Raw genomic sequence first — 57671 nt, forward strand, 5'->3', positions numbered from 1 at the left:
TCGGTAAGGAATAAGACCACATCGGCTTCTTCGATCGCTGCAAGCGACTGCTCGGCCATATGGGTTTCAATTCCCTCTTCGGTACCATCGATACCACCGGTATCGACAACGATAAACTCATAACCAGAGAGATAAGCGCGACCATATTTACGATCCCGAGTCAGCCCAGGAAAGTCGGCTACCAAAGCATCTCTAGTGCGGGTCAGACGATTAAACAGGGTCGACTTACCCACATTAGGTCGGCCAACAAGGGCCACAACTGGAATCATTTTTTTGCCTCTAATCTACAATTTCTTTCAAAAATAATGTTTTTATATAACTAAAAAGCCCCCGGAACAAACTTCCGGGGGCTAAAAATCTATTCAGCTAAAGCTTACGGAAGCGTTATTCTAGCAACTTTTCCATCACGAGTCTGAACATAGATATTATCACCTTCGACCAGTGGCTGGCTAAACAAACCTGAACTATCGATCTGAATACGACCAGCTAAGGTACCGGTACTCTTATTGATAAAGTGTAGGTAACCTTCGAAGTCTCCGACAACAATATAATCTTTAAATACCGCTGCCGATGTTAAGTTACGGTTAGTTAACTCGGTATTGCTCCAGCTTTCTAAACCACTTCGTCTATCGACTGAGTATATACGGCTATGGTCATCGACGAGGAATAAGTTCACACCCGAATCAGCAAGTTCATGGAAACTCGAATATTTACGAGTCCATACAACGCGTCCGGTTCTCACTTCCATAGAGACCAGGTTACCGTTGAAACTGACGGCATATAGGTTTTCACCTATGATCAATGGCTTCATGTCGATATCGGCCATACGGGTAAACTCGTTACCTCCCTTAGGCGTATAAATCGCTTGTTCCCAAGCTGCCTGACCGTTATTTTTGATGACTACCGCGATCTTGCCGTCTGCCGTTCCAACGAAGAAACCACCAGACTCATAGCTCGCAGAACCTGTACCACGCAAGGTCAGGTTAGGCAGTTTAGACTCGTAGGCCCACTGCTTCTCACCGTCATCGACGTTAAAGGCTTCGAGTGTTCCCGAGCTGGTATTGACAACTACAACATCTTCACCGACAGATGGCGCTGACAACAGCTCACCACCTGCGATAACAGACCAGATAGTCTCACCCGTTTCTGCATCGAGGGCACCTAATATGCCGCTCTCTCCACCGATAAACACCATATTACGGGCTGCTGTTACGCCGGCGGCTAGTTTAGCCCCTTTGTTTTTAGCAAGGATGTTGTCCTTAAATGCCGAACTAAAGTCCTGGCTCCAAACCTTTTCACCGGTCTTTTCATCAAATGCAGTGACTTCACCGTATCTGTCGGCGACATACAACTTGTCATAACGCACAGTAGGACGAAGACGCGAGTAATAATCGCCCACACCGTTACCTACGGTCGCAGTCCAGCTCACCTCAGGAAAGACACTCGCCTCAATCTCAGGCAAAGGACTAATCGGCTCTTCTTCTACATCACTGGACGAACAGGCCGATAACAGCCCCAAGCTCAATCCACATGCGAGCAATGTTTTGCACCAAGACTTCATGGGCAGTTTCCTTATGCCTTATTTAAATTATCTAGCTTCATCTGTAAAGCGGGGCTTGATGTCGCTCCACCATTATCTACTGCAGCTTGATAAGCGGCTTTGGCTTGCTCGGCTTCGCCTTTGCGAACCAGGAAATCACCTTTAAGTTCTTCTCTTTGAGCGATAAAAGCAGGATCTGAAACTTGCTCCAGAGTCGTGATCGCTGTCGCGACCTGCCCCTGTTCGGCTTGAACGCGAGCTAAACGCATCGTCGCTACCATAACCAGGCTGGCATCGGGTGCAGAGGCAATCACGCTTTTCAGCGCCGCTTCAGCCTTATCCAGATCGCCGGACTCAACCGCCGCTTTCGCAACGATAAGTGATAGCAGTGATTGATAACCTTTCTGGCTATGATCTTTAGCGAAGTTTTCAGCCGCATTCAGCATAGCTGCATCGGAAGTTGCACTGCCACTCATGGCCTGAAAGGCTTCTGAAGCCGACTCAGATTTCGCCACTTTGTAGTCTGAGTAATAGTTCCAACCAAATAAACCACCGAGACCAACCACAGCACCAACGACTATGGATGTGCCATAATCTTTCCAGAACTGTTTGATAGCATCTACTTGTTGTTCTTCTGTGCTATAAATTTCCACGTATTCTTCCTCTCTAAATCAGTTCTGCAATATAAGTTGCCAAAGCATCGCGGGCAACTAATTCTTGTTCTTTTTTGTCACGCAGATATTTAACGGCAACCTGGTTATTGGCAAGTTCATCTTCACCAATCACTAAGGCCACTTGAGCACCACTCTTATCTGCACGTTTCATCTGCTTCTTGAAGTTTCCGCCACCACAATGACTCATCACCCTCAGATGAGGCAATTCACTTCTCAGTGACTGGGCAATCTTAATCGCTTCAATCTTGCTTGCATCTCCCATCGCCGTGACATAAACATCGACAGTAGCAGGGATGTCTTTGGTTAATTCGAGTGTTTCAAGCATTAACACGATACGCTCGAGTCCCATGGCGAAGCCAACTGCTGGGGTATTCTTACCACCCAATTGCTCAACCAAGCCATCGTAACGTCCGCCAGCCAGTACAGTACCCTGAGCGCCCAGGCTCGATGTTACCCACTCGAAAACGGTGCGATTATAGTAATCTAAACCACGAACCAAACGTGGATTAATCACGTATTTGATACCAACGGCGTCTAAGAGTTCACATAAATGTGAAAAATGTGCACGGGTCTCTTCACCGAGATACTCCATCAGCTCAGGCGCATCGGTTAATAAGGCCTGTACTTCAGGGTTTTTCGTATCGAGCACGCGCAGTGGGTTGGTGTACATACGGCGCTGACTTTCTTCATCGAGCTGCTCTTTGAACTGCTCAAGATAAGCGATAAGCGCTTCACGATAGGCAGCACGCTCTGCAGGGTCGCCAAGCGTGTTCAGCTCTAAGGTCACATGCTCGGTTATGCCTAATTTTTCCCATAAACGGTGCGACAGCATCAAGACTTCGGCGTCAACGTCCGCGCTCCCTATGCCATAGACTTCAACACCGAACTGGTTAAATTGACGGTAACGACCCTTTTGTGGACGTTCATGTCTGAACATAGGACCCATGTACCAAAGACGTTGCTCTTGGTTATATAACAAGCCGTGCTCGTTACCCGCACGTACCGTTGAGGCAGTACCTTCTGGACGGAGTGTTAAGCTGTCACCGTTTCTGTCATCGAAGGTATACATCTCTTTTTCAACGATATCAGTTACTTCCCCGATAGAACGTTTAAAAAGGTCTGTACTCTCTACGATTGGAGTACGGATTTCACTGTAGCCGTAAGCACTGACGGTTTCTCTCAGTACGGTTTCCAGTTTTTGCCATAGAGGGCTTTGGGTAGGCAGAATGTCATTCATTCCGCGAATCGCTTGGATCTGTTTTGCCACGATAAAGACTCGTCCGAAATTAGCTATAAAATTAAAAGCGCCACGCAGTATATCTCTATACCCAAGCTACCTCAAGATACTGAATCCTGCATCTTGAAGTGGTTTGGGTATATAACCTGGCACTTCATTACTAAACGTAAAACTGAGTTCAAACTCAGTTATCAAACACAATAGAGTACCGCGCCGGCCTTTGGCCGACTACCTCATATATGAGTGAAAATTATTTATTTAAATCTTGAGCAGGAATGCGCCCGTTGATTATTGATGCCTTGGCCCTGATCTTAGCCTCAAGAGAGTCGACAATATTATCATTATCGAAACGCTCTTTCTGCCTGACGCCTTCGTCGTAATAGCCACTCTTGCGATTGCCGCCGGTAAGTCCGATATCAGAGACTAACGCCTCTCCGGGTCCGTTAACGACGCAACCGATAATAGAGACATCCATAGGTGTCACTATGTCTTCTAAACGACGCTCGAGTTCATTGACCGTACTTATCACATCAAACTCCTGACGAGAGCACGATGGACAGGCGATAAAATTAATGCCCCGAGAACGAATTCTCAGTGATTTCAAAATATCGAAGCCAACCTTGATCTCTTCTACAGGATCGGCCGCCAGAGAGACGCGCAGTGTATCACCGATACCTTCGGCTAATAACATACCCAGACCCACGGCAGACTTAACAGAGCCGGAACGTAAGCCACCCGCCTCGGTGATCCCCAGATGCAGGGGCTGCACAATCTGTTTTGCAAGCAGGCGGTATGCTTCAACCGCAAGGAAAACATCCGATGCCTTCACACTGACCTTGAACTGGTCGAAATTCAACCTATCCAGAATATCGACATGACGCATGGCCGACTCGAGCAGGGCTTCGGGGGTTGGCTCTTTGTACTTGTCCATCAGATCTTTTTCTAAAGAACCGCCATTAATACCAATTCGAATAGGGATATTCTTATCACGGGCACATTCGACAACACTTCTGATCCGCTCTTCATTGCCAATATTGCCAGGGTTGATACGCAGACAATCGACGCCATATTCTGCGACTTTAAGCGCGATACGATAATCGAAGTGAATGTCGGCGATCAAAGGAATATTAGACTGCTGCTTAATCAACTTAAACGCTTCAGCAGCGTCCATGGTCGGTACTGAAACCCGAACAATATCCGCGCCCACATTTTCCAATGCTCGAATTTGAGCAACCGTCGCATCGACATCTGTCGTGAGAGTATTGGTCATCGACTGCACCGCAATAGGGGCACCGTCTCCGATAGGCACATCGCCAACATAGATACGGGTTGAAGCTCGTCTTTTGATCGGGTTTTCGTTGTACATCTTGTTTACTCTATATATGTCTATTTCATTGAGTCGTCTGGTAACCACCGGGCTACAAACAGCATCAACAGAATCTTGTTCTTCGCAAAGCTAAACCGGGTGCTTATTGCGCCATAGGCAAGGTTAATCTTGCCACTCGCCCGCTGGGAAAGTCACTCAGGCTTACCTGCTCACCATTTAATTTAATGCTTACAGCCTGAGGAGCACCCAGAGTGATTTTAAATGGTTCGACTCCGGAGACATTGAGCTCACTGCCGGCTGTCTTCAGGTCATTAATTAACGTATCACCCTTCGCGTCTTTAACGTTTATCCAACAGTCGCCATTCAGGCTGAGACTCAATGATGACAGGGTTACCGCTGGCTTTTCTATGGAGGCTTGTACATTTTCCATCTCGATGGCATCGGCCTGTTCGGCTCGCTCGATGACATTGTCACTCTGAAGCTCTGGAGACGATTCAGCTTGCGAACTGATAAGGGAGTCAGTTTCTTCCACATGCGCCGGCTCAACCTCGGGTTGTGTCAGTTGAGAATCGGCCATCTCTTCCACGGTGGGCTTCGAAAGGTCGATATCAGACAGGGTATCAGACTTTTGCACCCACCAAAGCACCAGCAGAGCCAACAAGATAAAGGCGATCAGATAGGTCACAAACATCAAACGGCCATCACGGGCCTGTCGTGTGGTTTTGCGGGAAAAACTCTGCATTTCGGGTGCAGAGGCCTGAGGCAACTGCCTGTCCAGGCACGCTTGAATGGCTTTCTTATCGGCCTGAACGATACGAGCGTAATTTTTTACATAGCCTTTAACATAGGTTGCTGAGGCTATTTCGCCGAAATTATCCGCCTCAATATCTTCAACGATACAAGGGCGTAGGTGTAGTTGCCCTGCGATATCGGCAACACTCGCGCCCTGTTTCTCACGGGCAGCCTTCAGTAGTGAACCGAGCGTTTCCTCTTGTTCGGACTCACCTGTTTCAACATTGTTCTCTGCTTCATCCTTGAGCATATCGATTTCTTTTTTAGTCATCAGTGCATACTTGCTCGATACTGCTTAGCCTCTATGGATGCCGGAAACTTTGCTAAAAGCAAAATGCCAAACTTTCTGGCTGCATCTAGATCATTTAAGCCTTGCTCAATTTTTATTCCCAACGTCAAACTCTCCGCGGACTCTGCAACGACTCGATGATAACGTACTAATTGAGCCCTTGCATTGAGATAATCCCCGGTTTCAACGTCGATCTCAGTTAATTCAAGTAAAGTCACCTGCCTTCGCGGATCGTACTTCAAGGCCATGGCAAAATAATTTTTTGCTTTATCTAACTGACCCGCTTTACGGCTGCAGATGCCCAAGTTTTCATAGCTTGATGCCGAACGAGTATATTTAGGCATACGCACAGCCTTAAGGAACATCTCCTCAGACTGTTTATACTTCTCTTGCTGACACAAGAATACGCCAAAGTTATTCATGGCATCACCTGTGGCATCACTGGTTCTTATCGCCTTGCGATAGGATGCCTCAGCATTTTCAAGCTCGCCAACTGTCTGATAATAATAGGCCATCGAGACATGCACAGCCTCAAGATCCGGTGCATACTCGACCGCCTTATCTAAGTTGTATTTGGCCTGCTGGCTGTTGCCTTTTTGCAGATAGGTTAATCCAAGTTGTGCCCTCTGTCTGGCAGCTGACACGTTATCAAACTCCCTTTCGGCCACAGGGACATCTGTGCCGCTATAGGTACGCTCTGATACACATCCGCTCAACAGGCCCATGGCTAACAGGGTAAGGGCTGTAATTTGGGTTAATCCTTGCTTCATTGGCAAGCCTATCTATCTACATAATACAAAGAGTTAGTTTATTGTGACCGAAATCTGACTATCTTGCATTTGTTTTTTCGCTAAACGCTTGGTTCTATCGCGAATATCCCCTGCCAGCTGTCCACAAGCCGCATCAATATCGTCTCCACGGGTTTTTCTTACGATAACCGTAAGCCCATATTCCATGAGAACTTTAGAAAAGCGATCGATACGTGAATTAGAAGAGCGACCATACGGAGAGCCCGGATAAGGGTTAAATGGGATCAGATTAATCTTACAGGGGGTATCTTTCATCAATTTAGCCAGTTCATGAGCCTGATCTGTACTGTCATTGATATGGTCTAACATCACATACTCAACGGTAACACGGCCACGGTTAGCATTGGACTTTGCGATATAGCGACGGATCCCGGCCAAAAACTCTTCCAGCGGGTATTTCTTATTGACGGGAACCAGGACGTCACGCAATTCATCGTTTGGTGCGTGAATGCTCACGGCTAATGCGACATCCAGTGCATCACCAAGCTTGTCCAGGGCCGGAACGACACCAGAAGTCGATACCGTAACACGGCGTTTAGACAGACTAAAACCGAAGTCATCTAGCATGATATCCATTGCAGGGATGACATTAGCCAGGTTAAGCAAAGGCTCGCCCATGCCCATCATCACTACGTTAGTGATAGGTCTTTCACCCGTCTCTTTTTGAAAACCGATAAAATCAGCAACACGCCAAACCTGACCAATGATTTCGCTCACGGTTAAGTTACGGTTGAATCCCTGCTGAGCCGTAGAACAGAAGGTACACTCCAGTGCACAGCCCACCTGAGAAGAGACACATAAGGTTGCCCTGTCTTCTTCCGGAATATAAACCGTTTCGACTTCCTGGCCCTGACCGACATTGATGGCGAACTTAATCGTACCATCATCCGATTTTTGGTAACTGGAAATTTCAGGCGCGACCACTTCACATCGCGCACTTAACTTAGCGCGCAACGCCTTATTGATATTGTTCATCGCGTCAAAGTCAGTCACGCCAAAATGATAAATCCACTTCATCAATTGATCGGCACGGAAAGGCTTCTCACCCATTTCTGTGAATAATGCTCTTAACCCTTTACGGTCAAGATCCAATAAATTGATCTTCTTTTCACTCATTTCGACTAACCTCAACACTAAATACGGAACTAATACCCGTAACGGGGCGGCAAATTATACAGACACCGAGCAATTTTTACTAGCAGCAAGCATTTCTGCATACTTAATGTTAGAATCGACTTGGACTAATATTGGTCTGTAAATGTAATTCCATAAATGATCACCCTCATCGTTATTGTAGCCGTTGCTATCGGGATATCCTTCCTTTGTAGCGTTTTCGAAGCAGTTCTTCTCTCTGTCACTCCCAGCTATGTTGCAACTTTGGCGCATTCAAACCCTGAAGCGGCCGAGCGACTCGGAAAACAGAAAGATAATGTCGAATCTCCACTGGTATCGATTCTCACCCTGAACACGATTGCCCACACAGTTGGTGCAGCCGTAGCGGGCGCTCAAGCCGCTAAGGTATTCGGTGATGAGATGCTAGGTGTATTCTCCGGCGTCCTGACCTTCCTGATCCTATTTTTCTCTGAGATCATTCCTAAGACATTAGGCGCAAACTATTGGCGTTCACTCGCGCCATCGGTTTCAATCGCCCTATTGTGGATGGAGCGACTCACTAAGCCACTAATCTGGATGTCACAACAGGTGACTCAGCTCTTAGGAAAAGGAGATGAGGGTCAATATATTCGTCAGGAGATGAGTGCGATGGCGAAGATAGGACATGAGTCCGGAGAGCTCGACAAACAAGAGTCACTGATTCTGACTCAGATGCTATCGGTCAAAGAGATGCCGGTGAGCGCCATCATGACACCAAGAACCGTGATGTTCAGCCTGTCAGGCTCGCTTTCACAGGAGGAGTTTGCCCTCAAGCACAAGGGCACACCATTTTCTCGTATCCCCATTTACGATAAAGAACCCGATGACGTTATCGGTTACATCAACCGTAACGATATCATGCTTGCCGAGCGAAAAACGCCTCAAGCCCCGATCAGTGAACTGAAGCGTAATTTGGTCGTCGTTCCCGAAACGGCAAAGATTCTGCCGCTGTTTCAACTGCTCATTAAGCGAAATACCAAGATTGCCATTGTGGTTAACGAATACGGTACCGGCGAAGGGATAGTAACATTGGAAGATATCGTCGAATCCCTCTTGGGTCTCGAGATCGTCGACACCAACGACCCGGTTACTGACATGCAGCAATTGGCTCATAAATTATGGGAAAAGCGCATTAAAGATAAAGGGATCCGTTTATCCGATGATGGCGAATTTGAATCTTATATAGAGACACCAAAGCCTTAATGATGAAATCGAACATCTGACTGTGCCTTTCATTGGCAGCAACTTTTGACGGTAATTTGTCAGGTACGACATAAGAAAGGGAAACTCAGGTTTCCCTTTTGCTTTTCTGGCGATATAATCTTCGCCCGATTGAAGAGCTATCCGCTTAGCTGACCCAGGCTGACGCTCCGCCTGCTTTATCGCGGCAATGCCGCCATATACCATCATCAATCGGGATTATATACCCATATTCATAAATGCTTTGACTCTCGTTTCCTGCTCAGACTTTTTTACGGATTGCCATTAAATGCCCCACAGTTACACGCTAAAGCTTGCCCATATCAACGACACTCACTCTCATTTCGATTCGAGTCGGGTGCATTTTTCTGTCGATACCCAGGGAAAGTCTTACGACATCTATAGCCACAGTGGCGGCTACGCAAGGATTCAATATCAGCTTACACAGGCGAGAGAGGAAGCGCTATCTGCCGGACAAGAGTTTCTCTTTCTTCATGCCGGTGATAGCTTTCAAGGCACACTCTATTTCAACCACTTTAAGGGAGTGGCCAACGCGCACCTGCTAAACCTGCTGAAACCCGATGCTATGGTCCTGGGCAACCATGAAGTCGATGATGGCAGTGCACCTATCTTAGCGTTTCTCAACGACATATCTTTTCCACTGCTGGCCGGAAATATGGATATGAGCCGGGAAGCCTCAGATAAGTGCTCCCCTATCAAAGGTCATAGGCAGCTATTCGATTATGATGATGCCAACAACAGAGCAAAAGTTCTGCTAAAACCGCTAAAAGATAAGCAAGTTGCCATTCTCGGAATAACCTTGGATCAGATGGCGGAGATAGCGCGTCCCGATCCCGACATGATTTTTATCAATGCCATCGAAACCACTCGAAATACCGTAGCGCACCTCAAGGCACAAGGCATAGACCATATTCTGATTCTCAGTCACCTTGGGTTCGATCAGGATAAAGTTTTAGCCGAGCAGGTTGACGGTATCAGCCTTATCATTGGTGGCCACACACATACCTTGCAGGGTGAGTTTAAAAACTTGGGGCTAAGCTCGGTTCCCTATGGAGTCCGAGTCAATAATACGGCCATTCTACATGCCGGGAAGCACGCCGAAACGATAGGTATTGCAGACGTTGAATTTAATCAAAGCGGACAGGTTATCTCCCTCGATGGACATAACCACTTCATGCTCGATGATCAATTTATTCTTGAATCTAAGCATGGCATTACCACTTCAGATTACGATGCGATCAGAGCCTACCTGCGCAGTCATCCCGGGATCCGTTGGGACAAAGAGGATACAGTCGTCGCACAGGTGATCAACTCTCAATATCGTCCGGCCATTGAAGCGCTTGAAAAACAGGTGCTGGGCTTTATACCCAGAAACCTGGTTCATACCCGTCTCCCCAGTAAATCCCTTCCACACGGTAGTGAAATTGCCCCCTTGGTGTGTAAGAGTATTTATCATGAAGCGAAACTCATGTATCCCAGAGTCGACTTTGCTCTCCACAATGCGGGGGGAGTCAGACAATCACTCAATAAAGGTGAGCTCACACTTGCCGATGTTGTCGGGCGCCTGCTGCCATTCGATCTATCTCTGGTTAAATATCAGATCAGAGGTCTACACCTCTATGAGGCAATTGAATCGGCCATTAACTCTGCAACCAATAACAGTGTGACCGGTACCGGAGCCGGCAGTTTTCCCTATACTTACGGCTTAAAGTATTGTTATGACGGACGTAAACCTCTGGGACAACGTATTTTGACGCTGGAAGTTCTACGCCAGCCCGATACAGAAGATGAGGCCGATAGGTGGGAGTCAGTCGACAGAAACAGAGACTATTTCGGCGTCTCTTCGGCCTACACAGCTTCCGGTAAGGAGGGATATTATCCATTACTCCAAGCAAGTCGGCAGCAAGCGATTGAGGGACTCACCCTCCCCTCAGCCTTTATCCGTTTCATGAGCCATGAGCAGTCACTCATGCAAGAGATCTTGCCTCAAGTCGAATATATCAGCCACGTCTAGTGCCTGGACGTGAAGGGATGAAAGGTTTGTAGGTTTGTAGGTTTGTAGGTTTGTAGGTTTGTAGGTTTGTAGGTTTGTAGGTCATGATGACGGTCTTTGGCCTGCTAGCAGGCAGACGGCTTCATCTGCGTGATTCGCGGCTAAAGCCGCTCCTACATAGGATCGGCTTTTATGTAGGACCGGCTTTAGCCGGGAACGGTGGCTGCACCTCCGCCCGATACCTTAAAAACCTATTCAAGACTCTTACTCATAAGAAAACCCATAAATATCTGGCCTAGCTTCTCCTGATAGCTCTTATGTTGGACTTTAAAGCCATGGACAAGAAACAGATGCTTAGATAGCAGGGATGCATCGACGGTTAAGTCAGTATAATCTTGCTCTAAAGCCCACTCTTCCAGAGTTTCATAGAGTTTATGACCAACACCGCAATGCTGGTAAGCAGGATGAACATACAGACTGTCTATATAGCCTCTATTGTTAAAGTGAGTCTCAACATTGATAAATCCACAACACTTGGGATACTCGCCTTCAATCATAGCCTCATCCACAACCAACCAGGCTTTGCTTCTCGTTAGCCGTTTATTCCAATGATAGGTCGATCTGGGTTTGGGAGACCAGGCTTGCTTTTGCTCTATCGAGTACACGTCATCATCGATATGACGGATCGCATCATGAAAAATCTGACTTACCGACTGGGCATAACACTTACGATATGGGATCAGGGAGAATTTTGGCTGGTGTGAGAGCATCTGACTTGATGACATAGTTAACGAACATCTTGAGGTCGCTTGGGTACCACTATTATCGCAGCAGATCCGCACAAAAGAAAATGGTGGCGATTACCGAAATAATCAAGCCACCATTTCACCACTTTAAATACGATCTATTGACCGATGAAAAGTAGAACTACTTCTTATCGATACGGCCAACGAATAACAATTCGTCGAAGGTACGGTCCAAAGTCTTACTTGTGAAGTCATTCATCCACATCTGCTCTTGAACAACAACAGTATCGCCTTTGCTCACTTCAACTTGTGGACCCGCAGCCCAAAAAGTTTTGTCTGACTCTTTAATCTGTACGTAGGTGTACCCACCGCCATTCATAGTGTCAACAACTGTACCTTCATGCATAACACCTTGGGCCCATGCGCTAGAGATCCCTAATGCCAGTGTCGCTACAGCAACCAATTTAACCAATTTAGCTATCATTGCCTCTTCCTCTTATGTTTTAGCTCAGCTTTACAATACAGATCATTTAAACATGGAGCACTTAATAAATCTCTAATAAAAGTCACGAAATAACAAACCAATATGCATCTTTTAGATCAAGGTCTCAGAACCCGAGATACGCACTCAGCTTTTTTGAACTTTATTGAGCAGGGGTTGTAGCATCTCCTCCAGACCATTGAGTTTAATCTCATACATCAGAGCGAGTTGCTCACCCAACTTGCCTTGGGGAAAGCCTTTAGAGTGAAACCAAACCAGGTATGGTTCAGGTAGCTCGAGTAATTTTCGCCCGGCATATTTACCAAAAGGCATCTTTTGGTTAATGGCTTCCAACAACAAGTCTTGATTCATATTTACTCTATCACTCTTACATCCAACTATTCACTGTGCAGCATAACTAAGAAACAACAAATCGCAATAGAGGCGTTCATCAAAACACCGAACCCGACCAACTTTAAGCATTTACAGGGTCGAATCATATATATCTTTTTTATCTAAAAATAAAAAATACCAACATTTAAGGAATATATAAAATCCGCAGCCTCTGAAGCGACGCTAAAAAGACAAGACTAAGGCCCGCCATATCCTCGTTAGCATAAGCAAAAAAACCGTAACCACCTGATAACACTTGTATAGATATCGAAAATCATAGATATGAACCGATATGTCAAAATTTTGCCAAACATGTCATTTAGTCAAATAACTGTCGCCAGACAAAAAACAAAAAAACGTCAAAAATCAGGTAATTGACACGAATTTAATAAGTCACTAAATTTGTTTTAACGCTTGATGTACACCACAAGAAAGATGACAGGCACACAGCCTGATTTAATATCGGATTAGATGGCATACCTCTGGTACAGACAGGCAAGCACTTGATGAATGTTCGACAGTAATTAGCGTGAAAGGGGATAGGAAATGATCATATTAGTCGGGGGCGAAAAAGGCGGCAGCGGTAAAAGCTGTTTAGCTCAAAACATCGCAGTGTTCTTAACTGCCGAATGTGGTGCGTCAATCATCATGGTTGACTGCGATCCTCAACGAACGACATCGGATTGGATTCAAGCAAGGAATAACAATCCGGAACTTGCCAGCATCAACTGTGTTCAACTTTACGGTAAGATACGAAACGACCTCTTGAGTCTCGAGCAGCACTACGATTTTGTCATCGTAGACTGTGGTGGCCAAGATAACCTGGCTCTGCGCGCGACCATGTCTGTCGCCTCACATGTACTGATGCCATTACGGCCTAAGCGCCGGGATCTGAAAACCGTCAGCCATATGGACGATATTGTCGCGACGTGCATGATGATTAATCCCAAGATGCGCGCCTCATTTGTTATCACTCAGTGCCCGAGTCTGCCTAATCAAGCCAATCGAATTTTTGAAGCGAAAGATGTCTGTCGAACTTACGACATCAATGTCTTAGATGCCATCACCTATAGCCGTAATATCTACGATGATAGTGAAGAGTCCGGCCTATCAGTTATCGAGATTCAACCGACGGGGAAAGCGGCGGCAGAGATGCGTGGAATTGCCTGTGAATTGTTAGAGGCACAAAACGCAACTGAGATAAGAAACCGTATAGCAACAACCAAGATGAATAAGATGAGAGGTGACTATGGGTCTGGCCGATCTCAAGAAAAGCTCTACGCAGTCTGATCCGGGGACTAACCCGAATACACGAAAGTTGCAGATGTCACTCGATGAGTTTATTGACGATGCGACAAGCTATGCTGCGGGTCACTCATCGGCTGATAAGAGTATGGCCGATGTGATAGAGCTAGCTTCACATTTTAGCGTCCCGGAATCACAGCCCTTTAGCAACGCCATTAGCCGTAGCGAACCTAAACAGGTGATAAAGGTACTCAGAGGTACCGAGCCTTATAGAAAAGCGACATTTACTTTGAGTGAGTCAGCAATATCTCATTTGGCAGAACTGGCCAGTGGTTGTGATGTAGCAAAATCAAAACTCATTCGATTTCTTATCGAACACCATTTCTCACTCAGCGATGATGAGCGAAAAGAGAAGGAGAACTCCATTATTGTGGACTGATTCTCTTGTGGACTCACTCTTGTCGTCTATTGCACCGAACCAGGCAATGACGACATAGATTGAGAAGACAAATTATTCAGTGAAAGTCTGCTCAATTCAACTAACCCTTTTACCCGTTTTTCCCAACCTTCGCTGGCAGCTGACTTTTCCCAAAGAGTACTTTACGAGCTGCCAGATTTTTTTATGCAGAGCTCTATGAAACCTTTGTCTCAGAGAGATAAAAACAAGCAGCGATTGAATTATCCCCAACTTAACCCAATATCGATCAGGAGAGCAAAATAAAACAGAATACTTAAAGGTAGGAGAGAGTAATTAATTGATATGTTAGCCATTACGTTAGTCAGTATCATAGGTATCGCAGCGATATGCTGGATTGCCTCACACTCGTGGCGAGTCGAGCGGCAACGAAAGCTGATAAGCAAGCGAGCATTTCCAAAACGATGGAGGGATATCCTCAAGAGGCGAATGCCCTATTTCCGCTCATTGCCTACCGATCTTCAACTACAACTCAAGCAGCATATTCAGGTATTCATCAATGAAAAACAGTTCGTCGGCTGCGATGGTATCGAGATAGACGATGAGATCCGCGTAACGATAGCCGCACAAGCCTGCCTGCTGTTATTAAACCGTCACACCGACTTCTATCCTAACCTCAAACAGATATTAGTTTACCCCTCCATATTTATCGTCAATAACCAGGAGTACAGAGATGGTGGTGTCATCTCAGAGCGGCAACGGATTCTTTCAGGTGAGTCATGGCAACAGGGAAAAGTGATACTCTCATGGCAAACCACTCAAGCCGATGCCGCCACCCCGGGTGACGGCAGTAATGTGGTACTCCATGAATTTGCCCACCAGCTCGATCAAGAAGCAGGTGATGCCAATGGTGCGCCTCTGTTGAATAGAATGAGTGATTATTCGACCTGGTCTGAGGTACTCAGCGAGGAGTACGAAACATTACGACTCAATGCTCAGCAAAACCAACCATCAATTTTCAGTTATTATGGGGCGACCAGCCCGGCCGAGTTTTTTGCGGTGATAACCGAGGTCTTCTTCGAGCGTCCCGAGGAGTTTTACCATCAGCATAAGAGTCTCTACAAAGAGCTAAGTGTATTCTTCAACCTGGATCCGATTAACTGGCAATAAACCGAAAAATAACCAGAAAGAAATGAAAAGAGTTAAAAAGAGATAAAGGAACTCCGATGACAGCTTCATATAACACGACACCAAGCATACCCTTGCCCACTCGATGGCGCTCTTCGCTTCTAAAACTGCTTACAGCAGTAACATTATTGATAGGAGCAACATCGGTCAGTGCCTCAGAGGGTAAACAATTGAGCCAAGCCGAAGCGCTACTCGATAGCCTGCATCAGTCGGCCGCAGAGGCAAACTGGAACAGATACTTCTCCCTCTACCTGCCCGATGCTATCTTTATCGGCACCGATGCGACTGAACATTGGACCATGTCTGAATTTGAAGGATATGCTCGCCCGACCGATGGCTGGGAATACACTCTCCGGGAGAGAACCTTGGTCCCGCTGACGACACTAAATGGCGATAAGGTGCTGGTATTCGATGAACTACTCGATAGCGCCTCATATGGCGTCAGCCGCGGAACCGGTACTTTACTCTTAACAAGCTCCGGCTGGAAAATTGCCCAGTACCATCTCAGCTTCCCCATTCCCAATGAGATAGCGAAAGAGATCACCGCAAGAATTAAAGCTGCTAAGAAATAGTACTGATTGGTATAAAGGAGTGCCTGATCCCAGCTTCCGGGATCTGACACTTTGAATAGTTAGTATTCTAGTATTGGTTAGTGTCCCATCGCTGCCGATAAGCAGACATTGGCCAGTTGAGAGAAATGAGTGAAGTTATCGAATTCCGACTGGTCGAGTTTGCGATCGGTACTGTCTCTGTCAGCATAGATAATACCGATAACCTTCTGTTCGACCAGTAACGGCGATATCATAAAGCCTGTGGCTGAAGTTTTATTTTTCAAATCATCATCCATATACAGGCGCCACTTGGCCGAACTGGGATCATCCACAAACATGGGCTGTTTCAGCTCAATGCAATCACAAAACAGACACTGGGGCTGTTCGAGTGTGATGATAAACTCATTTTTCATCTGCTCCGCACCATCTCCCAGCACGATACGCGGTTGCAAACGCTTGCGGTTGGGCGAAAGCAGCAAGACGCCACAGCGGTCGACGCCAACCCCGGTAAGAATCCCCTCTAGGGTCGTCGTGATCACCTGGTTGAAATCGGCTTTCACCATAGCGCAATTCGTCAGCTCTCTGAGTTTTTTCAATTGTTCATTCATATCGGGCATACGAACAACGGGGGCATCGACTTTAGCATTAAGATCTTTGGTTAAATGCTTAGGGTTAGGTAGATGTTCGACTAATACCTTAGCGCCATAGGCTTCGGCTAGTTTTTTTGTCGCGTTGCTACAGCGTATCATCCGCCCTTTGAGCTCATCGACCTTGATTTCCAGCATGTCGGCGGTCTGTTTAAGCCTCTGCTGTAGCAGCTCTGCCGGAAGGGGGTCTTGGGCTAAGAGTTCACTGATCTGATTGGCCAGATAGATACTGCGGATCTCCGGTGTTCTCTCGTTGGGGTTACTCAGAGACTTTAATAACACATCCCCTAAGCCCCAGTTTCTCGCAATGCCTAAGGACAGGGTATTAAAGGAGGTACCTAACACCTCGCGGATCATCGCCTTTTCCTGTATCGGGTCCTCACACTCCGCCATAGAAGCATCGAGCTCCACCGCCTCTTCGCAGCCAGTGCTCCAAAATGCACTCTCGCCCAGATGGTAGAGTAGCGAAGCAATAAAGACCTCCTCTTGCAACTCCTCGTCGTGATCTCGCAACATCATCTTGGCTAACATGGCAGCCTGAAACGCTCTCGCCATCAGCTTGATAAGCCTCTGATACACTTCGGGGGTCAAGCCCTCAGACTCCAGCAGGCTACTGAGCAGCTTTGCCGTAATACAGATATTGCGTATGGTATCGAAGCCTAAAACGACAGATGCACGACTCACAGTGGTCACATGGCTGATGCCTTTGCTATAGGTTGCACTGTTCGCCACCCTCAAAATTCGGGAGGTTAAGGCATTATCATGCATCACACTCTTCCCTAATATACTCAAGGATGAGACATCATCTTTTGCCAGCTTCTCTAAGGTCTTTACCGTAGAGCACAATGCCGGCATCTCCTGATCGCTGATGCGTTTGGTCCAATAATCGACTCCCTTCGATTTGGTATTCGATTTCGCATTAGATTGGTTATTCGAAAGCTTCAATTTTTATCTCTGCTCGTAGGTAGTGCTTGCAAGCAAGCTAAATGCGCTCTAATTGACCCTAAGTATAGGCACTGAATACAAAAGTTTGCGTCTAACCTTATTAGAAAGTTAACAATATCAATTGAGATGGCCTGCTCAGGCAGTACATCTGCCTGGCTACATTATGACATTAAAAAAGTTACCACTCCAACCCAAAAAGCAAACACAACCGCAACAAAAACAACCCGGGGGAGTCGCAGGCACAAGCAAACTTTATTTGTTTATATGGGAACTAATACCAATCGGCATCGCGTCATATAGGAGAAAGGAAAAACCCATGCCGCATGTAGGGGTACGGCATGGGGGACAACGGCTGCAAGGCAGCAAATTGAAACTGGTTTGAGATGTGAATTCTTAAAACTGTTTTTCTTCGGTAGAGCCTGTTAATGCCGTCACAGAGGAGTGGCCGCCCTGGATCACATTCGTTACCCGGTCGAAATAGCCGGTACCCACCTCTTGCTGGTGTGCCACGAAGGTATAACCTTTTCTGGCCGCCGCAAATTCCGCCTCCTGCACCTTCTCGACATAATGTTTAACCCCCTCTCCCCGGGCACAGTCATAAGCCAGGTCAAACATGTTGTACCACATGCTGTGAATGCCCGCTAAGGTGATAAATTGATACTTATAGCCCATCTGCGACAACTCTCTTTGAAAATGCGAGATGGTCTCGTCATCCAGGTTTTTCTTCCAGTTAAATGAAGGGGAGCAGTTGTAAGCTAATAGTTGATCCGGAAAGTGCTCGTGAATGGCATCGGCAAATTTTCTGGCCTCATCGAGGCAGGGCGTCTCTGTTTCACACCAGATAAGATCGGCAAAAGGTGCGTAAGCCAAACCGCGGGATATCGCCTGCTCAATTCCGGCTTTAACACGATAGAACCCCTCCTCGCATTTATCTCCCGTGATGAAATCACTGTCATAGGGATCGCAATCTGAAGTCAAGAGATCGGCACCGTTAGCATCGGTGCGGGCTATGACTAAGGTCTCCACTCCACACACATCGGCTGCCAGCCTCGCACTCACCAGTTTTTGTATCGCCTCTTTAGTCGGGACAAGCACCTTGCCCCCCATGTGGCCACACTTTTTCACCGATGCGAGTTGGTCTTCGAAGTGAACCCCGGCAGCACCGGCATCGATCATACTCTTCATTAACTCGAAAGAATTGAGTACCCCACCGAAGCCAGCTTCTGCATCGGCAACTATGGGTAAGAAATAGTCTCTGTAACCCTCATCTCCCGGATTGAGTCCATTGCTCCACTGGATCTGATCCGCACGGCGAAACGCACTGTTGATATTCTCCAGCACCGCCGGTACCGAGTTAGACGGATAGAGTGATTGATCGGGATACATAGCTCCGGCCAAATTCGCATCGGCCGCGACCTGCCAACCCGACAGATATATCGCTTCGATTCCCGCCTTCGCCTGCTGAACCGCCTGACCACCACTTAAGGTGCCGAGTGAATTAACGTAGCCTTTCTTAGCGCCTCCGTTAACCAGCTCCCATAATCTGGCGGCACCGCGTTTCGCCAACGTATTCTCCGGAACCAATGACCCCCGCAGGGCCACCACATCCTCGGCAGTATAGGGGCGGGTGACTCCTTTCCAACGAGGGTTCTCACTCCAGTCATTCTCGATGGCTTGGATCTGCTCCTGCCGTGAAACTGGTATCGACGCCTTATTCATAATCATCTCCATTCACTCACCAATGCTAATGTCTCATTGGCATCCGCAATACGTTAACTAATTAATGCTGAGCCCGGCTAGTTCAGGCTCAATCAAGGGGGCTGCTTGCTTAATGAGTTAAACCACGGCCTTATTGACCGGTTAACATTTCATATCCAGGTAGAGTCAGGAAATCCACAAGCTCATCAGAGGTGGTGATCTGCTCGAGCAAAACTGCCGCTTGTGTATAGCTGCCATGGGTGAACCGCTCCGCCCCCACTTCAAGCTTCACATTCGCCAGTTCCTCTACAAGCATCTCTTTAAACAAGGCTTTAGTTACCAAAGAGCCATTAGAGAGCTTCTGCTCATGTTTGATCCACTGCCAAATTGAAGTTCGGGATATTTCGGCGGTGGCCGCATCTTCCATCAGGCCATAAATAGGCACACACCCATTACCATTTATCCAGGACTCGATATATTGCAATGCGATGCGAATATTCAGGCGCATTCCGGCCTCGGAGCGCTCCCCGTCACAGGGCAGCAGCAGATCTCTGGCGTGAATGGGGGCATCTACATCGCGAGTGATATGTAATTGGTTAACGTGATCTTCACCTATATACTCATTGAAGATCCCCATAGCGGTATCGGCTAAGCCCGGATGTGCCACCCAAGTGCCATCGTGTCCATTTCTCGCCTCAAGCTCTTTATCTCTGCGTACCTTTTCAAGTACCTCTCGATTCATTCCGGCCTCTTTGGCGGGAATAAATGCAGCCATGCCCCCCATGGCCAATGCACCGCGCTTATGGCAGGTCTTAACCAACAACCGTGAATAAGCGCTTAAAAACGACTTATCCATGGTCACGGCTTGTCTGTCGGGCAGAACGCGATCCGGATGATTCTTTAATGTTTTGATATAACTGAAAATATAGTCCCAGCGACCACAATTAAGCGCAACTATGTTAGATCTCAGTTCATAGAGGATCTCTTCCATCTCAAAGACTGCGGGCAGGGTTTCAATCAGGCAGGTACACTTAATCGTACCGGGCTGCAGGCAGAAACGCTCTTCAACGAAGGCAAATACCTTGGCCCACCAGCGGGCTTCCTCATGGCTCTCCAATTTGGGAATATAAAAATAGGGGCCACTGCCTTTTGTCAAAAGTTGACGATAGTTATTATAGAAATAGAGGGCAAAATCGAACAAGGATGCGGGGATAGCCGCCGCGTCAAACTCGACATGTTTTTCGAGCAGATGCAAACCACGAACGCGACAGACTAGTACCGCAGGGGAGTCATTTAGCCGATAATGCTTGCCAGTCTCCGGCGAGGTATACTCAATGTCACCACGCACCGCGTCGCGCAAATTGACCTGTCCCTCTACCACCTTATTCCAACTCGGCGCCAATGAGTCCTCAAAGTCGGCCATAAACACCTTCACATTGGCATTCAAGGCATTAATGATCATCTTGCGGTCGACAGGGCCGGTGATTTCGACACGCCTGTCGGTTAAATCTTGCGGGATCCCACGAACCTGCCAATCACCATCTCTTATCGCACGGGTCTGGGGCAGAAAGTTAGGCAGTTCACCGGCATCGATTAACGCCTGTTTTTTCACTCGGTTTGAAAGAAGCTGTGGCACCTGTGAGGCAAACTGTCTGCACAGCAGTTCGAGCAGGCTCAACGCGCCTTCGGTAAAAACATGCTCCTGCCCCTCGACATGTGCCCCTTTAATAGTGAGCCCATCTCTTATATCCGTCTCAGAGGTACGGGTGGCAGCGCTCTCTTTAAACATCTGATTTTCAAATGCCGATGGTGTAGGCGTTGAATCATTCTGCGTATTATCGGTTACTTCGTGTGTCATCCCTCTCTCCCCCTATGATATAAGGCCAAACAGCTAATTAGGCACCTTGCTTCAATATGTCGATAAACAGCTGGTCTAAATATTAGTTTCAGATGTTTAAATCATTCATTTTGAACAAAAGCTACTCATTAAAGGTTGTATTTGCAACAGTTCGGGATAAGAGACAGAGAGGAATAAAAGTCACAAACAGAGAAAGCGCAAATGGTATTACCACTCACAAAAACACCTACATAACAGCAACTTGAAACAAATACACCACTTCTGTGTCCGAGTATAAAAACAGATTTGGAATTTGTCTGACAAATGAACCACGGCTCACGCCTGTTGCATAATTACGAAATAAAATAAGCAAACGCAAACAATTGATTACAAACAATTCATCAAATGAGATGAAAGTAAACTCTAGTTGCCGTTTTTAATTAACCTTTAGGTTAATTAAAAAAATACATGAAATTCAGTAGATTACCCAAGAGCAAGAAATAACCACATTCAAACAGCCGTTTCAATGTTACGTTTACGTTAACGATAGGCGGTGGTGATTATAACTAATGCTATATTCGGTGCGTGTTTGTCGATCAACATATAAATAAACATTGGTTTAAATGAAAAAAAACCAAAATAAATAGCATTTAGAGTGATTAGAGTGATGATGGTTGATGAGCGACAGGCATGAAGGGGTTACACGCTAACTGCCCACGAATCTAGTTGGTGATGTAGGAGCGGCTTTAGGGGCGATGTTTTGCCGCTATAGTTCTCATAGCTCCTGACGAGCTCGTATCTCGTATCTCGTATCTCGTAGCTTATAGCTTATAGCTTATAGCTTATAGCTTATAGCTTATAGCTTATAGCTTATAGCTTATAGCTTATAGCTTATAGCTTATAGCTTATAGCTTATAGCTTATAGCTACTCTCAAAGACTAACTTTCAACCTGAGTTCTTTCGACAAACTCACTCGGGCTTTCATCCGGCTTCACAATAAAAGCAGGTGCACGCGACAGCCCAATCTCGGGGGTGTATACCGTTACACGGTTTAGCCCATTCTCTTTAGAGTAATTCATGGCGATATCTGCTCTGTGTAGCAAAGGATCCAGGCTCAAGTCGGCACTAGAGCTCGAAGTCACGCCAAAACTGCCGGTGAGGGTAAAGCCACGGCCGGAATACTTAGTGTCCATGGCTTCAATAGCAAGCCTGTGCTGCTCGGCAATCTTCTGAGCATTTTCTGCATCTGTACCGGGTAGAAACAGCACAAACTCTTCACCGCCGAATCGGGTAAAAATATCATTTGAGCGACAATTTTTTAAGATGGTTTCACAGACATGCTTCAATACCCAATCGCCGGTGCCATGACCAAAATTATCGTTAATACGTTTAAAGTGATCGACATCGAACATGATCACACTGAACTCGAGTGACTTAAACGTATCTTTAATATAACGGTTTTCTGCCATGTTCTGTGCCGTGCTACGGTTTAAGATCCCGGTTAGAGGATCGTTTTGAGCCAGCTTCTTGTATTTACGTTTCTGACCGCTTATGGCAATGGCGAACATGGCCAGAAGTACGAAGCTGCCGCCCACAATTAACAACCCCATACGATCGTTATTGCGCTTTAACGCTCTCATCTCCTCTCGTGCGGTATAGAGCTCACGTTCATGGTTAAGCATGTTGATCTCACGACTTTTTTCACCGTTTTCAAACTTGGCCATCTGGTAAGCATTCGCTTTGGCCTTGGTGTCATCGAGAAGGGTATTAGTAATATTCTGATGTTGGCTCAGGTATTGATAAGCCAGTGCATGCTCGCCACGTTCACTGGCAAGCCCGGCCAGCACCTTAGTCGCTCTCTTCTTGTAATTGAGGTTAATTGGCTCATCGGGCAACGCCATCACTAAGCCGGCATACTCTTGCGCCTTTTCGGTTTGCAGCAAGCCCAGGTAGGTCTCACTGAGGAGAGAGTGAGTACTGTCAATCTCAATCTGAAACTTAAAATTACGATACTCCTCTAATGCCTGAAGCAGATAACTCTCAGCAAGTGCGTAATTTCCTTGCTTTATTGCCACATCGCCCAACCCCTTTTTAGACATGGCGACTATGACTGGTAAATTATTTAGCTGGCAAAAATCGCGGCTGCTTTTAAATCGGCTTTCGGCCATCTCCAGCTTTTGTGTTTTCAACTCGGCCACCGCTAAATAAAGCAGAGAGTAACACTCATTCTTGACGCTGTTACCTTTACTAAGCTGTAACGCAAGCCCTGCATACCTAAACATCTCGCTGTAGGCTTGCAGATCTAAATAGAGGTTAACTAATCTCAGATAGGAGCTGGTTTTTATTTCGATATCTTCCAACTCCTCTATTCTGGAGAGGTTAGTCGACATCACATCCAGGGCCTGCTGATACTCGTGTAAGCCTAAATAGGCACTCGCCTGATAGAGATAGACTGAGTTGAGTAATTTTTTAGGCGGGTTTAAGCTCTCGGCCTGCTTTAATGTTGTAATGGCATCGGCGAATCTGGCGCCATACAGATGTTGCACACTCTGCAAGATCAGCAAACGGGAGTACTGTTCAGAAGTTAGTTCATCTTTTACAGATGAGAGTTCCTCTATCAAAGTAAGTGTGCGATCGGGCTTAGAATGCACAACCTCACTAAGTTCATCTAATTTTTCATTGTATACGTCAGAGGCAGCCACCACAGTGCTTGAAAACACCATGATGACTATAAACAAAACAACAGTATTTAGAACTTTCATTAAGTCTCTGTATTACTTTTGATCATTAGGGCTGGCAATAATCATATAGGTTTTAGCTTCCACGCTTTCTCCTGACAGTGATTTTATCTTCTTGGTATCCCCTGACATGACGGTCTTGATCTCTTCATCCGTTAGGCCGTTGGCCTTCATCACACCTTCAGGATCTTGCTTATAGGCATCCATCAGGTCGGAATCGGTACCCAACTTCTCGAAAAAATCATTAAAATTTGACATCTATACTCTCCTTTTTATAAACGTACCATCTCAAAGCGTACTAAAAGTGCATCTTGCTAGCGCACATATTGGTTGTTGTTATCGGTAAACAGGCTTTGTACTTTTTTCTTACTCTTACTCTTACTGTTTCCCTTGGAGTTTTATCTTTTTCTTTCGCTTCTGACTCTACTCTTTGTTCTATGCCGTGTGAGGTTTACCTTGCTTGTTTTCATTTTTAATCAGCACGACAATATTTTAGCTTAGAAGCTTAAACTCAAAGGTGCATTATTTTTACCCTAAATCGGCTTCCGAGATCCCCAATTTGGCCAAAATCTCAGTATTAAACGCTAACTCTCGACTCGGCGGGATCAATAGAGTGCTGATAGGGGTTAACTCGGCAAAAGGCAAATTCTTCAACGGGAGTCTGTCGATACGAGGGCTTTGCACCGGCAAATTTGGAGCCTCGTAGATCACTATCTCATGCTCCAGCGGATACCATTCACTCAGCTGCTCGACCAGTATCTGCAGACGATCCGATGAGGTACTGAATTTAGTCAGGGTATGTTCACCCGCGATCCCTATCTGCCAAAGTAACAGGTGTGTCGTCGGATCGGGCGTATGCCTGTAAAACATAAACTGGCTGGCCTCGAAACTCTGATGACCCGAGTTTCCGGGATCGATACCCACGTCTGCCCATAAACAGGCCTCGGCGGAGATCCCCGGCTCCATCTTTGCGCTGTAGCCCTCATCTTTCGCCTGCGCTATCGCAAAGTGAGACACACAGGCAAACACACCGGGATGACCATAAAGCGCACACACCACTTTTTTACCCAGGCGAACCTCATCCAGTATGGCTTGAACCATCTGAGCATAGGTATCGCGTCGATTCTTTACCTCATCGCCTTGAGCGTAATAGGGTTGTAAGCTGCGCACATCCTCGTTGAGTGTTTCAAGCCAGTGCTGCGCGAAGCCATCGGGAACCAAAGAGAACACCACATCGGCATTTTCTATATAACTCTTACTCAGTATGCTGATCTGTCCAGCCAGATTAAGCCCCGTACCGACACACACTAATGTTCCTCTTGGGACCTCTTGCTTCTTATCCGTTGGCACTGGCGTCATCCTATTCATCCTATCAAGGCAGAGTCATCCTGATTATTTTCATAACCCGGGTATTTGTGCATAATTTTCAAGCGTTAAACTACATTCTCATAACTTTCTTAACACTTTGCAAGCGGTTATTGGCCGTAAAATAATTTGAAACAGATTTCCCTGATATTACTCAGGTTTAAGCATTTATTACTGGAATACTCAGTACGGATACTCTGTACGGAATATTCAAAAGATGAGGAACTCTTTAACTTGAGCCGCTTTCAGGCTCAACCGCTACCCGGTTGCTGACAAAACATGACCTAAATTAACCAGGTAACGAAAAACACCCGGCAACGAAAACAACAGTCATAACCATATTGAACCTAAATAGCCGTCTCACTGAGTTCAAGGAACAAAAGTTAACTCCGGAGGTCGAATCTACAAGATTGAATGTGATGCTCGGTCGAATGCCATGTTAATGCCGTAAAGTGGCCGTCGAGATTCGATCCATTTAAAACAAATGACTTTTCATTGAACCTGAGTACCGATAGCCCTTGTCAGCATAGGGAGTGCTTGGGTATGATGGCCAGCAGATTTTTAGGAAGTAGCGTATTCAATGACAATTAAAAAGCAAAGTCTTACCCTTTTGGGCGCAGCTGCGCTCTCGTTATCGCTCAGTGCCTGTAGCGTTTTTGACTGGCTGATCTATAAGCCGGATATTCCTCAAGGTAACTACATGGAAACTCAACAGGTTGAAAAACTGCGTATTGAGATGACCAAAGAGCAAGTTGAATACATTCTGGGCCGTCCGGTGCTTCGTGACAGCTTCGCCGATGACACTTGGTACTATGTATACCATTACAAGAGTGGACGTGATGCCAGCATCACACATAAAGAGCTGATCATACATTTTGAAGGCGACATGCTGACAAAAGTCGATGGTGATTATGAGTTAGCGGAAGATTTCAATACGCCACTTGATCAGAGCCGTCTACCCGATGCTCCTCTGACAGGAATCGATGCCGATCTTAATGAAGACAGTGAGCCGTTGATCCCTGAGCAGCGCCCGGATAGCAAGCCTTTGGTTGAAGAAGTTCAGCCGAAATCACAGGCTAAAAAGAAGTTTGAATAACTTCCGGTAACTGTTGTTAAAATCCCAGGCCTCACAGCCTGGGATCAAAACTATTATTTGTTAAGACGTTAGTTAAAACGCTAGTTAAAATATTAGTTAGACCTTTCCGCCAGTCTTCTTATTTATCCGCCCCTCATCTTTGGCTTTTTCGGCTCTCTTACGGCGCACATCTTTAGGATCGGCAATCAGTGGACGATATATCTCAACCCTCTGGCCCGGCACCAACACCTCGTGATTTTTCACTAAACGACTGAAAATCCCCAGCTTAACGTTTTCGAGATCAATCTCGGGAAAAAATGCAGCGATTTCGCTCTGCTTTACCGCCTCTATACAGGTAGTGCCAGGCGCAACCTTGATCTGAATTCGTTTCTGTTGTGTTGGCAAGGCATAGATAACCTCTACCTCAAAATTTTCTTGGTCTATATTCATCAATCTTATCTCTTAAAAATCTCAGGTGCTGAATGAGGAGCTTAAGACTTAGTACTATCAGTAAGAAACTGGCAATATATAATCGGTAATAAATACCGAGTCGTAAATAACTATCTAGTAATAAGTATCTGGTAATAACTATCTGTATATAACTATCTGTATATAACTTTGGCTCTACCGGTAAAGGCTGTCACCATTGAAGCCATCAACTCTTTGAAAATTTTACCGAAGGCCATATCGACCAAAGAGCTGGAAAACTCAAAATTCAACTCGAAATCAATTTTACAAGCATCTTCAGTCAACTCGGTAAAGCGCCACTCACCGACCAGATGATTAAAGGGACCATTCTCGAGTGCTAACTGGATACTTTTTCCCGGGATAATTTGATTTCTGGTCGTAAAAGTTTTGCTGATCCCCGCCTTGGAGACATCTACCGAAGCCAGCATGGTTTCGCCATCGAACTCCAACACCTTGCCACCGACACAGCCGGGCAGGAACTCTTTGTAAGATTCAACATCATTAACAATTTCATACATCTGCATTGCGCTAAAGCGCACTAACACGCTGCGGGATATTTGTGGCATTTTAACTCTTTGACCTGATAACAGTGGCTGTTTATATTCTCTATTGATGGGATTTTAACACGAACCTCAGAAAACACATATTTCCAGCCAGACAGGCCAAAATACTCAGTTCACGGCATAACGCACGCTGAATATGTACAAAAACCAATCAAACCCACGACAATTATAAAAAATCATCGAATAATTTGGTGGGAGCAATTCCAAAAAATGTATCGCCGAGTATAATAGCCAGCCTATGGCTAAGAAAAACGCAAAAAAATCAAAAAACTCCTCCGCATCTATTGCGCGTAATAAACGCGCGACATTCGACTATAAGTTCGATGAGAAGATGGAAGCAGGTCTATCCCTAATGGGATGGGAAGTGAAGTCTATTCGTATGGGCAAGGTTAACTTGTCTGAAAGCTATGTATTTATGAGAGATGGCGAAGCCTTTCTTTTCGGATGTACCATAGCCCCATTGAATACCGCATCCACACATGTTGTCTGTGATCCAATGCGCTCGCGTAAGCTGCTACTTAAACGTAAAGAGTTAGATAAGTTGCAGGGACTCGTCGATCGTAAGGGTTACTCTATCGTACCAATCTCTATGTATTGGCAAAAAGGCGCATGGGTAAAAATTGAGATCGGTCTTGGTAAAGGTAAGAAAGAGCACGACAAGCGTGACGATACCAAAGACAGAGAGTGGCAGATTGAAAAGGCCCGCACCATGAAAAAGGCGGTTCAACAGTAATTTCAGTACCGTACGAACATTAGAACGTACGTATATCGAACAATCGGTTGTAAATGCAGTTTTTATCCTTGGTAAACGAGATATGACGCGTTACAATCACATTGTACTTGGGGGCGATTTTGGATTCGACAAGATTCTCGAAACCCTGGGAGCATGCCGAGGGGCGGTTGGCCTCGTAAAAAGCCGCACAGTTATAGTTGCAAACGACGATAACTACGCTCTAGCAGCTTAGGCTAGCTAGCCATCTTGCTCACGTTTCTCAAATGGGCAGAGTATTAAGATGGTCACCTTTACATTTGATAGCGAGGGAACCACGTTCAGGGGTGAACCGCGAAACAGTACTGAACTCGCCAATTACAATCCTGTCTTTCGGAGTGTACTTGGTTAACCAATAGAGAGACTAAGCATGTAGCGCCTTGGATGTAGGCTTTTTGGACGCGGGTTCGAGCCCCGCCGCCTCCACCAATTCTAAAAAAGGGCCATCAGAAATGATGGCCCTTTTTTATGTCAAAAATTTGGAAGTGACAGCCAAATATCGCTGCTACTTATACTTCTTAATGCAAACCACAGGTTAAGAGTAAGATGGTCATCAATTAAATCAACGAATACAACCAGGTTCCCAGCCTGTAGATGTCATAGAGGAAGTAACAGAGAAGAAAAAGCGTGCCAATCTGAATCAACTTGTCTCGCCAATCTATGTTTGACAGAAAGTCTTCAACATCCTCCTCTATCGATTCACCTGACTGGCTTATCTCATCAACTCCTTTTGCATCAACTCCTTGTATTCCGAGCTTGGCTGCATCAATTGGGTTAACAACAGAGTTGACCGCATCTTGTTGGGCAGCCCTCAACGCCAAATTTTCTAACGTCAATTTATCATTCTCAAGCCGCAGCTTTTTCATGCTTCTCACCTGTATAGAGAAACCGATAAAACCAGCCAACGGAACTAAAATAGCGATAATTACAAACCAAATGATTTCCATATTCATCTCTATAGCTTCATCCTATGTGGAGAACCAATATTTCTACATGTCGAGCACATCAAAATTCTACGAGTGTCGATAGCCGTCATCAGTCACAGGCACCTATCTATAATTCTCACCGCTCTATAATTTGCACTTTAAGATAGAATAATCACCTTCGAGCAACAGCATTCTTTCTCTTGATATGCTTTACTGTAGCAGAACTTTTGTTCACTTTAACCACTAAATTAATCAAAAAAGTTCAAGACGTTAAAACAAAGTAGGTGACAGCCTTGTTGTATTGATTGAGGCTTTTATCCCCCCTGTGATTCGGACTTAAGATTCGAAAGCAGTAACACTATTTATAAGGATATTGGCATGATAGTTTTGTTATCGGGAATGGCGCTGTTTATCGCTATTCATCTATTTCCTACTCAGGTACAAGCTCGGCAAGCTTTGATCGATAAATTGGGAAGAGTTCCCTATCTGGCGCTGTTTTCCACCATTTCACTTATCGGTTTTATGCTAATCATCAATGGCTTTGGCATGGCCTCTAAGGAGCAACTCTGGCAACCACTGACTTTCGCCAGGCCACTGACTCATGCCATCATGCCACTGGTGTTTATCTTGCTTGTTTCTGCTTACCTCAATACCTATATACGTGCAAAACTCAAACACCCAATGTTGATTGCCACCTGCTTATGGGCCTTAGTGCACTTGCTTGCCAACGGTGATCTAGCCTCCAGCGTAGTATTCGGCGGGTTCTTTCTCTACGCCTTAGCCGACATCTTACTGGCAAAAACCAGGGACACTATCGTGCCCAAAAGTAAACATCCTAAGGCAAAGTTCGATGTCATCGCTGTGGTGGTTGGACTGATTGTTTATGGTTTGGTGCTGCGCGGCCACCAAACACTGTTCGGTGTGTCCGTGATCGGCTGATGAAATGATGGACAGATAAAATGGGGGGATTTCCCCCCCGTTATGGGGTACTTCTGATAACTTAGGCTATTTAACTACTTAAGCCCTTGATAACTTGTCCGGTAAACGAGGAACTTAAGCTGGTTCAACAACCTTCAATCACAACCTCATAGACCGGCGCAGCTTTGGGATCGTCCTGACTACAGGTATCAGGGTTGGTGGTACCGTAGGCTTGCTGGTACATAAAATAGCATTGGCTGGATTTTATATCACTCTGGTTAAAGCCAAAATAGACCTTATCGAGGCTCTCAAACTCATAACCTAAACGGTCATCGCTATAGTTTAATCTCTTAGCTACATCGGTGTTATCAAGGTAACCGCATTTCAAACGAGTTTCGTAAACGCCATCACCGTCAACATCAACATCGGTAAGGTCGCCACGGACCGATACCGGCTGAGCCCGGTAACTGGATAGTTTGGACAAGATATACATCTGCTTATTTGCTTCTGTAACTGAGGCGCCAAATTGTTGCAACACGGCATCTTTTGCATCACCACTCAAGCTGATAAATTTGGCAGAGGCTGTCACAGCCAGCAGCCCCAAGATGACAATAACAACAACAAGCTCTATAAGGGTAAATCCATCCGAATTTGAGTACTTCTTCGAGCCCATTCAATTAACCAATAAATTCCAGAATTTTCAAGTGGCTAGATTTTGCACATGATAACGAAGTAATTCAAGCTAAATGGATGATGAGAAAGATAAATACAGATCTACCTCTCGTCTTCGTATCGCAGATGTTCTCAGTCTACGCCTGATAATAAAAAGGCTAACCAATTTGGGTTAGCCATTTTCTCTGACTCTCAATGATATTTTCAGAGGCGACAAAGCTCAGTGAACCTCTGAATGATTCATGGGCGGAAGCCCAAGCCTTTTCACTTTAAACTCCGAGAGCCTGTTCCAGAGTGACCAGCCAGCACAAGCAGTCCTGCCAGGATCCCCAGGTTTTTAATGAAGTTTTGCATCTCATGGGCGCCCTCGATTCCGCTGTAGTTCCAAAAATCATGTAAACTGACATTGATCACCACCACAAGCAGTGCAAGCAGTATCGATGCAAGTGCTGTATAGCGGTTCATCAGTAGGGCGATGGCGGCAACGATCTCAAAGACTGCCGCCGCAGCCAGCAGTTGAGGGATCATGAACATCCCATGGGCTTCCATTAAGGAAATATGCATATCCCAGCTGGCAAACTTCATGATACCGGGCAGTAAGAAATATAGCGCTAATAACACCCGTCCCACAGCCACTAATCTTTGATTCATCTTCTCACTCTCTCAATGACCTGTATGAATTATTTACTAATATTAATGCCCTGATTCATATATACAGAGCATAAACTAAGGTTAGATGCTCTCGCCACTTACCGTTAGTGCCACATCGATATTGTTACGCACCGCATTTGAGTATGGGCAGACAAGGTGCGCGCTCCTCACTAAGGCAACTGCTTGCTCTTGAGGCAACTCCAGCTCCACGGACAGGGCAACGGATAATCCAAACCCGCCCTCTTCTCTGACTCCAATTCCCACGGTTGCAGTTACCGGCGCTAGAGTTAGGGCCAACTTACCTTCACGGGCAACATGCAGCAGCGCGTTCGAGAAGCAGGCACTATAACCCGCGGCAAAAAGTTGTTCCGGATTGGTCGCCTCTCCTGAGCCTCCCATCTCTTTTGGGTAGCTTAATGCTAAGGCAAGTTTGCCATCATCTGTCGCGACATTGCCATTACGTCCTGCGCTAGCTGTTGCTTGAGTGCTATATAGTGCTTTCATTGTTTAACTCCGTAATTACTGAAAGGTGCACATTTCCTACCGTTTCCGACAAGTTTTGCCGATAAGACTACTGGTAAAGATTGTGCGCAACTGAATTAAGGCAATTTATACCACACCAATGGATTGCAAGCAAATCAATTGCACGCAAATTAATTTCACGCAAGATAACTTACATTGATACAGCAACAGATAATGAAGTAACGAAAATATCATCACAGAGCCGATACGGAACGGTGTTTTATTCAGCACAGGTTAAGGGCATATCGACTAACCTTGAATTGAAAACATAGGGTTCCAGAGATAGGCTTCCAGAGGAGAGTCATGAAAAGGTTAATTATCGGCGTCTGTTTTTTACTAATCTCCGCTGTCGGTTTCGCGGATGAGTTCAATCGCGAACTTTGGACCCTGCAGCATTCTCAAGCTCAAGCCGCTATCGTCTCAAGCCACGGATACCAGAAGATGAAACTTGTCGACACCGGCAAAGGTAAAGCGGTGGTGGTTTTTACTCACCTTGACGATCTGGCCTACTGTGGTGGCCAAGATGCCCTGTTTAAGCCTATTCCCACCCGCATAGATGTCGAATTGGAGGTCAATAAAGCATTACAGCTTATGTCTGTTCCGGCATTAATCGGATGCAACCAAGGCGTATCCTTCGCAGAGGTGAACGGGAAAGCCAGCATGAAACTCATTGGTATGATGCAAGATGCTGCTCGGGTACTATTTTATGATCAAACCTTTACATTAAACGGATTCGAAGCTGTATCCCAAAAAGTGATCCACTGACCCGGTAGTCTATACTGATCCTTGCCTCCCCTCCGCATGATGAGGGACGAATACAAAGCGTCACATCAATTCTGTTGAAGAGTGATCAGGGATCTGTTTATGCTCAAGGGAAGTTTACTTTATTTGCTATCGTTTATTGGAGCTGAATATGAACTATCAAGTTTCAAAACACTTTATCAGTACCTCATTTCTCTTACTCATCTCTCCCTGGGCAGGTGCGGGGCAGTGGCATCTGCAGGTCGATAATGACTTTGTATTCAGTGATGACGGTAACTATACCAATGGCTTAGTGCTGGGTTGGGAGAGTCCTCCAATGCAAAGCCTGAATGACGCCGTCCTTCCTATACGTTGGCAAAGCTTATTCAACTTCGGGCAACACGATGCACTAACAGCCTGGGGACTGAAACTCTCACAACAGATGTGGACTCCGGGTGAAATCAAGATTTCGACTCCCCAACCCTATGACCGCCCCTATGCCGGTTATTTAGCGCTCGAGAGTCATACCGCAACCTATGGTGGGAGATGGGCTCAGAAAAACTGGTTATCACTTGGGGTGGTCGGCCCCGCTTCCGGCACGGATCAATTACAGAACATGTTCCATAAGCTCACACCATCATCAACACCCAAAGGTTGGCAGCATCAGATTGAAAATCAGTTAACACTTCAAATTGCCTACGAGGTAGACGCACTTCTCCTCCGCCAGGATGCATTCAATAGCACCACCACAGGTAAGACCGAGTGGGAGCTTAGTGGACTCAGCCACTCACAAGTCGGCAATTTTCGCAGTGAAACGGATCTTGGATTAACCTTCAGATGGGGAACAAATTTAGCAGATTCATTTGGTCGATTGAGCCAGCATAGTGGCCAATTAGGAAACATATCGGCTACCGCTGAATCCAGCAGCTGGATGTTTTTCACCCGCGCCTATATTGGTTATCGGTTCAATGACGAAACTATTGATGGCTCCCTTCCCTATGAGTCCTATATTGAAGTTGAAAACAATCAGGCTGGTATTACCACAGGCTTTATCTGGGCTCGCCCCTCCTGGGCACTTGCATGGAACTTTAATGCTTACAGCAAAGAGCACCAGAGCGATACCGATAAATGGCATGGTTATGGCTCATTAATCGTCATCTGGCGGCTTTAATAGCAAAATAATATTCAAGCATCTAACCAGAAGCGCTACCTGCGAGAACATTCATACTCTGCTGATAGTGAAACGCACTGAATGGCTTTTCTGCTGATAGTGAAACGCACTGAATGGCTTTACTGCTAATTTGTTTACGAATAGTTATTTGCTCAAAGTTTGCTAATAGCTTTTTGCTAAAAGTTTTTTGCTAAAGGTTTTCGTCACAACTTAACTGAATCGTGGCCGGTACGACTCTATTTCTTCCCAACTCTTTCGCGCGATAAACCGCCTCATCGGCACGTGCCAATAGTTGCTCGAAAGTCTCTTCATTAGGTCTAAGCTCTGCCACACCGAAGCTGGCAGTAACTGGGATCCCTGCCGGCATCAGCTTTTCAATTTTATCCCTCAACATCTCAGCCTTTTCCTCGGCACTATCTATTGAGCAATGCTCAAACAGGGCGACAAACTCCTCCCCGCCGAAACGCGCTACCACATCCTCTTTGCGATTACTCTCGGCTAAAACTTTAGCAACGGCTTGCAATACACTATCTCCGGCCTGATGACCAAACTGATCATTGACCTGTTTAAAGTGGTCGATATCTATCATTAGTATCGACAATGGATTGCTGTGACGGATAGATTCCGCCATTTTTTGATTTGCTGCTTCGATCAGAAAATGGCGGTTATAGAGCTGGGTAAGTTGATCGTGCAGCGCCATATTGCGCAGTTCATCACTCTTTTGTTTTAACATGATCTGAGTACTTACCCGGGCGGTAACGATAGCGGGACGGATAGGCTTAGTGATGTAGTCTACGGCCCCGAGTTGTAATCCATACTCCTCCTCATCATCACTGTCTCTCCCGGTGACGAAGATGACAGGCACATGCTGGGTATGTGGATTAGCCTTAAGCTTCCTGCATACTTCATAGCCATCCATTTCTGGCATAACCACATCCAACAAGATGAGATCTGGCAAAGGGGCTGTCCGTGCGAGCTCGAGACATCGCTGTCCATTCATTGCAATTTTTAGCCGGTAGTCTTTTTTTAAACACCCTGCCAAGAGTTGAATATTGGTCCGTGTATCATCAACGATCAAAATGGTTGGTAAGTCATTCATTAACCAGGTCCTTGTTGAATTCAGAGCGACTTTCAATTAGCGATTTTTTTAGCAGCCTTAATGTTGCTGTGGCCTCGGCATGCTCGAAATCGGCCAGTTGATTCACTAGCTGGTTACAGAGTTCCTGCGTGGCTTTATTTTCGGTTGCCGTCTTTAAACAGGAAAAATCGTCCACATCGATATAGCTGCCATCATCGAGAAGGTTACCAATATCCTCCAGCATCAGATTTAACGCGTCGTCGCTCATGCATTTATGTTGCTGAAGTTGCGGGACATTGGTAGTTTGAAAGTCCTCGATACAGGCTTTCAATTCGCTATAGGCCAAATTAAAAGCAGGAATAGCATTCTTAATCGAATTGATATCGAAAATTTTTGCCGCAGACTCAATCGTTTCGGCCTCTGCCCGCAACATTTCTGCACCAACATTCGCAGCAACGCCCTTCACAGTATGTGCCGACTGCCTGATCTGCTCGATATCTTCACTTTCTGCTGCAAGTAAGAGTGAATTTACCCTAGCAGGAATATCCTCCATAAAAAGGGTCACGATTGAGTTAAACAGTGACTCCTTTCCCATGGCTCGCTTCATTAAGCCCTCTCTATCCCAGACTTGGACTTCACCAGCTTGAGCGTCTTGCTCATCAAGTATAGAGGCCTTTGATTCTACTGGAGGAGAAAACAGATCCGCTTCAGTTTCCCTTCCTCCAGCATGACTAGCTGTAAGCCATTGATGTAGCTTTAAACCTAGTTTGTCTGAATCGATAGGTTTAGAAAGGTAGTCACTCATTCCGGCATCTAAACACTTCTCTTTATCTCCCATCATGGCATTTGCAGTCATGGCCACAATAGGAATATCAAGATACTGTTCGCCTGCATTTCCGGCTCGGATCTGTCTGCTTGTCTCGTAGCCATCCAACTCGGGCATTTGACAGTCCATCAATATCAGCGAATATGGCTTGCTGCCGCCTTGCCGCAATTGTTCTAATGCCAAAACGCCATTGTCAGCAACCTCGGTCGATATACCTAAGTCTTCTAAAATCCCCTTGGCCACCAGCTGGTTGACATAATTATCTTCGACTAAAAGAATATGAGTATTCTGGGGCCAGGATAATTCCCCCTCCTTAGCATGGTTCAATGATTGTAAATAATGATGAGTCACCAGCGGCTGAGCCTCTTGCAGTGCCTGCCCCCCTTCAGAAACAATGGCTAAGGCATCAAATAGATCGGATGTCGTCGTAGGCTTCGGAAAATAGGCACTAAATCCCAGATCGGCGAAGAAGCTTGCATCACCTATTTGTGACATTGAGGTCATCATCACCAGCTTCATCGACTCGAATCTGCTGTCTGCTTTCAGCCTCTTTCCCAGCTCGGCCCCGTCCATATCGGCCATCTGCATATCTAAAAAAGCTACGTCGAATAGTTGCTTATTCGGATCTTCAAAATACTCTTCGCAAATTTGAATCGCATGAGGACCACTCTTTGCGTCGACCACATCGGCTCCCCAATACTCGAGCTGGCCGCGGATCACCTCTCTGTTGGTTTCATTATCATCAACGACCAATAACTTTAAGGCGGTAATATCGACCTTAGGTACAACTAACTTAGAGTTAGCACTTCGCCCTATTTTCACCTCGAATTGGAAACAACTCCCCCGCCCCTCTTCGCTTTCTACAGATATACTCCCTCCCATAAGATCGCAGACTTTTTTTACAATGGCCAAACCTAGCCCCGTCCCGCCATACTTTCGGGTAGTGGAAGCATCCACCTGACTGAATGAGTCAAACAATGAGTCAATTTTATCTTCCGCGATGCCAATACCAGTATCTGAAACCGAACACTTAAAAAGCCATAATGTCTCATCGGCAGAGGGGACAAGCTCGGCCTTAATGACCACCTCCCCCTGCTGGGTAAACTTAATCGCATTGCCCGTAAGGTTAGTTAATGCTTGTCTAAGACGCCCGGGATCACCATTGACTATAGAGTGCTCGACCCCTTTAACATCTAATATCAGCTCAAGGTTTTTATTTTGCGCCAGATGCGCCATACCTTCGGCAAACTCTCCCAGCATCCCCCGTAAATTAAAATCTAAGTTTTCCAGTTCAAGTTTGCCGGCATCAATTTTCGAATAATCGAGAATATCGTTTATCAGGGTCAATAAAGATTGGGCGCTGGACTGAGCAATCCCCACTCTTCGTCGCTGAAAATCTGATAAATTAGTATTGAGTAGGAGCCCCAGCATTCCCAACACGCCATTCATCGGTGTACGTATCTCATGACTCATGCTGGCCAAAAACTCACTCTTGGCTTTGACTGCCAGCTCGGCCCCCTCTTTAGCTAACATCAGCTCACTCTGTGCCTTCATTCTTTCGGTAATATCCCGAAAACTCCATACCCGTCCTATGGCCACATCTTCAGACATCATAGGCAGTGATGCACGCTCAAATACCCTGCCATCTTTAAACTCTAGAGAATCGAATAACTCAAGCTCCGGCTCCCTATAGAGCCGCTCAATAGTTTGTATAAATGAGTCTGGAGCGATAAGTTGAGCTTTGGCATGACTGGCGAGTTCAACATCTTCTCGTCCAATTAGTTGATTGTCCGTGATCTGCCAAAGCTCGGAGAAACGACTGTTAACCTGCAGTATCTTACCCTTGATGCTGGTAACCAGGATGCCGTGATCTGTTGATTCGAGTACTGAATGCATCAAAGACAGTGCCTCTTTCATCTTTATCGAAGCCATCATACGTTCGGTAATATCGGTACGAATGGCGATATAACTGTGGGGCTCACCATCGGCATCTTTAAGTGGAACTACAGTGGTATCAACCCAGTACAAGGTGCCATTTTTGGCTCTGTTACAGATCTCGGCGTTCCATACTTCTCCCTTAGTGATCACCTCGTACATCTGCTTGAAAAAGCCCCGGGGATGATGACCCGAGTTGAGTATTCTGTGATTTCTGCCCAGGAGTTCTTCGGGTGCATAGCCACTGATCTCTGAAAAAAGCCGATTGACATAGGTGATCGTTCCCTTGAGATCTGTTACGGCGACGATTGAATGCTGATCGAGTGCAAATTTTTGCCCCTCTAAGCTATCTATTGCCAATTGAGTTTGTTCATTTGCCTTGTACAAGGCCTGTTCATGGGCCTTTCTTGAAACCAACATAGAGTTAAATGCTTCGGTCAGCTGACCTATCTCATTATGACTCTCTATGGTTATTTCCCCCACCTCCTTCCCTGAGGCCATCTTCAGGCTCGCCGCCGCCAACACTTTAATCGGATAGGTGATTTTTCGGGTAATATAGACAGCTGAGATAATGACCACTAAAGCGGTAAGCATGACTAAAAACATGGTTATCTTCCCTAACCAGTTTATTGCCGATAACGCTTCATCCCGTTCTAACTCGCTAATGAACAGCCAAGTCACATTAGCCATTTTGACTTCCTGATGAATGCCAATAACTTCCAGACCATTAGGGCCTATATATTCTGAGGCCGACTCTTTTATACTCGGCTCATTCTCACCAGTATTCCTGCTATCAGTTTTGTGCAACCTATGATTTTCACGCCAGGAGCTAAATTGGAATGTATCAATTTTTCTCACAAGCACTTCATTCCAATTATCTTTTATAGGCGTTCTTAATGTGCCATCTTCAGCTATCAGGTAGTGTGATAACGAGCTATGTCCTCCGATAGTAGAACCTAATAAATTCAATATCTTCTCAAACTTTAATTGAATGGCGAAAACCCCTATTGGCTCTCCGAATTCATCAAGCAAGAGTGCACTGATAAACCCCGCAAAAGGCTCTGATGACGCCTCGTAGCGCTCTAATCCGGAAAAATTAGCATCGCTGGTATCAATAACTACACGGACACTATTCGAAAACAGTGAATCACTAAACTGTTCACTGAAAATATTTTGGCCAAGGTCCTCCTCTTTGGTCACGTTAAAGAGGATATTTCCCTGCATATCGATCAAGTACAGATCGCTGATATAGTCATACTGATGGGCCTTCGTCAGGAGCTCATGCTGATAAGTGTCGATTATCTGCTCCCACTCAGAAGTTCGAACATACTCCTCCCCGGCCAATTTACTTCTCTCCAACCCCGCAATAAGCGACTGCAGTAAGAGGGAGTTATTGGGAGAAGCGGCTTCAACATTAAGGTCGACCATCCGATACTGAAACCAGTTCTGAATGGCTTTTGTGCTCAACAAAGAGGACTGAGCCAGCTCCTTCTGCGACACCTTTAGCAGGCTTTGTTTCGCTTGCTCGTAGCTAAACCAGGAAACGGCAACCAACGGGATTAATGAGAGCATCAGAAACCATAAAATTAAACTAATACTCAAAGAGCCATACTTACCTTTTACTGGGCTATCTATTTCATTCGGCTTATCGTCCATATTCACCTTTTAACTATCACTATTGACTGCTCCGATAACTATCTGAATGCAAAACAAGGATGAATTGAGCTTAGTAGAGGTGGTGAGATAATTCACGAAAAGCGGAAACAAAACAGAGACAAGGGAGGTAATAATCAAAACAAAGAGAGGATAAACATAGCTTATCAGCCATAGTAAAAAGGTTGGTAATAACCGATTGCTATTAGGCTTGCCGTTAAGGGGAAACAACAAGCCAGAGTCAAAACCTGAAACACTCACAGAGCTAGAGCCAACTCTTGAGGCAACTTAGCAACCTGAGTCAACTAATTCGAAAATAACCGCATCTCCCTCCGCATTTATCCCCGTATATTGCAAGTGACAACCAGAGTCGACAGATAAACCTTTGGGCACAAAATTGACAAACCTATCACTGCCATGGATAAAAACTCCCCACTGGCGAGTAACGACGGTGGACTCATCCTTGAGGTGCTCAGCATCTAATGCCAGAACCTGAGTAATACTTTCATACACCTCAGTACCTCTGTCGGCACTGTCGAGATAACCTGCGCTGGCTTTTCTCGCAAGAGGTAAAGCGGAGGGAATATGACCATAGGTCAGTAATGTGTTGCCAATTCCTCCTCCCAGCCCAACTTCGGCCACAGCTTGATGTGCTTTTCCCTGGAGTATGGCTTTAGAAAAGGCCAGCTGATTTCCGCTTGAAATTGCCCCTCTTACACCATTTAATACCGAGCGATGAGCATCACTCTTTAAATTGATAAACTTGGGCGCTGCAATCACAGACAAAATACCCAAAATTACTATCACTATCACGAGTTCGACTAAGGTAAATCCTGAATCTGTTGTCAATCTAACTGATGGACGCAAAATTATTGCCTCTTTTGCTGCTTGTTGGCCATTGTGAGAAATCCGTTGTGGTCAAAACTAAATGGAACAGGTTTTATTTGCCTTGATGATCACGATGGTAGAGCGCCCACTCCTCGACCACTTCACCGGAGGGAAGCGTACAGATACCTTGTTGTCCATCGGGACCAGTGACAATCTCCAGCACTCCACCCTGTGCGATACAGTAGTCAGAAGCCGGGTTACTCATGTTTGCCATACCAGCCTCTTCATGAATGGAACATGCCGCAAGGGCTAAGATAATAAGCAGACCAACACCGATAAAGACGCCGTTAATCACCTTCTCAAATGAGATATTGCTAAACAAATCAGGGTTCATATTCTTCATTAAATGACTCCATATAATCTTGGATATCAGGCAGGGAGAAGCTCTCACTTATCGGCCTGTAAATATAAAAAAGCGCCCGAGAGGACGCTTAGCGATAACGCTTATTCTTTATTATTTAAGTAATGACTTAGAAACGGTAACCGACGGTAAACATTACAGTGCTGAAATCCTTATCGGAAACAGAATAGTTCAGAGACTCTTTAGCGCCAGGAAGGCCAAAGAAGTTAGCCTCGCCCTTCATGTCACGGTCTCCAGAATGGAAAGTGTAGTGAACATTAAAGTTCAGGCCATTATCCATGTAATACCCGACACCAATCATAGGCTTAATGACATTATCGCTATTTGAATAAGCATCAAAACCTACCGAGTCTTCATTACCAGGCATGCTTTCAGTTAGAGTTAATCCAGCATTTTGTTTATATTTTGAAAACTCAGCACCCGCCTTAACAGCTAGGTGACCCGCACCCACGGCAAACTGGTAACCAACATATACAGAGTGTGCTTTATAGCTCTCTTTTGTATATGCAGATGCATTAAGCACAGGCGTGTCTGCAAAAGGAACAACATTTCTATCTTCTGATGAAGCCGACCAGTTTGACTCCTCTTTATCACCTGTATAGGTATAACCAAAGATGAAATCCTGGTAGCCAGCTTCCAAGCCTAAGGCTACATTGCTGCCGAATGCCTTATTGTTTGATGCACCAACCATAGGGTTGAGTGTAAATTCACTCGCACTTGCCGAAGCGGATAGGGCAAGCATTGAAGTTACGGCGCACGCTAATAATACTTTTTTCATCATAATTCTCTCTGATTCTCTGAATGAGTTGGCTTCATGCCAGGTTGTTCACCTTGTGAGCCAAGCTTTTAATCGCAGGTCACTGGCGAGGTACTAAGGGGTTAACTAAGAGGGCTTTTCCTCTCTTTGTTAAGATGTGTTCATGATATAGAGGGAGGGTTTACCAAACATCATTAAGAAAATTGATAAGCCTTAGAGATACAAAAAAGGAAAATCACCACCTTATCGTTACAAAACCGTGATCATTTTTAGCAGCTGGTCCCAATGGATATAAACATGTGAAGACAGGGTTACTTTCAAGACTCTTTTTTATGTGACTCGGTTAGTCAGCCAGTAAAATCATAGTGATATAAGTGGAAAGCTAAATAAAATGCATAAAAAAGCCAGTCGAAAATTCCGGCTGGCTTAATAAAGCTTATTCACATTGTAAGGCCATGAAAGAATGTCAGACCTATAGCTCGTAGCTCGTAGCTCGTAGCTCGTAGCTCGTAGCTCGTAGCTCGTAGCTTAAAAGTTTCTAGAAATAATATGAAACTCCAATTTCAAACTTGTTGTCATTGTCGATTTCACTCATAGGTGATCCGATAATATTCATCTCGGCATCGCTGCGGGTATAGGTATGGCTCACCTCGGTCCACCATTTGCCATCTGCACTTATCGGCATACCGAAGCCGGTTTTAACCTTGAATATATCGGCAGAAATTTTGTCACCCTTACCATTGGTACTTGGCTCACCATCGAGATGCATAAATTGAGGCTGAATGATTAGATACTTACCCATGTCGCCTAAGGCGATAGAGCCAAAAAGGTTCACCTGATAACCCGTTAAATCGACCTTGCCCTGCTGATGTTCGGCCTCTCCCTTCACGTATGCGACATTAGGAAAAATAGATAGCGCTTCCCAAGGTGTGGTTACTTTGGCGATGGCCCCCAGGGCGACAATATCTGTGCTCACGTCCTTATCATCACTCTTCCAGCCTTTCATGTAGTCCACAGAGAAACCAGCCTGAGGAAGCAGGGAGCTGCCGGTATCTAACACTTGAAAATAGCGCAGGCGCGAGTTCTGTGCTTTCTTGCCAAACTCATTATTCTTGGTTGCCAGAGCATGCTCGACCAAACCGATATAGTTATTCCCCTCAGAATAGGCTCCGGCGATACCTAACATGCCGTTAAGCTTGCCTTCATTATCTATAGTGCCGTAAGCAAATGAATTAACAGCGGTTAAGTCTGAAGGATCCGGCTGCTTGTCGCTGGCAAAAGCAGCACCAGAAAAACCGATAATCAGAGCGATAGAGATAAGTGTTTTCTTCATAATAGATCCTCAAAATCATAGAGACTGAAATAGATAACTGAGTGGGATGCGAAAGCTAAATGGCATTGAGATAATTAACTTTACAGCACTCTGCTTTAGTGAATATTTTAAGGATTGGAGTTAGCTAAACATCATTAAGAGGATTAGTAATGCAGGTGTAATAGAAGCCATAGAAGTAGGAAGTAGGAAGTAGGAAGTAGGAAGTAAGAAGTAAGAAGTAAGAAGTAAGAAGTAAGAAGTAAGAAGTAAGAAGTAAGAAGTAAGAAGTAAGAAGTAAGAAGTAAGAAGTAGGAAGTAGGAAGTAGGAAGTAGGAAGTAGGAAGTAGGAAGTAGGAAGCTGGAAGCATCAATCATAAGTGAAGGATTTTAAGAAAGGGGGCCATCCTTGGCTTCAGAGAGTCCATAAACTTTTATTAAACTTTATCCTGTGCCAGCTTATCTAAAATTGCCGGGATAATTTGATGGAAAATGAGTATTGCCATGCGTGGTGGCTCCATATCGCCGAAACCTGAGTTCATGGCAACTACGGTCTGACTTTCGGGCTCTATCACCAGAATTTGTCCATGAATTCCGACCATGGCGATGAACTTATGTCCTTTAATATCGAGTACTCTGAACTGATCTTTATACCAACCTGTCGCAAGCGCTGACTCCTTACCCTGCTGCCAAGCGAAGCGAACCTTATCGTCGCCTTGAAAGAGAGAGTCGATAAACTCGGCAGGGATGACACGCTCGCCTTGTTGATTAACTCCTTTGTTGGCTATGATCTCACCCACTTTAGCGAGATCCCGGGTGGTCATATTCAGCCCTCCCGACGCCACCACTTCACCCTTTCGGTTGCTCATCCATTTGGCAGGTTGCTCTGCACCAATTTTGCTCCAGATTTGCGACTCAAGCAGCTGGGCTAATGCCTGCCCCTGTACCTTCTCGACAACTTTACCTAAAAGCTCAGTATTCACATCCAGGTAGTCATACACTTTGCCTATAGGTCTATGGTTATCCAGAGTCATGGCATAATCTATCACGCCGCGCATATCCGGATATTTACTGTCACCGTTCCAATCTTGCGCTTCTGTCATGCGGTCATCCCAGAGCTTTCCTTCACTGAAGGTGACACCTATGCCTGAACGCATATCGGCAACCTCTTGTACTGTCGCATCCTCAAACCCAGTGCCTTTCAACTCAGGAAGATAGTGAATAATGCCTCTGTCCATATCCAACTTACCCTGCGCCACAGCAATTGAAGCCAGTAGGGATGTAAATGACTTAGTTACTGACATCTGCAGATGTGTCTGCTCGGCCCCATAACCATTCCAGAAGTGCTGATGCACTAAGACCCCTTTGTTAAGCACCACCATAGAGTGATTTTTCAATCTGTCTCTGAGGAGCACTTCTAAGCTGTGCTCACCGTCGAGATCGTAGCCCGTTAACTGCAACAGTGCTTGAGAACGATGAGACCACTCACGAAACTTACCATTGGCAGGCAATGGGATATCCATATGAGGTGTGAATCGATAGGCATTAGGAAATGTCGCCGCGGCATGGGCTCCATGGTCCCAATTATCCTGGGTGACACCCAAAGCAGATGATTGCTGAACGAATGCGCTATCGACAGGCTTAAATTCCACCGCTTGTGCCTGATGACTCAAGGCTAGGGGAAGTGCTAATAACAGTAAGGATGTTATTGTCTTCATGTAATGGCTCCTGAAAAATAATTTAGTAACGCTTCTTGGTTAAAGCGATACCATTTCAATTAGGTTACAAACTTTATGAGCCACACTATGCCAAGTCGCACTTCACTATAAAACTATCTTTCTCTTAGTGATTTCTAGTAATAGAGCGTATCCAGTCGTTTGATAAACAGGTAATATTGAAGTCACTTTTTTGAATCGTTATGAGAATAAGATGACAACAAAATTATCACCTAAAGCTAAGGCAGAGCTTGGCAGCTTAATGGTAAATACTTCCGAACTGGTTAATCTGTTGTCGTTACTTCCTAAAGAGCAACTGAGTGAGTACCCGCTTCTACAGAAAGAGCTTATCAGCAAGCACCCGGGAGTCAGAGACTACAACAAGGCGATTAAGGATAAGCAGTTCTCCAAAGAGGAGTACAGAGACCGAATCTTCGCTAAGTTAGACCTCTTCGCTTACGAAATGGCTATCTCCCTCAACTCTGACTACTTAATAGAGCGGGTCAACTTGTTGGTCGGAGGCGACATCGACAAGATCGATGAGCTTGAGATGAATGAGATTGGCGCAGATGTGCTGCAGCGGATCTTAAATGACCTGAGTAACCATGTTCGAAAGCAGGTTCAACCTAAAGGCGACCATCCATTTTTAGCTGAACGTGGCAGAATCGATCATAAATTCTGGCGACACTCAGACAAGGCCTTCGATGCTTACCTTGAAGGGTATAATACCCAGGCGGCGCTCGATGCCTGGTGTCAGTTAAACCTCAATACTCGTTGCCCACAAAGCTTTATTCGCTGGATGAAAGCCTATGGCGATCCCCGTGAACTCAGTGAATGGTGTAGTTACATCGCCAATTAAGTAATAGCTCTTCAAGCTCTACTCAGCATTGAGCACTATCGAGATCTGTTAAGCTCGATGCTGAATAGTCTGCTAGCTCAGTAAATTCCGCCACCGCCCTCCTTTCTTATCATTTTGTCTTCAGTTGCAACTTGCAACTGCAGTTTGCACCAAGCTCAACCACACGAACCAAAATAACAATCAACAAATTGATTTTTATGTACTTTATTTTATGGCACACCCCCTGCATTAACTCTTAAACAAATAGATAATGGATTTAGGGATGCCCAATGAAAACAGCATACAGCTCGGTTATATATACTTGTTTATTGCTCAGCCAGGGAACGTCTTGGGCGGCGGAATTTGCAAGCTGCCCAACACAAGCCTTTATCATACAAACCCCCTCCTCCGTTCCTATCTCTTATGGAGTCGAGCTGGCGACAGGAAGTTATGTCATATTGTCAAATGATATGAATCGCCTTAAAGCCTATAACGGAGTGGGGTTTAATTATCATGATAATTATATTTATGGCTGGGATTACGAAAGCAGCACCTTAGGCAAAACAGGCGATGATTACATCATCACGCCGTTAAACGTCACCAAAGACAGCTCGGCCGCAGCTGCCGGTAACTTCTTTGTGGGTGATATCGCCATCGATGAAAATGTTTGGTACGGGTATAAAAAAACAAAGGCTTATTTAAAATCCCTCTCGATGACCCTAATAACTATTCAATGTCATTGGTGTCAGGAAGCACAAGTAATGCGACCTATAAGATAACCGACTTTGCCTTTCATCCCAATAATGGCTACATCTATGCCGTGACTAATGGTGCAACAGGTAGTTTACTGCAGATAGATCCCTCAGATGGATCGGCCAGCAACTTAGGTGTAGTGGTTATCTCATCGGGGTCAAATTTTACTTTCGGTGCCCAGTTCTTTGACCCTGACGGAACGCTTTACCTCAGTAATAACAGTGACGGAAAAATTTATCGCCTCAATGTCGATGAAGCTAACCCCAGTGCAGAAATATTTGCCTACGGCCCCTCATCATCGAGTAATGATGGTGCCCGCTGCGCCTTGGCCGAGGTCCCGGTTGGAGATAACGTTGACTTCGGCGACGCCCCGGATTCATACGGCACCTATATGGCATCGAATGGTGCCAGACACTCTATTATCGATGACTTTTATCTGGGCTCACTCGTCGATAATGAAGCCAATGGTTATCCATTGCCACTTTCTGACGACAACAGTGATGGCATAGATGATGAAGATGGTATTAGCTTCCCAACGGGCTTCGAGCTCGGAGAATCGGCGGTGATATTAGCCACCGCTACCGGCTCTGGTGGGTACCTCAACGCTTGGTTCGATTGGGATCAAAATGGCAGTTTCGACAGTGACGAACAGGCTATTACCGGGCATCCACTCTCGCCTGGCAGTAATAGTGTGAGTTTAGATGTACCTACCTGGGGGAAAGCGGGTCAATCCTGGGCCAGGTTCCGTTTCAGCAGTCTGGCAGATATCGGCCCGAGCGGAGGCGTCGGCGACGGTGAGGTGGAAGATCATCAGATAAATATCACCGAAACCGGGGTCACGATTAATTACTACCCCTCTTCATCGAGTTACACCTCGGTTGCCTATGAAGATCTCTACCCCGATCAGGAAGATTACGATATGAACGACGTTATCTTTCACCTGAGACTTGTCGAGTATATCAAGAATGACCAGATAATAAGGGTCGAATTCGAGGCTAAGCTTGCCGCCATGGGCGCCGCCTATCACAACGGATTTGCGATACAGCTGCCCGGCATAGCCAGCGAGAAGGTTAAAGAAAACTCCATCGAATGGAACATAGATGATGTCCCGCAAAGTGGCTCTCCATTAGAGTCGGGACAAACCAATGCGGTATTTATCTTTACCCAAGACCTGTGGGATCACATCAGCCTTTCAAATGGGTGTAGCTTCCTGAGAACCGAGTCTGGGTGTGGCACCAGCTACCGAACCACCTGGAAGATGAGAGTGCCCTTCGAAACCACGATTGCCCAATCACAGATGCCGGAGTTTCCCTATGATCCCTTTATCTTTGCCACTCCCGGTACCGACCATGGCTTAGCGGCCAAAAACGTGGTCGGAGAACTGCCGGGACGTAAGCTCGAGATCCACCTGAAAAACAAGGCACCGACCGATAAGTTTGCCACCGCTTATTTCGGTTCAAGAGAGGATAGATCCGATCCTGATGCGGGCCAATACTTCCTCAATGAGAATGGCATGAGTTGGGCTATCGAGATCCCGACAAGCTGGCAACACCCACTGGAAAGAGAAAGGTTAGATATGACTTATTCTGAATTTCTTAACTTTGCAGCGGATAAATCGGGAAACACCAACCCCAACTGGTACCTCAATGCAAACTCATCACTAATTTTCAAGGATTAGTCGAGACAGGTATAAGGAGCAGAACATGACATTCCCAATGAAACTAAGCTTAACGAAACATAGTGTTAGCAACTTACTCAAGAGTATTTTCACTTTACAGATCTTTAGTATCGCAATAATAGCAGCCTTAGTCTCGGCTTGCGGCGGAGGCGGTGACGATGGTACCGAAGTAACTCATGCCCCGGCAAGCACGACACCAACGACGGACACAACGACAACAACTCCCCCACCAGAGAGCACGACACCGGATCCAGACCCTGAACCAGAGACGATACCGGAACCAACCTCACTGGATGATCTGATAGTCGATGCCGACAACACCATGCAGGCCGCATTCGAGCTGGTGATCGCGATAGATATCGGTTCAGTGAAACGCGCATACTTTTCTCTGTGCGATAAATTCAGCGGCAGTAACAGCAACTACAGTGTAAATTTCGAATCTTGCCAGTACCGAGGGCCGACCACGAGCGGCAAACTTAATACAGATATAAAAATTGCCAATCATAATGGGAAATTGATAGCTGTACTTTGGTTCTACGATGGTACGCCACCTGAATATCAAATTTGGCAGTTTGATGACCAAACTCAAGAGCAGCGACTCACGTTAAACTAGCCACGAATATTTTGCGGAAAATACACCAAACTTAAACTAATCTAAATACCTGAAAGAACCTTGTCTTTGGGCGGTTGATACCCGCCCTTTTTTTCATTCGGATAACCGGATTTGTGAATGGCGCGAACAGTAAAGTTGTTGCAATTACACTCTTATTTATTACTGGCCTAACTTCGGCTACCGCTGGAGAAGCTATGTATCCCAAATATGCCTTAAGCTCAGTCCAAAAAAGTTCCAAAGTTCAATTTTCGATATCTAATCCGGGTAAAAATCCTGGCGTCTACTCAAGTGGCACACTCCTTTCGATGCCTGGTTCAGTGAGTTTATCCATGTGACCTTGGCCGGCGAATCAGTGACCTATGAAGGTGCACTTGCCAAACGTGGTAAGCCCAATGATGAAGATTACCTGATTATCGAAGCGGGCGAAGAGGTGAAAATAGAACTTGAACTCAGCGAGGCTTTGCAACTGAAGTCGGGGCAATATAAGGTCGAGCTTGAACCACTGTACTTCTTCCTAAACAAAGAGTACTTGAATCAAGAGCTGTTTAATCAAGACTCGGTCAGAACACTGGAAAAATCTCAGGCTTATAGAGTTTATTGCAATGCTGTCAGCCTGAATATTGAATAACAATCAGTAATATATCGCTTGAAATTACAGTTGTTATCCACTCGCATAGATTAAAGCTTCTTGCCAGAAACCATAGTTATGTTTTCCCTGACGCTTAACCTGATACATGGCTTTATCTGCATACTCACACACAGTAATAAACTCATCATCGCCCTTAAATAGGCTGATCCCGATACTCAGACCAATTGAAACGACTTTTCCGTCCAGTTGTATAGGCAGGTGATATCGTTCCAGAAGCCCTTGGGCCAAATCAGTTAGCTGTTCAACATCAGAGCTCGAGTGAAGAATCACGAACTCATCGCCTCCCATACGTGCAAGGTTTGCCTCCTCCCCCACGATGGAGCGCAGAGAATCTGCCACATGGATCAACAAAAGATCACCGAACCGATGGCCATGCTTATCGTTGATAGCCTTAAACCCATCGAGATCGATAAAGAACATGGCGCCACCGATAGCATGCTCGGCGAGGCGATTCTGACAAAACCTCTTCTCGAGTGCCTTTCGATTTAAAAGATTGGTTAGTGGATCGTTATGGGCCAATTTGGCCAGACTCAACTCGTATCGCTTCTCTTGGGTGATATCGATATGGGTTCCCATGATCCTGAGCGGTTCGCCTTTGGGGCCATATTCGATAATCCGCCCTCTGTCTGACACCCAGCTCACACTGCCATCTTTATGGATCATGCGATGCACGGCTTGATAGGTATCGGACTTGCCTTGAACATGATCGTCAAACGCGGCAATCACCCACTCTCTGTCTTCAGGATGAAGATTGCCTTTCCAACTATCAATATGAGCGGCAAGCTCCTGCTCAGTAAAACCTAAGAGGTCTCCCCATTCCCGGTTAAAAATAGTGAGTTCACCGGTGGGAATATATTGCTGCCACAAACATAAACCAGTTCCGTCGAGCGCCGCAGACAACTTCTCCTCAGCACTCTCTTTCTGGGATTTAAGCTTCAGGTTCTCGCTATGTAAGTGAGCTATCTCTTCCTTTAGCTGTGCAATGGTTTGCTTGTGATCCATATCCTCAATCCGACTCTTAAACCCATAAGAATAAACAATCCTTGTGTAGCAAAATTGTAACAAACCCAGTTTAACGGAATACCATACTCTAATGAAGGCTTATCCCGATAATAAAATGCATGTTTTAGCGGTAATCGTCCAGGACAGTGCCTGCGGAACAGTTCTATGCACATTTATCCATATCCGCCCAAACTGAAACCTTCGCAACAAAGACAACTATAAATCAACAAGATAGCCAATGCACACCAATTATATCCATCTGATAATCGTTAGCTTAATCGACAGCTAGACATTGCCATCAATTTCCCGCTGAAGTTGACTCAAACTATCGAGAACAAGCATAAACTTCTCGCCAAATGAGGTGACGCGATACTCGACGCGTGGTGGGATCTCCGGGTAACTGATTTTTTCTAAGATGCCAAATTCGAGATTACGCTTCAGGCATTGATTAAGCACCTTAGTCGTTAAACCTTCTACACTGCGCACCATCTCACCGGGTCGATTGATATCTTGACTCAATAATTGATACACGGTCAGCGACCATTTACAGCCGACGATGGTTTCGACCATACGGGTACTTTCACTTGGGCCTATCACTCTTACCTGCATATTTTAAATTTATTTCTCTTTTAAAGTCATAAAGATGTACCAAAAAGTACCTAGCGAACCAATTTGTGCTTACTTTTTTCATATCGGTGAAAAACCTAAGATTACCACACTTAGCGAGCTGGCTTAATCCGCTAGCCAATCATCAATTTTAGGCTAACTCAATGCTGAGCTTAGCAAATAGAAACAGGAAATATCAGTTATGAAATTTACTCAAACAGGTGTGGCACTCATCATAGGTGGCACCAGCGGCATGGGCTTTGAGACGGCGAAGCAGCTCATCGAGGCAGGCATTGACGTCGTCATCGTCGGCAATAATTCAGCGAAACTCGATAGGGCACTGACAGAACTCAATAGCTTAAACAAGAGCGTCAATACCGGCCGAGATAAAGCATCTGGTATTCAGGCCGACCTGTCTCAAACAAGTCATGTACAACGCATCACAGACTTTGTCGAACTACCGACAACAAACATAGGCTACCTGGTCAATGCCGCCGGGTATTTCAACCCCAAGCCTTTCATTGAACATAATGAAAGTGATTATGAGATCTATATGGGGCTGAACAAGGCGACCTTTATCATCTCTCAAGCGGTAGCCAAAAACATGATTAAAAATGGTGGCGGCAACGTGGTGAACATTGGCTCAATGTGGGCCAAACAAGCGATAAAAGCCACCCCATCATCCGCATATTCCATGGCAAAAGCCGGGTTGCATGCATTAACTCAACATATGGCAATGGAGTTGGCAGATTTTAATATCCGGGTAAACGCCGTATCACCTGCCGTGGTTAAGACTCCGATTTACCGAACCTTTATCGACCCGGCACAGATGAATGAAGCTCTGGCTGGCTTTAATAGTTTCCACCCTATTGGTCGAATCGGCACGCCGACAGACATCGCTAACAGCATCAGTTTTCTGCTTTCCGGTGACAGTGACTGGGTTACTGGGGCAATATGGGATATCGATGGTGGCGTGATGGCCGGTCGCAATTAAGGCTAAACCTGTATCATACTTCTATTTTCGAGGTTCGAGGTTCGAGGTTCGAGGTTCGAGGTTCGAGGTTCGAGGTTCGAGGTTCGAGGTTCGAGGTTCGAGGTTCGGGCAACATAAGACACAACAAGGGTGGCATATGCAGCATCTCAATCTGGATTTTTCTAAAAGAGTCGTTGTCGACTCAAACACCTTAGATTGGCTTCCCAGTCCTCTCGAAGGCGTCACCCGCAAGCCTCTGGCAAGGGAAAACCTGGAGAGTGGCCATGCCACCAGCATAGTCCGCTATCAAGCTGGGACACATTTCAGTGCCCATAGCCACCCTCAGGGTGAGGAGATACTCGTCCTGGAGGGCACCTTTTCAGATGAAGATGGTGACTATCCCCAGGGCACTTATATCCGTAACCCACCGGGTAGCCATCATCGTCCTTTCAGCACCGATGGCTGCATCTTGTTTGTCAAACTCAATCAGTTTGACCTCAGAGATAGAGAGCGAGTACGAATCGACACAGAAAAACAGCCCTGGCAAGCCGGTATTGGCGGTCTGAAGGTCATGTCACTGCATGATTTTGAGGGCCAACATACCGCGCTGGTAAAATGGCCTGCCGATGAGGTTTTCCAGCCTCACCGACACTTCGGTGGTGAGGAGATACTGGTGCTGTCAGGGCTGTTTGAAGATGAGCACGGCCAGTACCCGACACACAGCTGGGTACGTAGCCCACACCTGAGCGAGCATCATCCTTTTGTCAAACAGGAGACAATCATTTTCGTTAAAGTGGGTCATCTGCCAATTTAAGACAGTAAATGGATAAGAAGCTGAGCTTTTAAACGTTCTAAGCAAGGGGGGGAATACTCGATTATTGTCTCACGGGTTACAACCCCCCTCCCGTATCAGAATTGTCGACAGTGTTCACCCCATCAGCTTAATCGTTTGATCACAAAATATTTTAATCCGCTGGAACAAACTTGGAGCGGCTTGAATCTGACCAAGGTTTTGTGCTTTTTTCTCAGCGCGCTGACGATAATGCTCTCTGATCTCACGACGTTCTTCGGCCCAGTTCGCAACCTCTGCAAAACGTTTACGCTGGGTAAGCGTCATGCTCGCCATAAAGCTTCGAAATGGCGTCTTAGGCATTTTCGCTGACAAATTCGTTTTAGGTGTGCTGCACATATCCACTCCTCAAGCTGTTCGGCTCTCTCTAGTACTGTCTCTAAAAGACAGTGAGAGAAGCGCCGAAATAGAGTAGAACTACTCATATGGAAATACCGCATTAGTATAAGAGACCGAGCTTGTCTGACTAAACTTTCATCAAAGTAATGGCTATTGAATCGCACCGAACAAGATTTAAGAGGTGTTCCAACTGAATTAGAGCCCGAAGAATAGGAAGCGGGTTTACTTAAACAACTAACTTAAACAACTTACTTGGACAGCTTGGCAATGAGATCAGACTTAACCATCTCTATGGCTGACAGCGCAACTTGGGGATCTATCTCATTACTCTCAAAAAGATAGATAAGATCGACAGCTAACTGAACGTCGACTGGTGCATCGTCAATCGATGAATCACTGTTCTTATCGATATTTACTTCTTTTGGCATAATTTGCGGATCTTCTGTTAACAGTTTTTATAAAGGGGTTTTGATGCTTTAGCGTCAAACCATAGCGATATCACATTCGATGCGGTTATTTTAAATATTTAAGCCAGCGGCGACAAGTTTGTTAAGAGGCGAACTAAGGGTTGAGGGTTGAGGGTTGAGGGTTGAGGGATGAGACCTGACGAAAACAGGACAACGTTTTCCAACTGAAACGATACCTATAAATTATCTGTATCGATTTGCTGGTATCCGTTGCTGTCCAGATAGTGAAAGGCCGAAATAGCTTGCGGACAAGAGAGGTTTAACCAGATCCCAACAGGAAGGTCTCTGAAAACGGTTTCAGAAAATTGAAACTCCTCGGGATCTAACCCCAATAGCTTCATTATCGCAGGACCTGAAACCTGATCGCCAAAAGCATAGTCCACCCTCCCCTTAGCGAGAAGCTGAACACCTTGCCTGGTGGTTTCAACACTAAAAATATTCATGCCGGCCTGCGTCATCTCAAAGCCAAGACCATCACGTTCTAACGCCCTGAAATAGGCCACTCGCTTACCCGTTAATTCGCTCAGATCTTGCCAGGAAAATGGTGTCGCTTCCCGGCGCCGATATAAACCCAACTTTATAGGTTCATCCGCCAGGCCGATAAGCCGATGCTCATCGACCGGGCTTTGCGGGGGATAAAAGCTGGCACACCACTCTCCTTCCTGAACCATTCGATGTGCCCGAGCTGCAGACAAAAACTGAGGTTGTACCCGAACGGATCCACCTAAGGCATCGGCCAACAACTTGAATGCCAACCCATTGTCATCTGAGCTTGCTGAAGTAAATGGCGCATAATCCATGGCTATGACTTCAAGCCTTTCAACTTCAGCCTCCCCTTTATTATGCTTAGACTCTTGAGCCATAACCTCTTCGGCTTGGAGCATCTGGCAGAAAAAACAGAGTAAGGCACAAACGACTCGTAGCATTTTACCTCTCTAGGCTATTACCTACTAATATAACTCATTAAATTTATTGAAATTGTATACTAGATTGTCAGAGTTATTCGACGCCGATACCAAAACACAACTTAAGTATGACTCTTAAATCCAAATTTTCGAACATTTGCTAACGGCGGCGGTACAAAAAAGCCCGGCTATTCACTGAATTTCATTAAAATCCGTTTCATCAAACACCAAGCTAAGGATATACTCCTACCAATATCTAAAAATATAAGATCATCTTATGACTACTGAGACTCAAAAAATCGATTTTTCAAGCATCAATAAGACAACGGCCAAGTCTTTCAATGAACAGAAGAACTTGATTAAAAGGCTGTTTAAAGGCAATACCGTACTTTGTGAAACCTGCAAACAACCCTTGAAGCTGGTAGTACCGACAGAGAATGGGACAGAAAAGAAGTACGGGGTATTTTGTAACAAACACTGTACAGACATCGAGCTAGAGATAGAGCTACTGCTTTAAGCATAATACAACCGGCTCCTGATTTGATCTTGCCTGAATAAGAGAGTCGTGGCTCTGCGGAGTCCCGACAATCGCACTGTCTTTATCCAGGCGAGTCATTAAGTCGACAGTTCACCTCAGCACACTTTTCACTAAACACACTTTTCACTCAGTATACTTCCCTCGCAAAATAGATTCCCTCTCAACTCCGCTTCCCCCCCGAGTTCCTCTTCTCTATGGATCATTAGGACTCATTCAAATGATTCTTAAAGATAAGCCAATCATAATCTTGCCCACTCACAGCCAATAACACATACCAATAGATATGAAAGTCCTGATAGCTATAATCATTTTACTGTCCACCGCCATCAATTTAGTCGACTCAGAAAGCCTCTCGGTGCTACAGGAAACTCGAACTGCAACAATCAAAGCAGAGGTCGCCCAAAATATCAGAATGCCATCTTCAGACGAGGTAAAGGCTTACTTCGGCGGCTATAAGGCGAAGGTAACAGAGGCAAAAAATCAAGAAGAGCATAGTGAAGGGAGAGCTGTGAATATCGTCGATATCATCAAGCTAATGTAAGTCCGATATAGCCCACTCACTCATATAGCTGTTCTTTGGGGAGAATAGCTAAAGCGGGCACCCGGTCTGCCAGCGCTTACAAGGCTCTATACTTACAAGCGATATACTTACAAGATCTGTGTTCGCAATACCAACTTTCTCAATACCTATAATGGAGAAAAGCGATACAATAGCCTATTGTGATAATACCAACCGGTATAATACCCAGCCTGTTGAATAGCTGCTCTTTGAGCGGGATCCTCTCAGGTCTTTATACTGTTCGGTATTAAATACGGATTTAATGAGATGGGTATAATACCAATTGCATTAAGTATCTGACCATTCAGCGAGAATTCAAAGCTCTGTAGGCAAGTAGGATGATTGAAGCTAATAGTTATTCTATATCGAAAGCATCCAGTGCAGCATATAGGGCTTTGAAGCTCGCACTACGTGAGTCTCTCAGGCTTCCCACTTCTGCTTTGCATTGATTTAAAAGGGAGTAACCATTTCCTCATCAATGCGCCTTGAATTGAAAATCCTGAGGGGCTCTGAATTGGTTAATTATTTAATGCAATTGGTATAACAGGAGGACACCGTGAAGATCAGCCAGCGATTGAGCCAAATAGACAATATGATAAACAATCACTATGACCATATTTGGGATTGTTGTTGTGATCATGGGCTGCTTGGAGCCAGACTCCTTCAAAGAGGAGCCGCCGGCACCATTCACTTCGTAGATGTTGTCGAAGAGTTGATGGGCGATCTCGAAAAAAAACTCACCCGCTTTTTCCCCTCATATCAATCAACCGACGACACTTCCTCGCTCGATGAAGCCCAAATGAGCCATTGGCAGGTTCACTGCATCGATGTAGCACACCTGCCTATCTCTGACTTTGACGACTGTGAGTCACATCTCATTATCATCGCCGGTGTAGGTGGAGAGTTACTCATAGAGTTAATCAGCTCAATTATGACTAACTACCCAAGCAAACATTTTGAGTTTCTCCTCTGCCCGGTTCATCACAACTACAAACTCAGGCAGCACTTAAGTCAGCTCAAGTTAGGTCTGGTCAACGAATGCCTCATTCAGGAGAACAAACGTTTCTATGAAATAATGCATCTATCTACAGATAGCGAGCAAGCCATAGTGAACGTCGGCTCTATCATGTGGAACCTGTCTCAGGATGCGGACAAACAATACCTGCATAAAACGATATTGCACTACCAACGCATGCAAAAAAGTGCCGGTTCAAGTACCGATGTCGATATGTTGGCGCAGATAATCGATGATTATCGAGCACTTGAAAAGAGCATTAAATAGCGTCTCAGGAAAGCGGTGCAATCAGGATTTGACTACTCCAAGTGATAATAAAAAAAGAATTAAATTCGAATAAACAATTCACGGAACAATCTTCAACACTCTGAGGTATACTCGCTAGCCATTTTATCCGTTCCGGCACCAGACACTTTCATGCGCCTATTAAAATCCACGATTCACCCCGATATTCAAACTCTCGAAGGCAAGCAGTTCCACCGTAAGGCTGCCAGAGGCATCATTTTGGACGGTGATAATATCTTAATGCTCTATACCGAGCGTTATCATGATTACAGTATTCCAGGTGGCGGCATCGATGACGGCGAAGAGATTGAAGCTGGATTGCTCAGGGAGTTAGAAGAGGAAACCGGCGCTCAACATATTGAGATTATGTGTGAATTTGGTTTATACCAAGAGTACCGGCCCTGGTATAAAGAGGATTACGATATCGTACATATGGAATCTTATTGCTATGTGTGCAATATCCACCCTGAGTTAGGCGAGACTCGACTGGAAGAGCATGAGATACAAAATGGCATGGAGCCGGTGTGGATTAATATTCATGAAGCGATAGCCCATAACGAACACACCATGGCTAACAGCCCGAAGAAAGGGATGTCGATCGAGCGGGAAACCTTTCTGCTGAAACAAATAGTAGACGAACTCATCTAAGATTAATCATCAACCTTGAACAGGTTTAAGGTGATATCGATAAGGCTGCTATCGATATCACCAGTTATCAGAGTTTGAAACTATTCTGGTTAACCTGGCACTTCAGCTTACAAAGCTAATTCTAATAAGCTAGTTCTTATAAGCTAAAAGTTTACAAACAAGTTGATAATCATCGCATTGATAATATCGATAAAGAAACCACACACCAAGGGCACAATAATAAAGGCCCTGTGCGCCGCACCGTATTGCTGAGACACCGCCGTCATATTTACGATAGCGGTAGCCGTAGAGCCTAAGGTTACCCCGCCAAAGCCGGAGCAGATAACCGCCGCTTCATAATCTTTACCCATGGCGCGAAACACAATAAAGACGGTAAACAACACCGACAACAGTACCTGTATCGACATCACGACCGAAATATAAAACAGGCTGCCCTCAAGCTCCCAAATCTTCAGGCTCATCAGCGCCATCGTTAAGAACATGCCTAAACAGATATCCTGAATTAATGATAAGCCCCTGGAAGCCTCTTCGACGTAAGTAAAATCTTTGTCCTTCCTACGGTTCAGAAGAGCACGACCGACATTGCCGATAATAATACCGGCGAGCAGGCAGGCGACAAACATAGGCAACTTAAGCCCGGCTTCCTGCATCGCCAGATCGATAAAATAACCA

The 57671-nt window shown here is 45.5% G+C and carries 58 protein-coding genes and 1 other RNA gene (2 of these 59 cut by a window edge); 23 read left to right on the plus strand and 36 right to left on the minus strand.

All coding sequences use genetic code 11. The features are described 5' to 3' along the window. The 8 genes from der to rlmN all read right to left on the minus strand — a co-directional run. On the minus strand, positions 1 to 269 hold the 5' portion of the coding sequence (der, locus tag EKG39_RS01870) for a ribosome biogenesis GTPase Der (protein ID WP_126503694.1). 1198 nt of this gene lie to the left of the window's left edge; only the first 269 of its 1467 coding nucleotides appear in the window; it begins with the start codon at positions 267 to 269; the stop codon falls past the left edge of the window. A gap of 104 nt (positions 270 to 373) precedes the next feature. Further along, positions 374 to 1561 (minus strand): outer membrane protein assembly factor BamB, encoded by a 1188-nt coding sequence (bamB, locus tag EKG39_RS01875; RefSeq protein ID WP_126503696.1) that lies wholly within the window; start codon positions 1559 to 1561, stop codon positions 374 to 376. Positions 1562 to 1572: 11 nt separating this feature from the next. Beyond that, entirely contained in the window at positions 1573 to 2193 is a 621-nt protein-coding gene (locus EKG39_RS01880; protein ID WP_126503698.1) for a YfgM family protein, read from the minus strand. A 13-nt stretch (positions 2194 to 2206) separates the two neighbouring features. Then, positions 2207 to 3481, minus strand: coding sequence for a histidine--tRNA ligase (gene hisS, locus EKG39_RS01885; protein WP_126503700.1), 1275 nt, complete (start codon positions 3479 to 3481; stop codon positions 2207 to 2209). Between the two features lie 220 nt (positions 3482 to 3701). Further along, the gene (gene ispG, locus EKG39_RS01890; RefSeq protein ID WP_126503702.1) at positions 3702 to 4817 is read right to left on the minus strand and encodes a flavodoxin-dependent (E)-4-hydroxy-3-methylbut-2-enyl-diphosphate synthase; all 1116 of its coding nucleotides are present in this window, start codon (positions 4815 to 4817) and stop codon (positions 3702 to 3704) included. Positions 4818 to 4920: 103 nt separating this feature from the next. After that, the gene (locus EKG39_RS01895) at positions 4921 to 5841 is read right to left on the minus strand and encodes a RodZ domain-containing protein (protein ID WP_126503704.1); all 921 of its coding nucleotides are present in this window, start codon (positions 5839 to 5841) and stop codon (positions 4921 to 4923) included. After that, on the minus strand, positions 5841 to 6629 hold the full coding sequence (gene pilW / locus EKG39_RS01900; RefSeq protein WP_126503706.1) for a type IV pilus biogenesis/stability protein PilW: 789 nt from the start codon (positions 6627 to 6629) through the stop codon (positions 5841 to 5843). Before pilW ends, EKG39_RS01895 begins: the two co-directional genes overlap by 1 nt. A gap of 33 nt (positions 6630 to 6662) precedes the next feature. Further along, positions 6663 to 7784, minus strand: a complete 1122-nt coding sequence (rlmN, locus tag EKG39_RS01905) for a dual-specificity RNA methyltransferase RlmN (protein ID WP_126503708.1) — start codon at positions 7782 to 7784, stop codon at positions 6663 to 6665. A gap of 156 nt (positions 7785 to 7940) precedes the next feature. Here rlmN and EKG39_RS01910 point away from each other — a divergent pair, with 156 nt between their 5' ends. Next, positions 7941 to 9023 (plus strand): CNNM domain-containing protein, encoded by a 1083-nt coding sequence (locus EKG39_RS01910; RefSeq protein WP_126503709.1) that lies wholly within the window; start codon positions 7941 to 7943, stop codon positions 9021 to 9023. A gap of 286 nt (positions 9024 to 9309) precedes the next feature. Next, complete coding sequence (locus EKG39_RS01915) at positions 9310 to 11055, plus strand: bifunctional metallophosphatase/5'-nucleotidase (protein WP_126503711.1); 1746 nt, start codon at positions 9310 to 9312, stop codon at positions 11053 to 11055. 230 nt (positions 11056 to 11285) lie between these two features. Here EKG39_RS01915 and EKG39_RS01920 read toward each other — a convergent pair whose 3' ends face one another. From EKG39_RS01920 to EKG39_RS01930, 3 genes are all read right to left on the minus strand, one after another. Then, positions 11286 to 11819 carry a GNAT family N-acetyltransferase gene (locus tag EKG39_RS01920; RefSeq protein WP_126503713.1) on the minus strand — a complete coding sequence of 178 codons (534 nt, stop codon included), beginning with the start codon at positions 11817 to 11819 and terminating at the stop codon, positions 11286 to 11288. 142 nt (positions 11820 to 11961) lie between these two features. Further along, positions 11962 to 12264 carry an NrfJ gene (locus EKG39_RS01925; RefSeq protein WP_126503715.1) on the minus strand — a complete coding sequence of 101 codons (303 nt, stop codon included), beginning with the start codon at positions 12262 to 12264 and terminating at the stop codon, positions 11962 to 11964. A gap of 144 nt (positions 12265 to 12408) precedes the next feature. After that, positions 12409 to 12633 (minus strand): DUF3820 family protein, encoded by a 225-nt coding sequence (locus EKG39_RS01930; protein ID WP_126503717.1) that lies wholly within the window; start codon positions 12631 to 12633, stop codon positions 12409 to 12411. Positions 12634 to 13200: 567 nt separating this feature from the next. On the opposite strand from EKG39_RS01930, the gene EKG39_RS01935 reads away from it, so the two are divergent. From EKG39_RS01935 to EKG39_RS01950, 4 genes are all read left to right on the plus strand, one after another. After that, positions 13201 to 13944: an AAA family ATPase gene (locus EKG39_RS01935; protein ID WP_126503719.1), complete on the plus strand. Its 744-nt coding sequence runs from the start codon at positions 13201 to 13203 to the stop codon at positions 13942 to 13944. After that, complete coding sequence (locus EKG39_RS01940; protein WP_126503721.1) at positions 13904 to 14338, plus strand: CopG family transcriptional regulator; 435 nt, start codon at positions 13904 to 13906, stop codon at positions 14336 to 14338. The genes EKG39_RS01935 and EKG39_RS01940 overlap by 41 nt, the downstream gene beginning before the upstream one ends. A gap of 321 nt (positions 14339 to 14659) precedes the next feature. Further along, on the plus strand, positions 14660 to 15484 hold the full coding sequence (locus EKG39_RS01945) for a M90 family metallopeptidase (protein ID WP_126503723.1): 825 nt from the start codon (positions 14660 to 14662) through the stop codon (positions 15482 to 15484). 56 nt (positions 15485 to 15540) lie between these two features. Continuing rightward, positions 15541 to 16074 carry a nuclear transport factor 2 family protein gene (locus EKG39_RS01950; RefSeq protein ID WP_126503725.1) on the plus strand — a complete coding sequence of 178 codons (534 nt, stop codon included), beginning with the start codon at positions 15541 to 15543 and terminating at the stop codon, positions 16072 to 16074. A gap of 77 nt (positions 16075 to 16151) precedes the next feature. Here EKG39_RS01950 and EKG39_RS01955 read toward each other — a convergent pair whose 3' ends face one another. The 6 genes from EKG39_RS01955 to EKG39_RS01980 form a co-directional block, all read right to left on the minus strand. Continuing rightward, positions 16152 to 17645: an HDOD domain-containing protein gene (locus tag EKG39_RS01955; protein WP_126503727.1), complete on the minus strand. Its 1494-nt coding sequence runs from the start codon at positions 17643 to 17645 to the stop codon at positions 16152 to 16154. A 393-nt stretch (positions 17646 to 18038) separates the two neighbouring features. After that, positions 18039 to 19364 (minus strand): isocitrate lyase, encoded by a 1326-nt coding sequence (gene aceA, locus EKG39_RS01960; protein WP_126503729.1) that lies wholly within the window; start codon positions 19362 to 19364, stop codon positions 18039 to 18041. Between the two features lie 130 nt (positions 19365 to 19494). Further along, positions 19495 to 21201: a malate synthase A gene (aceB, locus tag EKG39_RS01965; RefSeq protein WP_425470112.1), complete on the minus strand. Its 1707-nt coding sequence runs from the start codon at positions 21199 to 21201 to the stop codon at positions 19495 to 19497. A 917-nt stretch (positions 21202 to 22118) separates the two neighbouring features. Beyond that, on the minus strand, positions 22119 to 23942 hold the full coding sequence (locus tag EKG39_RS01970) for a tetratricopeptide repeat-containing diguanylate cyclase (RefSeq protein ID WP_246028392.1): 1824 nt from the start codon (positions 23940 to 23942) through the stop codon (positions 22119 to 22121). Positions 23943 to 23954: 12 nt separating this feature from the next. After that, positions 23955 to 24176, minus strand: coding sequence for a hypothetical protein (locus tag EKG39_RS01975; protein WP_126503731.1), 222 nt, complete (start codon positions 24174 to 24176; stop codon positions 23955 to 23957). Between the two features lie 270 nt (positions 24177 to 24446). Beyond that, a complete protein-coding gene (locus tag EKG39_RS01980; protein ID WP_126503733.1) occupies positions 24447 to 25277 on the minus strand; it encodes an SAM-dependent methyltransferase in 831 nt (276 codons plus the stop codon). 586 nt (positions 25278 to 25863) lie between these two features. Here EKG39_RS01980 and EKG39_RS01985 point away from each other — a divergent pair. Further along, entirely contained in the window at positions 25864 to 26379 is a 516-nt protein-coding gene (locus EKG39_RS01985; protein ID WP_126503734.1) for an outer membrane protein assembly factor BamE, read from the plus strand. A 96-nt stretch (positions 26380 to 26475) separates the two neighbouring features. Here the strand turns inward: EKG39_RS01985 and EKG39_RS01990 are convergent, their stop codons facing one another. Further along, complete coding sequence (locus EKG39_RS01990; protein ID WP_126503736.1) at positions 26476 to 26808, minus strand: RnfH family protein; 333 nt, start codon at positions 26806 to 26808, stop codon at positions 26476 to 26478. 152 nt (positions 26809 to 26960) lie between these two features. Next, the gene (locus EKG39_RS01995) at positions 26961 to 27392 is read right to left on the minus strand and encodes an SRPBCC family protein (protein WP_126503738.1); all 432 of its coding nucleotides are present in this window, start codon (positions 27390 to 27392) and stop codon (positions 26961 to 26963) included. 235 nt (positions 27393 to 27627) lie between these two features. Here EKG39_RS01995 and smpB point away from each other — a divergent pair, with 235 nt between their 5' ends. Together smpB and ssrA are read left to right on the plus strand one after the other, a co-directional pair. Beyond that, positions 27628 to 28122: an SsrA-binding protein SmpB gene (smpB, locus tag EKG39_RS02000; RefSeq protein ID WP_126503740.1), complete on the plus strand. Its 495-nt coding sequence runs from the start codon at positions 27628 to 27630 to the stop codon at positions 28120 to 28122. 109 nt (positions 28123 to 28231) lie between these two features. After that, positions 28232 to 28587: a transfer-messenger RNA gene (gene ssrA / locus EKG39_RS02005) on the plus strand. 128 nt (positions 28588 to 28715) lie between these two features. On the opposite strand, the gene EKG39_RS02010 is transcribed toward ssrA, so the two are convergent. Continuing rightward, positions 28716 to 29105: a hypothetical protein gene (locus EKG39_RS02010; RefSeq protein WP_126503742.1), complete on the minus strand. Its 390-nt coding sequence runs from the start codon at positions 29103 to 29105 to the stop codon at positions 28716 to 28718. A gap of 357 nt (positions 29106 to 29462) precedes the next feature. Between EKG39_RS02010 and EKG39_RS02015 the strand changes: the two genes are divergently transcribed. Next, the gene (locus EKG39_RS02015) at positions 29463 to 30023 is read left to right on the plus strand and encodes an NnrU family protein (RefSeq protein ID WP_126503744.1); all 561 of its coding nucleotides are present in this window, start codon (positions 29463 to 29465) and stop codon (positions 30021 to 30023) included. A gap of 124 nt (positions 30024 to 30147) precedes the next feature. Here the strand turns inward: EKG39_RS02015 and EKG39_RS02020 are convergent, their stop codons facing one another. The 3 genes from EKG39_RS02020 to ohr form a co-directional block, all read right to left on the minus strand. Next, on the minus strand, positions 30148 to 30675 hold the full coding sequence (locus EKG39_RS02020; RefSeq protein ID WP_126503746.1) for a type II secretion system protein: 528 nt from the start codon (positions 30673 to 30675) through the stop codon (positions 30148 to 30150). A 263-nt stretch (positions 30676 to 30938) separates the two neighbouring features. Continuing rightward, positions 30939 to 31325, minus strand: coding sequence for a DoxX family protein (locus EKG39_RS02025; protein ID WP_126503748.1), 387 nt, complete (start codon positions 31323 to 31325; stop codon positions 30939 to 30941). A gap of 81 nt (positions 31326 to 31406) precedes the next feature. Continuing rightward, complete coding sequence (ohr, locus tag EKG39_RS02030; RefSeq protein WP_126503749.1) at positions 31407 to 31829, minus strand: organic hydroperoxide reductase Ohr; 423 nt, start codon at positions 31827 to 31829, stop codon at positions 31407 to 31409. 321 nt (positions 31830 to 32150) lie between these two features. On the opposite strand from ohr, the gene EKG39_RS02035 reads away from it, so the two are divergent. Next, the gene (locus EKG39_RS02035) at positions 32151 to 32612 is read left to right on the plus strand and encodes a hypothetical protein (protein ID WP_126503751.1); all 462 of its coding nucleotides are present in this window, start codon (positions 32151 to 32153) and stop codon (positions 32610 to 32612) included. Between the two features lie 148 nt (positions 32613 to 32760). Then, positions 32761 to 33759 (plus strand): lipid A deacylase LpxR family protein, encoded by a 999-nt coding sequence (locus EKG39_RS02040; RefSeq protein WP_126503753.1) that lies wholly within the window; start codon positions 32761 to 32763, stop codon positions 33757 to 33759. 190 nt (positions 33760 to 33949) lie between these two features. Here EKG39_RS02040 and EKG39_RS02045 read toward each other — a convergent pair whose 3' ends face one another. The 7 genes from EKG39_RS02045 to EKG39_RS02080 all read right to left on the minus strand — a co-directional run bounded on the left by EKG39_RS02045 (position 33950) and on the right by EKG39_RS02080 (position 44284). Continuing rightward, the gene (locus EKG39_RS02045) at positions 33950 to 34858 is read right to left on the minus strand and encodes a diguanylate cyclase (protein ID WP_126503755.1); all 909 of its coding nucleotides are present in this window, start codon (positions 34856 to 34858) and stop codon (positions 33950 to 33952) included. Then, entirely contained in the window at positions 34851 to 39254 is a 4404-nt protein-coding gene (locus EKG39_RS02050; RefSeq protein WP_126503757.1) for a response regulator, read from the minus strand. The genes EKG39_RS02045 and EKG39_RS02050 overlap by 8 nt, the downstream gene beginning before the upstream one ends. Positions 39255 to 39539: 285 nt before the next feature. Then, on the minus strand, positions 39540 to 40118 hold the full coding sequence (locus tag EKG39_RS23725) for a type II secretion system protein (protein ID WP_281276219.1): 579 nt from the start codon (positions 40116 to 40118) through the stop codon (positions 39540 to 39542). Positions 40119 to 40191: 73 nt separating this feature from the next. Further along, positions 40192 to 40482, minus strand: a complete 291-nt coding sequence (locus EKG39_RS02060) for a putative hemolysin (protein ID WP_126503759.1) — start codon at positions 40480 to 40482, stop codon at positions 40192 to 40194. 127 nt (positions 40483 to 40609) lie between these two features. Continuing rightward, positions 40610 to 41278, minus strand: coding sequence for a hypothetical protein (locus tag EKG39_RS02065; RefSeq protein ID WP_126503761.1), 669 nt, complete (start codon positions 41276 to 41278; stop codon positions 40610 to 40612). A gap of 517 nt (positions 41279 to 41795) precedes the next feature. Further along, positions 41796 to 42590: a hypothetical protein gene (locus tag EKG39_RS02070; protein WP_126503763.1), complete on the minus strand. Its 795-nt coding sequence runs from the start codon at positions 42588 to 42590 to the stop codon at positions 41796 to 41798. A gap of 413 nt (positions 42591 to 43003) precedes the next feature. Further along, positions 43004 to 44284, minus strand: a complete 1281-nt coding sequence (locus EKG39_RS02080; RefSeq protein ID WP_126503767.1) for a serine hydrolase domain-containing protein — start codon at positions 44282 to 44284, stop codon at positions 43004 to 43006. 211 nt (positions 44285 to 44495) lie between these two features. Between EKG39_RS02080 and EKG39_RS02085 the strand changes: the two genes are divergently transcribed. From EKG39_RS02085 to EKG39_RS02100, 5 genes are all read left to right on the plus strand, one after another. Further along, a complete protein-coding gene (locus EKG39_RS02085; protein WP_126503769.1) occupies positions 44496 to 45140 on the plus strand; it encodes a hypothetical protein in 645 nt (214 codons plus the stop codon). A gap of 269 nt (positions 45141 to 45409) precedes the next feature. After that, the gene (locus tag EKG39_RS23570) at positions 45410 to 45898 is read left to right on the plus strand and encodes a hypothetical protein (RefSeq protein WP_246028393.1); all 489 of its coding nucleotides are present in this window, start codon (positions 45410 to 45412) and stop codon (positions 45896 to 45898) included. Then, positions 45862 to 47550, plus strand: a complete 1689-nt coding sequence (locus tag EKG39_RS02090) for an LruC domain-containing protein (protein ID WP_246028394.1) — start codon at positions 45862 to 45864, stop codon at positions 47548 to 47550. The genes EKG39_RS23570 and EKG39_RS02090 overlap by 37 nt, the downstream gene beginning before the upstream one ends. 25 nt (positions 47551 to 47575) lie before the next feature. Further along, positions 47576 to 48163 (plus strand): hypothetical protein, encoded by a 588-nt coding sequence (locus tag EKG39_RS02095; RefSeq protein ID WP_126503771.1) that lies wholly within the window; start codon positions 47576 to 47578, stop codon positions 48161 to 48163. A gap of 331 nt (positions 48164 to 48494) precedes the next feature. After that, on the plus strand, positions 48495 to 48791 hold the full coding sequence (locus tag EKG39_RS02100) for a hypothetical protein (protein WP_148103046.1): 297 nt from the start codon (positions 48495 to 48497) through the stop codon (positions 48789 to 48791). Positions 48792 to 48824: 33 nt separating this feature from the next. On the opposite strand, the gene EKG39_RS02105 is transcribed toward EKG39_RS02100, so the two are convergent. Beyond that, entirely contained in the window at positions 48825 to 49814 is a 990-nt protein-coding gene (locus EKG39_RS02105) for a sensor domain-containing diguanylate cyclase (RefSeq protein ID WP_126503775.1), read from the minus strand. Positions 49815 to 50099: 285 nt separating this feature from the next. Further along, a complete protein-coding gene (locus EKG39_RS02110; RefSeq protein ID WP_221767366.1) occupies positions 50100 to 50384 on the minus strand; it encodes a winged helix-turn-helix transcriptional regulator in 285 nt (94 codons plus the stop codon). 238 nt (positions 50385 to 50622) lie between these two features. On the opposite strand from EKG39_RS02110, the gene EKG39_RS02115 reads away from it, so the two are divergent. After that, entirely contained in the window at positions 50623 to 51414 is a 792-nt protein-coding gene (locus tag EKG39_RS02115) for an SDR family NAD(P)-dependent oxidoreductase (RefSeq protein WP_126503779.1), read from the plus strand. A gap of 136 nt (positions 51415 to 51550) precedes the next feature. Further along, complete coding sequence (locus EKG39_RS02120) at positions 51551 to 52207, plus strand: cupin domain-containing protein (protein WP_126503781.1); 657 nt, start codon at positions 51551 to 51553, stop codon at positions 52205 to 52207. 114 nt (positions 52208 to 52321) lie between these two features. Here the strand turns inward: EKG39_RS02120 and EKG39_RS02125 are convergent, their stop codons facing one another. The 3 genes from EKG39_RS02125 to EKG39_RS02135 all read right to left on the minus strand — a co-directional run bounded on the left by EKG39_RS02125 (position 52322) and on the right by EKG39_RS02135 (position 53975). Next, positions 52322 to 52582: a hypothetical protein gene (locus EKG39_RS02125; RefSeq protein ID WP_126503783.1), complete on the minus strand. Its 261-nt coding sequence runs from the start codon at positions 52580 to 52582 to the stop codon at positions 52322 to 52324. A 248-nt stretch (positions 52583 to 52830) separates the two neighbouring features. After that, on the minus strand, positions 52831 to 53010 hold the full coding sequence (rsmS, locus tag EKG39_RS02130) for a pleiotropic regulatory protein RsmS (protein ID WP_126503785.1): 180 nt from the start codon (positions 53008 to 53010) through the stop codon (positions 52831 to 52833). Positions 53011 to 53225: 215 nt separating this feature from the next. Continuing rightward, entirely contained in the window at positions 53226 to 53975 is a 750-nt protein-coding gene (locus EKG39_RS02135) for a substrate-binding periplasmic protein (RefSeq protein ID WP_126503787.1), read from the minus strand. Between the two features lie 256 nt (positions 53976 to 54231). Here EKG39_RS02135 and EKG39_RS02140 point away from each other — a divergent pair, with 256 nt between their 5' ends. The 4 genes from EKG39_RS02140 to EKG39_RS02155 all read left to right on the plus strand — a co-directional run bounded on the left by EKG39_RS02140 (position 54232) and on the right by EKG39_RS02155 (position 56999). Continuing rightward, entirely contained in the window at positions 54232 to 54471 is a 240-nt protein-coding gene (locus tag EKG39_RS02140; protein WP_126503789.1) for a hypothetical protein, read from the plus strand. A 304-nt stretch (positions 54472 to 54775) separates the two neighbouring features. Continuing rightward, complete coding sequence (locus EKG39_RS02145; RefSeq protein WP_126503791.1) at positions 54776 to 55033, plus strand: hypothetical protein; 258 nt, start codon at positions 54776 to 54778, stop codon at positions 55031 to 55033. Between the two features lie 574 nt (positions 55034 to 55607). Further along, the gene (locus tag EKG39_RS02150; protein WP_126503793.1) at positions 55608 to 56333 is read left to right on the plus strand and encodes a tRNA (adenine(22)-N(1))-methyltransferase; all 726 of its coding nucleotides are present in this window, start codon (positions 55608 to 55610) and stop codon (positions 56331 to 56333) included. A gap of 150 nt (positions 56334 to 56483) precedes the next feature. Beyond that, on the plus strand, positions 56484 to 56999 hold the full coding sequence (locus EKG39_RS02155; protein ID WP_126503795.1) for an NUDIX domain-containing protein: 516 nt from the start codon (positions 56484 to 56486) through the stop codon (positions 56997 to 56999). Positions 57000 to 57142: 143 nt separating this feature from the next. Here EKG39_RS02155 and gltS read toward each other — a convergent pair whose 3' ends face one another. After that, positions 57143 to 57671, minus strand: partial view of a sodium/glutamate symporter gene (gene gltS, locus EKG39_RS02160; RefSeq protein WP_126503796.1) — the 3' end only. Its footprint extends 701 nt past the window's final position; 529 of the gene's 1230 nt are visible here — the last part of the coding sequence; its start codon lies beyond the right edge, outside the window — the gene reads right to left on this strand; it ends in the stop codon at positions 57143 to 57145.

Source organism: Shewanella atlantica, assembly GCF_003966265.1.
In the GTDB taxonomy this organism is placed as follows: Bacteria; Pseudomonadota; Gammaproteobacteria; order Enterobacterales; family Shewanellaceae; genus Shewanella; species Shewanella atlantica.

Bases quoted from the DNA above. Each gene is read 5' to 3' on its own strand.
- bamB (WP_126503696.1), bottom strand. From the start codon at position 1,561: ATGAAGTCTTGGTGCAAAACATTGCTCGCATGTGGATTGAGCTTGGGG.
- ispG (WP_126503702.1), bottom strand. From the start codon at position 4,817: ATGTACAACGAAAACCCGATCAAAAGACGAGCTTCAACCCGTATCTAT.
- EKG39_RS01895 (WP_126503704.1), bottom strand. From the start codon at position 5,841: ATGACTAAAAAAGAAATCGATATGCTCAAGGATGAAGCAGAGAACAAT.
- pilW (WP_126503706.1), bottom strand. From the start codon at position 6,629: ATGAAGCAAGGATTAACCCAAATTACAGCCCTTACCCTGTTAGCCATG.
- rlmN (WP_126503708.1), bottom strand. From the start codon at position 7,784: ATGAGTGAAAAGAAGATCAATTTATTGGATCTTGACCGTAAAGGGTTA.
- EKG39_RS01910 (WP_126503709.1), top strand. From the start codon at position 7,941: ATGATCACCCTCATCGTTATTGTAGCCGTTGCTATCGGGATATCCTTC.
- EKG39_RS01915 (WP_126503711.1), top strand. From the start codon at position 9,310: ATGCCCCACAGTTACACGCTAAAGCTTGCCCATATCAACGACACTCAC.
- EKG39_RS01920 (WP_126503713.1), bottom strand. From the start codon at position 11,819: ATGTCATCAAGTCAGATGCTCTCACACCAGCCAAAATTCTCCCTGATC.
- EKG39_RS01925 (WP_126503715.1), bottom strand. From the start codon at position 12,264: ATGATAGCTAAATTGGTTAAATTGGTTGCTGTAGCGACACTGGCATTA.
- EKG39_RS01930 (WP_126503717.1), bottom strand. From the start codon at position 12,633: ATGAATCAAGACTTGTTGTTGGAAGCCATTAACCAAAAGATGCCTTTT.
- EKG39_RS01935 (WP_126503719.1), top strand. From the start codon at position 13,201: ATGATCATATTAGTCGGGGGCGAAAAAGGCGGCAGCGGTAAAAGCTGT.
- EKG39_RS01940 (WP_126503721.1), top strand. From the start codon at position 13,904: ATGGGTCTGGCCGATCTCAAGAAAAGCTCTACGCAGTCTGATCCGGGG.
- EKG39_RS01945 (WP_126503723.1), top strand. From the start codon at position 14,660: ATGTTAGCCATTACGTTAGTCAGTATCATAGGTATCGCAGCGATATGC.
- EKG39_RS01950 (WP_126503725.1), top strand. From the start codon at position 15,541: ATGACAGCTTCATATAACACGACACCAAGCATACCCTTGCCCACTCGA.
- aceA (WP_126503729.1), bottom strand. From the start codon at position 19,364: ATGAATAAGGCGTCGATACCAGTTTCACGGCAGGAGCAGATCCAAGCC.
- aceB (WP_425470112.1), bottom strand. From the start codon at position 21,201: ATGACACACGAAGTAACCGATAATACGCAGAATGATTCAACGCCTACA.
- EKG39_RS01970 (WP_246028392.1), bottom strand. From the start codon at position 23,942: ATGAAAGTTCTAAATACTGTTGTTTTGTTTATAGTCATCATGGTGTTT.
- EKG39_RS01975 (WP_126503731.1), bottom strand. From the start codon at position 24,176: ATGTCAAATTTTAATGATTTTTTCGAGAAGTTGGGTACCGATTCCGAC.
- EKG39_RS01980 (WP_126503733.1), bottom strand. From the start codon at position 25,277: ATGACGCCAGTGCCAACGGATAAGAAGCAAGAGGTCCCAAGAGGAACA.
- EKG39_RS01985 (WP_126503734.1), top strand. From the start codon at position 25,864: ATGACAATTAAAAAGCAAAGTCTTACCCTTTTGGGCGCAGCTGCGCTC.
- EKG39_RS01990 (WP_126503736.1), bottom strand. From the start codon at position 26,808: ATGAATATAGACCAAGAAAATTTTGAGGTAGAGGTTATCTATGCCTTG.
- EKG39_RS01995 (WP_126503738.1), bottom strand. From the start codon at position 27,392: ATGCCACAAATATCCCGCAGCGTGTTAGTGCGCTTTAGCGCAATGCAG.
- smpB (WP_126503740.1), top strand. From the start codon at position 27,628: ATGGCTAAGAAAAACGCAAAAAAATCAAAAAACTCCTCCGCATCTATT.
- EKG39_RS02010 (WP_126503742.1), bottom strand. From the start codon at position 29,105: ATGGAAATCATTTGGTTTGTAATTATCGCTATTTTAGTTCCGTTGGCT.
- EKG39_RS02015 (WP_126503744.1), top strand. From the start codon at position 29,463: ATGATAGTTTTGTTATCGGGAATGGCGCTGTTTATCGCTATTCATCTA.
- EKG39_RS02020 (WP_126503746.1), bottom strand. From the start codon at position 30,675: ATGGGCTCGAAGAAGTACTCAAATTCGGATGGATTTACCCTTATAGAG.
- EKG39_RS02025 (WP_126503748.1), bottom strand. From the start codon at position 31,325: ATGAATCAAAGATTAGTGGCTGTGGGACGGGTGTTATTAGCGCTATAT.
- ohr (WP_126503749.1), bottom strand. From the start codon at position 31,829: ATGAAAGCACTATATAGCACTCAAGCAACAGCTAGCGCAGGACGTAAT.
- EKG39_RS02035 (WP_126503751.1), top strand. From the start codon at position 32,151: ATGAAAAGGTTAATTATCGGCGTCTGTTTTTTACTAATCTCCGCTGTC.
- EKG39_RS02040 (WP_126503753.1), top strand. From the start codon at position 32,761: ATGAACTATCAAGTTTCAAAACACTTTATCAGTACCTCATTTCTCTTA.
- EKG39_RS02045 (WP_126503755.1), bottom strand. From the start codon at position 34,858: ATGAATGACTTACCAACCATTTTGATCGTTGATGATACACGGACCAAT.
- EKG39_RS02050 (WP_126503757.1), bottom strand. From the start codon at position 39,254: ATGGACGATAAGCCGAATGAAATAGATAGCCCAGTAAAAGGTAAGTAT.
- EKG39_RS02060 (WP_126503759.1), bottom strand. From the start codon at position 40,482: ATGAAGAATATGAACCCTGATTTGTTTAGCAATATCTCATTTGAGAAG.
- EKG39_RS02065 (WP_126503761.1), bottom strand. From the start codon at position 41,278: ATGAAAAAAGTATTATTAGCGTGCGCCGTAACTTCAATGCTTGCCCTA.
- EKG39_RS02070 (WP_126503763.1), bottom strand. From the start codon at position 42,590: ATGAAGAAAACACTTATCTCTATCGCTCTGATTATCGGTTTTTCTGGT.
- EKG39_RS02080 (WP_126503767.1), bottom strand. From the start codon at position 44,284: ATGAAGACAATAACATCCTTACTGTTATTAGCACTTCCCCTAGCCTTG.
- EKG39_RS02085 (WP_126503769.1), top strand. From the start codon at position 44,496: ATGACAACAAAATTATCACCTAAAGCTAAGGCAGAGCTTGGCAGCTTA.
- EKG39_RS23570 (WP_246028393.1), top strand. From the start codon at position 45,410: ATGAAAACAGCATACAGCTCGGTTATATATACTTGTTTATTGCTCAGC.
- EKG39_RS02095 (WP_126503771.1), top strand. From the start codon at position 47,576: ATGACATTCCCAATGAAACTAAGCTTAACGAAACATAGTGTTAGCAAC.
- EKG39_RS02105 (WP_126503775.1), bottom strand. From the start codon at position 49,814: ATGGATCACAAGCAAACCATTGCACAGCTAAAGGAAGAGATAGCTCAC.
- EKG39_RS02110 (WP_221767366.1), bottom strand. From the start codon at position 50,384: ATGGTCGAAACCATCGTCGGCTGTAAATGGTCGCTGACCGTGTATCAA.
- EKG39_RS02115 (WP_126503779.1), top strand. From the start codon at position 50,623: ATGAAATTTACTCAAACAGGTGTGGCACTCATCATAGGTGGCACCAGC.
- EKG39_RS02120 (WP_126503781.1), top strand. From the start codon at position 51,551: ATGCAGCATCTCAATCTGGATTTTTCTAAAAGAGTCGTTGTCGACTCA.
- EKG39_RS02125 (WP_126503783.1), bottom strand. From the start codon at position 52,582: ATGTGCAGCACACCTAAAACGAATTTGTCAGCGAAAATGCCTAAGACG.
- rsmS (WP_126503785.1), bottom strand. From the start codon at position 53,010: ATGCCAAAAGAAGTAAATATCGATAAGAACAGTGATTCATCGATTGAC.
- EKG39_RS02135 (WP_126503787.1), bottom strand. From the start codon at position 53,975: ATGCTACGAGTCGTTTGTGCCTTACTCTGTTTTTTCTGCCAGATGCTC.
- EKG39_RS02140 (WP_126503789.1), top strand. From the start codon at position 54,232: ATGACTACTGAGACTCAAAAAATCGATTTTTCAAGCATCAATAAGACA.
- EKG39_RS02145 (WP_126503791.1), top strand. From the start codon at position 54,776: ATGAAAGTCCTGATAGCTATAATCATTTTACTGTCCACCGCCATCAAT.
- EKG39_RS02155 (WP_126503795.1), top strand. From the start codon at position 56,484: ATGCGCCTATTAAAATCCACGATTCACCCCGATATTCAAACTCTCGAA.